This window comes from Bradyrhizobium sp. CCBAU 11386 (assembly GCF_028128955.1).
GTDB lineage: Bacteria > Pseudomonadota > Alphaproteobacteria > Rhizobiales > Xanthobacteraceae > Bradyrhizobium.
Genome location: NZ_LBKA01000229.1, coordinates 1 through 55,673, shown reverse-complemented (window position 1 = coordinate 55,673; position 55,673 = coordinate 1). Strand labels below are relative to the sequence as shown.

Here is a 55,673-nt window from a genome sequence, read left to right as displayed (position 1 = left end):
GTCGATCCTGTTCAGCGGGCGTTGGGCAGTGCGGCGGCCGGCGTACCGTACTTGATCTGGCGATACTCGGGATACCATTTTGTGAAGTAGATCGCGCTGTTGCGGGCGGCGAAGGCAACCGCAAGGCTCGACCAGAGCGGCAGGCCGGGGACGTAGAGCAGCACGAGATTGGCGGCCGCCATCAGCAGCGCGGCCGCGGTCCATGCGCCGGTGATGACGTAATTGGCATAGAGAAAGCCGGGCATCGCCGCGGTCTCGGCCGGGACCGATTCAACCGCATATTGCAGCGTGAAGGGACGGCGGGCCAGCATCGAGCCGAGCGAGATGACGAAGATGCCGACATCGACCGACAGCTTGACGCCGAGCGTGCCCAGCGTGGGGTCGAGCAGCGCGAGGTAGAGGCCGATTGCGGCGAACACGATCGCCGAGCCCGCAGGCAGGATCTTCACCGAGCGGCCCTGCGCGACATCGATCGCGACGGTGGCGAGGCAGATCGCGGAGGCCGCGAATACGCTGACCGTGGCCGACGTCACCAGCATCAGGAACGTGTAGGCGCCGTAGGGCGCGAGAATCAGGAAAATCGTCATGGACCGCCTCGGTCAGGCTAATCTTTACAGCGTCAAGATAGATAATCGAGCCCATGAAGCGGGTCAAGCGAAATCTTTACAGTGTCAAAATGATATAGGTGACCTGTAAAATGTGAATTGCCGCAATGGCTTGCTCGGACGCCTCTTCGGCGAATTCCGCCCATGGCAGGCGCGACAGGATCGGCAGCGCGCAGCCGATCACGAGGCCGGCGACGAGCAAGATGCCGCCATTGAAGGTAGCCTGGCCGCGCCGCTGCAGCCGGATCATCTGCAGTGCGAGCGCGGCGCAGGTTAGGGCGAGGACGGCGAGGCAGGCGGCTGTGATCGAGGGCATGTGCATGGGAGGCCTCTGTGGTGTGACACGTCTACGCTGTCATTCCGGGGCGCGCGTTAGCGCGAACTACGATGCGCAATTGCGCATCTGAGAATCCATCGGGCGGCAGAACACGCGGTGAAATGGATTCCGGGTTCGCGCCGAGTGGCGCGCCCCGGAATGACGCGGTGAGAGCTACGCCGCTCCCACCCAATTGCCGTGAAAGCCGTCCGGCACGCGGTGGCCGAGCTGCACCAATGCGGCAGGGCCGGCCTCGATGTCGGTGGCATTGAACACGGCGAGGTCGCTGCGGTTCTCGCGCGCGCGCCAGACCACCGCGAGCAGCCAGCCGTCGCCTTCGGCTGCATCGCTCGACCGTTCGACGAACACCGGTTCGGAGATGGTATCGCCGGCCGGCAGCAGATAATGGCCGAGCCGTTTGCCGTTGCCGTCGACATGGACGATGCCTGAGAGTGCGCCGAACATCGGCAGTCTTGGATTGGCGCAGGCGTACCAGCCGTGACGGCTCTTCAGCCCGGCGCGACGATCGTCGATGCGGGGGAATTCGCCGGTGAGATCGTCCAGATACGTCTGCTGGAAGCGATCGGTGTTGCCTGAAAGATCGAACGTCCAGCGGCAATGGCGGGCGCGCGACTTCTCCGGATCCGTCGGCCGGCCGTCGGGATGCGGAAACAGCGGCGCCTCCTCGAACTGCATGACGTCGGCGATGATGCGGCCATCGTCCTCCCACGCATTCATGACGTGGAAGACGTAGCAGGCCTCAGCACGGAACCAGACGATGTCTTTTGCCGTGCCGTTGCGCTTCATCACGCCGACATAGGCGCCCTTGTCCGGCTCCCAGGCATAGGGCGGCCGTCCGCTCATCGCGCGCTCCATGCTGCCGGTGATGGGGAGGACCGGAAACAGCACATGGTTCGCGGTGACGATGAAGTCGTGCACCATGCTGGCATAGGGCGCCTCGAAACGTTCGAAGCGCGTCGCCTTGCCGGATGCATCGATCGATCCGAAGGAGAGGGCAGGCGTCAGCGGCCCCGCGGCGTTGTAGCCGAAGAACAGCATCTCGCCGGTGACGGGATCGACCTTCGGATGCGCGGTAAAACTGCCGGCGACGCGGCCCTGATAGTTGTGATAGCCGCGCGTGGCCAGCGTGCCCGGCTCGATCTCGGTCGGCAGATGCGCTTCTTCCAGCGCCAGCAGCTTGCCGGCGTGGAAGATGATGTTGGTGTTGGCGACGCCGCCGTCGGTGAGGTTTTGCGGCGCATCCGGCAGCTTGCGGCCGAAGCCGCCGAACAAGGCGCGGCCGGCGTCGTGCTCGGCGAGCCATTTCGGCGTGCGGACCCAGCGGTTGCGGTAGCTGGCGCGGCCATTCTCGAGGTGAAAGGCGTGCAGCATGCCGTCGCCGACGAACCAGTGCGCGCCGGGCGCATCGAACTGCGGGTTGGGGCCGTTGCGATAGAGCGTGCCGTTCAGCTCGCGCGGCAATTCACCGACGATCCTGAGGAAGGGCGCGTCGGCCTCGAACGGGATCGGCGCGATATTGTTGTGGCGCTCAGTGATGGCGTTCTGCTGCACGGCATATCCCTCCCTATCTTTACATCGTAAAGATGAAATAGGACCGATCGCCGCGCCGGTCAAGCGAAATCTTTACACTGTCAATATTGCGTCATATAGGTTGGCTCATGGGCAAGAGCGATCCGAAGAGCGAAACCAGGACCGAAGCGGCGCGCATCGCGCGCGCCCCGAGGAAGACATCGTCGGCAACGAGCGGGCGTCCTGCACGCCGTCCGGCCAGTGCGAAGACGGAGACGCCGTATCATCACGGCGCGCTGCGCGAAGCGCTGCTCCAGGCCGCCGAACGGGTGCTGGAGCGCGACGGGCTTGCCGGCCTGACATTGCGCGCGGTGGCGCGCGAGGCGGGCGTTTCGCATGCCGCGCCGACCCATCATTTCGGCGATCTCACCGGCCTTCTCAGCGAGCTCGCGGCCGTCGGCTTCCGCCAGTTCAACGCCGCGATGGCGTCGGCCTGCGAGACCGCCACCACGCCGCTCGCGCGGGCATTGGCGCGGCCGAAAGCCTATGTCGCCTATGCGCAGGCCCATCCCGGCATGTACGGCATCATGTTCCGCACCGAGCGGCTCGACTATTCCAGGCCCTCGCTGCACGAGGCGGCCGAGGCCTCCTTCGCCGGACTTGCCAATGCCATCGGCGCGATGCGGCAGGAGCAGATCAGCGGCGACGCCCTGACGCTCGACCAGGGCGCAGCGATCGCGCGGGCCTGGTCGATGGTGCATGGCTTCACCACGCTGCTGCTCGACGGGCGGCTCTCGGACATCCTCGAGCGGCTGCCCGAGGGCACGACGGCCGAGCGGCTGCTCGAGGCGATGCTGACGGCGCCGATTACGGCGAAGCTGCCGGCATAGCGCCTTCGAACGGGCGCAGCCCCTAGCGCATCGTCGCGAGCTCGACGGCGCGGCCGCGCGTGCCGACGACCTTCACCTCGTCCTTGCCGCAGGTGAAGCTGCGGGCGAAATCGTCCGCGGCCTTGCGCGCGAGCTCGTTGGCGTTCGGGTTGGCGATCGCGTCGACATAGGCGACATGGCAGACCGGGCCCGGCGGCAGCCGCGTCACGACCAGCATGGCCTTGGTGTTCGGCCGTCCCTGCTTGTCGGGATCGCTGCCGTCGGCGATGTGCCAGCGCTGGATGATCGCAAACGGCTTTGGGCCGGCGGCGCGCCATTCGACGGTGGTCTCGGATGAATTGAACGGCGCGAACCAGATTCTGGCCGCCGGTTCCTCGGCCGCTTCCTTGCGATTGCGCCCGACCGAGACGATCTCGCGAAGATCGTCCTCGGCGATCAGCACCATCAGGCCGTCTTTGCCGGGACAGACGCGCGTCGTGCTGCCGTCGAGCTCGCTGGGTTTTCCGACCTGGCGGCAGTCCTTGGGCGCCGTCGAAGTGTAGGTGCTGCCCACGGATTGGGCGTTCGCGCCACCGAGGACGGTGCATATCAGCAACATGGCCAGGCACGTTGCGGTGATGCGGGTCATCATGAGGCCTTGATGCATCGGGAACTCCGTACCATCAGACGTCTTGATTGTGGGCAAGGTTCAAACAGGCGCACCGAAGACCTGACAGCGGCGCGGAATCGTTCTAGAAGAGCGGCTTCGCTTGGGCCCGTCCGGCCTCGTTCGCGTCCTCGTTCTCCAGATCATGCCAGCCACATCGTCGAACAAACCTTATCGCGTCGGCCGCTCCAAGACCGGGCTCGGCCTCTTCGCCACCAAACCGATCAAGAAGGGAACCCGGATCATCCGTTATTTCGGACCGATCCTGGACTCGCGAATCCCGGCGCATGACGAGATCGAGAACAAATATCTGTTCGAGCTCAACGGCCGCTGGACCATCGACGGCTCGGTGCGCAAGAACCTCGCGCGCTACATCAACCATTCCTGCCGGCCCAACGCCGAGTCCGACGTCCGCCCGCGCGAGCGCAAGGTCTTCATCCGCGCCATCCGGAACATCGAGCCGGGCGACGAGATCAACTACGACTACGGCACCGATTATTTCAAAGCCTATCTGAAGCCGATCGGCTGCAAGTGCGAGTCCTGCGAGAAGAAGCGCAAGAAGCTGCGCGCCGAAGCGCGGGCCGATCGCACCAAGGTGAAGGCGCGCACGGAAGCCAAGGCCAAGAAGGCGGGCGCCAAGAGCGCCAAGAAGAAGCTCAACGGTCACGCTCTCGGCAAGGCGAACGGTCGCGCGCGGGCGTAGCCAGCTCTTGCTCTTCCAGCCTCGCTGTCATGCCCCGGCTTGACCGGGGCATCCAGTACGCAGCTTCTCCGTATCCAGCTGACGTCTCGAAATACTGGGTCGCCCGGCTAAACCGGGCGACGACAGCAGCGGATGTGGCCTCACGCCGCCACAACACGCCCGCTCTTCCGCAATCCGACATATTGCAGCTCGGCGAACACGCCGGTGGCGATCGCCTGGGCCACGACCATGAGCTCGCCGGCGATGTTCGGCGAGACCGCGCCCGAGAGCAGCAGCGCGATGCTGCCGACCGTCCAGGCCGCGTTGCCGATCACGACCAGCAGCACGAGCGGCTTCGGCACCGCGGCGCGCGCGGCAAGCCAGCCGACCAGCGCGGTGTAGGCGATCAGGAACAGGCCGATCTCGCGCAGCAGCGCTTCGGGCAGGTTGAACAGCGTTGCGAACGCGCCTGCGCCGAAAGTGAAGCCGAGGGCGGCCACGCCGCTGAAGATCGCGTCGGCGAGCAGGGCGCGGCGCAGGAAGGTGGATGCGTCAATCATTGGAGGTCTCCTTGCTGGGGTTGGGCTTGGGGGTGAAATCTTGGGGTGGAATTCAGCGCAGTCCGCGCCACCAGGCGCGGAGCAGGCGGGCGATGCGGAACGGGCAGAGGCTCCTGCCGACGCCGTGCTCGAAGGCGAGCACCTGTGCGACCACATAGTCGCCGGTCGAATGCACCAGCGGCTCGGGCATGTTGAGGCTGCGCGCCAGCATGCGGGTCGCGAGCGCCATGGCCCAGGGAAGAAGGTGGTCTGCGACGGTCCGGTAGAGCAGCAGCGCGATCATGGTCATCTCCTGTGCCCGGGAAGATGCGCCGCGGCGATGCCGAATTCGATTACCTCGCAGGTAAGCAGGGCGGCACTGCCCCTCTTTCAGCCCGTGGATCGACGAATGGCAGGGCTTGCCTTGACGCGATCAGGCTTCTTGGATTGATTGGGCCATCCGACCTCGCCACGCCGTCGGTCATCCGACGTCGGCAATTGTATGCATCCATGTATCTCGGCATCGATCTCGGCACCTCGGCGGTCAAGACCGTTCTCGTCGACTCCGCGCAGCGCGTGATTGCGAGCGAAAGCCGGCCGCTCGCGACCGCCTCGCCGCTATCAGGCTATTCCGAGCAGGATCCCGCGCATTGGGTCGATGCGACCTTTGCCACGCTGGATGCCTTAAAGGCGACGCATGCCGGCGCGTTGGCCGCGGTCGAAGGCATCGGACTGTCCGGCCAGATGCATGGCGCCACGCTGCTCGATGCGAGCGCAAGACCGTTGCGGCCTTGCATCCTCTGGAACGACGGACGGTCCGTCGCTGAGTGCCGTATCCTGGAGCAACGCTGGCCCGCCTTGCGTGCGACGACGGGCAACAAGGCGATGCCCGGATTCACGGCGCCGAAGCTGCTCTGGATTGCGATGCACGAGCCTGAGGTTTTTGCAGCGACGAAACTCGTCCTGCTTCCGAAGGCTTATTTGCGCCTGGTCCTGACGGGCGAAGCCGTCGAGGATGTCTCGGACGCATCGGGCTCGCTGTGGCTCGACGCCGCGCGCAGGGATTGGTCGGATGCCGCGCTGGCCGCGACCGGCCTGTCGCGCGATCACATGCCGCGTCTGGTCGAGGGCTGCGCGCCGGCGGCAACGCTGCGCAGCGAGCTCGCGCAACGCTGGGGCATGATCAGACGGCCGATTTTCGCGGGCGGTGCCGGTGACAATCCGGCGGGTGCCGTCGGCATCGGCGCGATCAGGGCGGGAACCGCGTTCATATCGCTGGGAACCTCGGGCGCCTTGCTGGTGCCGACGAGCAGGATTGCCGCCAACCCGGATCGCGGGGTGCATACGTTCTGCCACGCCATCCCCGCAATGTGGATTCAGGCCGGCGCGATCCTTTCCGCGGCCTCCTGTCTTGCCTGGATCTCGCGCTTGTTCGGCATTGCCGAGGCGGAATTGCTGGCACCGCTTGGGTCGCGCCCGCAGCTGCCCTCGCCGGTGAGCTTCTTGCCTTATCTGGCGGGCGAGCGGACCCCGCATGACGACCCCGTCGTGCGCGGCATGCTCGATGGCTTGAGCCACGGCACCGATCGCGAGGCGATCGTGCAGGCCGTGCTCGAGGGCGTCGCCTTCGCGCTCGCAGATTGCCGGGACGTGCTCGCGGATGCCGGCATCAGGATCGCGGAAGCCGATGCCATCGGGGGCGGTTCACGGTCCCGGTTCTGGCTGGCGGTGCTGGCAAGCGTTCTGAATGTTCCGATCCATCGCTTTGCCGAAGGTGAAACGGGAGCGGCGTTCGGTGCGGCGAGATTGGGGCGTCTTGCTGTCACGGGCGAGGCAATCGACACCGTCTGCACGCCGCCGCGACGCATCGAGACATTCGAACCTGACCGCGTGCTGGTCGATGCCTATGCCGATCGGCTTCCCGCCTGGCGCGAACTGTATCGGCCACGCCAATAGCGCCGTTTCGATTTCGCTTTCCCGTCTGTTCGGTATTGCCCTGCGCCGCGGCGTTTTGTTTAATGCGCGAACCGCGCTGACAAAACGAGACGCGGGTGGGAAACGCATTGTGCGTCGGGAGGCACGATGAACGATCCGATCCTCGAGATGCGCGGGGTCTCGAAAAGCTTCTTCGGGATCAAGGCGCTGCGTGCCGTCGATCTCACCGTCTATCCCGGCGAAATCCATGCCCTGATGGGCGAGAACGGTGCCGGCAAATCGACGCTGATGAAGATATTGTCCGGCGCCTACCGGCCCGATCCCGGCGGCGAGATCCGCATCGAGGGCAAGCCGGTGCATATCCACGGCCCGCTCGGTGGCCGCGCCGCGGGCATCTCCATCATCTATCAGGAGCTGTCTTTGGCTCCCAATCTCAGTGTCGCGGAGAATATTTATCTCGGCCGCGAGATCTCGCGCTCGGGCTTGCTGGCGCGCGGCGCCATGCGCCAGGGCGTTGGCCCCATCCTGGAACGGCTGGGCGCGGACTTCCAGCCATCGACATTGGTGGCGCATCTGTCGATGGGCCAGCGCCAGCTCGTCGAGATCGCGCGTGCGCTGCACGCGAGGTCGAAAATCCTGATCATGGACGAACCGACCACCGCGCTGTCGGCCGGCGAGAGCGAGCGGCTATTCATGCTGATCCGTCAGCTTCGCGCCGAGGGGCTCGCCATCATCTACATCTCGCACCGCATGGACGAGGTCTACGCACTCGGCGACCGCGTCACCGTCCTGCGCGATGGCCGGCTGGTCGGCTCGCTCGACAAGCCGGAGATCCGCGCCGATACCATCGTGCGGCTGATGGTGGGGCGCGACGTCTCCTCTTTCTACAAGAAGGACCATGACCCGGAGGCGGGGCGGGGACACCCCGTGCTCAGTGCGATCGACATGTCCGACGGCCAGCGCGTCAAGGGCTGCTCGCTCACCGTGCATGCCGGCGAGGTGGTGGGGCTTGCCGGCCTGATCGGTGCCGGCCGCACGGAGCTTGCGCATCTCATCATCGGCGCCGCGGCAAAAACGTCGGGCCGTCTCGAACTCGAAGGCCGCCCGATCGACATCCGCACGCCCGGCGAGGCCCTCGAGGCCGGCATCGCCTATCTGACGGAGGACAGGAAGGCGCTCGGCCTGTTTCTCGACATGTCATGCCTGGACAACATCAATCTCGCGGTGCTCGGGCGCGATGCGAAGCTTGGCTGGTTCCTGGATGGTGACAAGGCGCGCGAGCGTGCCGACAGGGCCTTTGCGGGGCTCAGCATCCGCGCCGCCAATGCCGGCGTGCCGGCCGGGGGCCTGTCCGGCGGCAACCAGCAGAAGGTGCTCTTGTCGCGGCTTCTCGCCATCGCGCCAAAGGTCCTGATCCTCGACGAGCCGACGCGCGGCGTCGACGTCGGCGCCAAGTCGGAGATCTATTCGATCATCGACAATCTCGCCAAGGCCGGCACCGCGATCCTGGTCATCTCGTCCGACCTGCCTGAGATCATCGGCATCTGCGACCGCGTCATCGTGATGCGGTCGGGACATATCGCGGGCGAGGTCAACCGAACCGAGACGGCGCCGCTCAATCAGGAGGATATCATGGCACTTGCTACGGGGATGGAGCATCTCGATGCCTGATAACGGATCGACGCAGGCGAAGGCTACTACGGCAAACGGCCTTGCCGCCGCCCAGGAGACCAAGCGTCAGCGCATCAGGCTCCTGATCCGCGCGGCCGGCATGCTACCGGTGCTGCTGCTGCTATGCGTCGGCTTTCATTACCTGTCGGACGGCCGTTTCTTCACCGGACAGAATCTCGGCATCGTCTTGCAGCAGGCCGCCGTCAACACCGTGCTTGCCGCGGGCATGACCTTCGTCATCCTCACCGGCGGCATCGATCTCTCGGTCGGCTCGATCCTGGCGGCGTCCGCGATGGCCGGCCTGACGATCTCGAAACTGCCGGAGCTCGGGGCGCTGTGGCTGCCGGCCGCCGTTCTCACCGGTCTCGGCTTCGGTGTCGTCAATGGCGCGCTGATCGCGCTCTTGCGCCTGCCGCCGTTCATCGTCACGCTGGGCTCGCTCACCGCCGTGCGCGGTCTGGCGCGGCTGCTCGGCGCCGACACCACGGTGTTCAATCCTTCCATTCCCTACGCCTTCATCGGCAACGGCTCGCTGACGCTCGTTCCCGGCGTGGCGTCGATCCCGTGGCTCTCGGTGATCGCTCTGCTCGTCATCCTCGCCTCGTGGCTGGTGCTGCGCCGGACCGTGCTCGGCGTGCACATCTACGCGGTGGGCGGCAATGAGAGCGCGGCGCGGCTTGCCGGCATCAAGGTCTGGGCCGTGCTGATCTTCGTCTACGGCGTGTCCGGACTGCTCGCCGGACTCGGCGGCGCCATGCAGGCGGCGCGGCTCTATGCGGCCAACGGTCTCCAGCTCGGCCAGTCCTATGAACTCGACGCCATCACCGCGGTGATCCTCGGCGGCACCTCCTTCGTCGGCGGTATCGGCTCGATCTGGGGCACTCTGGTCGGCGCGCTGATCATCGCGGTCCTGTCGAACGGCCTTATCCTCACCGGCGTCTCTGACATTTGGCAATATGTGATCAAGGGCCTGGTGATCATCGGCGCCGTGGCGCTGGACCGCTACCGGCTGCAAGGCTCTGCCAGAACCTAAGAGGCTCTAAGGCTCGGCGCGCACCTGAGCGCGGGCGGTTCGATGTGAGATTCCGGTACGGTAACTGGTCAGCCGTGCCGGGGTTGAAGACAGACCAGGGAGGAAGCCAATGTTGAAGATGACCACGCTCGCCGGCGCCGCGATGGCGCTTGCCCTAAGCACCGCGCCGTCCTTTGCCAAGGAGCTCAAGTCGATTGGCGTCTCGCTCGGCTCGATGGGCAACCCGTTCTTCGTCGCGCTGTCGAAGGGCGCCGAGTTCGAGGCCAAGAAGACCAACCCCAATGTGAAGATCACCGCGGTTGGGTTCGAATACGACCTTGGCAAGCAGGTCACCCAGATCGACAATTTCATCGCCGCCGGCGTCGACCTGATCCTGTTGAACCCCGGCGACCCCAAGGCGATCGGGCCAGCGATCAAGAAGGCGCAGGCGGCGGGTATCGTCGTCGTCGCGGTCGACACCGCGGCCGAAGGCGCCGATGCCACCGTGACCACGAACAACGTCCAGGCCGGCGAGATTTCCTGCCAGTACATCGTGGACAAGCTAGGCGGCAAGGGGGACGTCGTCATCGAGAACGGGCCGCAGGTCTCCGCGGTGATCGACCGTGTTGTCGGCTGCAAGAACGTCCTCTCGAAGAATCCCGGCATCAAGGTGTTGTCCAGCGACCAGGACGGCAAGGGCTCGCGCGAAGGCGGCCTCACCGTCGCGCAAGGTTATCTGACCCGCTTCCCCAAGATCGATGCGATCTTCGCCATCAACGATCCGCAGGCGATCGGCACCGACCTCGCGGCGCGCCAGCAAAATCGCACCGGCATCGTCATCACGGCGGTGGACGGCGCGCCCGACATCGAGGCCGCGCTGAAGGATCCGGCGGCGGCGCAGATCCAGGCTTCCGCGTCACAGGACCCGTTCTTCATGGCGCGGCGCGCCGTGCAGGTCGGTGTCGGCATTCTCAATGGCCAGAAGCCGGCATCGACCGTCGAGCTCCTGCCGTCGAAGCTTGTGACCCGGGACAATGTCGCCGAGTACAAGGGGTGGACGTCGGATCGGTCGCAGTAGCCATTCTGCATCTTTCGCGGGACATATCGGTCGGTGGCGCTCGGACGGTGCATGGCTGCGCGTCCGAGGCCACCGTGGTCGCGTTGCAAGACAGCCCCCTGCCGGGAAGGCCCGGCAGGGGTTTTCCGCATTTGGCGTCGCGCTTCAATAATGCAGGCCGCGCAGAACTGTCAGGCCGCTCCAGCTTCCGACCCAGTCGTTGATCTATCACCCCAGATGATGAGCTGACCCGTCTCGTCGCGCGTGAACGTCTGGTCGGACGGCACGAACGTCGTCGTCGTGGGTTCCTCGACGAGAGCCGGGCCCGGAATCAACGATCCGATCGGAAGCCGGTTTCGATCATAAACGTTGCAGGCGACCCAGCCATTCTCCCTTGCAAAGAAGACGAAGCGTTGGCCCTTGAGGGCGTTGTCGAACGTATCTTGCCCGTTACCCTGAATATTCGGCAGGGCGATCACCTCGCTGAGCACCTCGGTCTGGAGATGAAGCATCGTGATCTCGACCGTTGCCTCCATCAACGCAAACGAAAACGCCTTCTGATGGGCGGCATGGAAGTCGGATAACAGTTCCTCCGCGCTGCCGCCGGAAAGGGCCACCGAGACGCTGTGCTCCTGGCCGCGATATCGCATCTCGGCATGGCGATGGAGTTTCAATCTCTCCGCGCTGGTTCCTGCGAAATATTCGCTGGCCTCCCGTTCGAGCTCCGCAAACCATTGCGAGATCGAATTCATTTCCTGCTCGCTGACCGTTTTCAGCACCGTACGCCTGATATCGGCACGCGGCCGCGCGGCAAGCATTCCCCAGGCCGAAAAAATACCGGGATGCGTGGGAATCACGGTCCGCTTGACGTTCAGTTCTCGCCCGAGGCTGGCAGCCAGCAACGGTCCCGCGCCTCCGGATACGATCAGCACGAGGTCGCGCGGATCGTGCCCCCGCTGTATCGTGATCAACTTCAGTGCGTTGGTCATGGATTCCTCGGCCACCTTGACGATCGCCAGCGCGGCCTGCTCGACGGAAAGATTCATCGGCAGGGAAACACGGGTGATCGCCGTGCGCGCACGATCGGCGTCGAGCGGCATACGGCCCTCGGCGAAGGTGAGCGGGTCCAGAATTCCGAGGGCCAGTTTGGCATCGGTCACCGTCGGGTCGACGCCACCTCTGCCGTAACAGGCCGGCCCAGGGCTGGATCCCGCGCTTTGGGGGCCGACCCGCAGCCTGCCGCTCGGGTCGAGCCAGGCTATCGAGCCCCCGCCGGCGCCGACCTCTACGATATCAACGACCGGAACTTGAATGGTGTAACCGGGGGAGCTTCGTGTCTTCTCGAGGCGATATTCTGCGTCGACCTTGGGCTGTCCCGCCTTGATCAGTGAGCATTTCGCGGTCGTACCGCCGACGTCCAGGTACAGAACGTCGGTTTCGCCGATTTCGGATCCGATGCGCGCCGCACCAGCCACGCCGCCGGACGGACCGGATTCGACCAGCGTGAGGGGAGCTGTCACCACCTGTTCGAAGCTCGCGATGCCGCCGTTCGATTGCATCGCATAGTAAGGGCAATTCAACCGCTTCCTTTGCAGTGCGCCATCGAGGTTATCGAAATAGTTTCGGATGATGGGTTGAACATAGGCATTGAGCGCGACCGTGTTGGACCGCTCGTATTCCCGCCATTGCCGTGAGATTTCGTGACTGGCGCATACCGATATCCCGCGCAGCTCCTTGCGCAGCAGTTCGGCGCATTGCTGCTCGTGGGCGGGATTCGCATAGCTGTGAAGAAAGATGATCGCGACCGCGGCAACGTTCTGCTCGCGGCATTGCCGGGCGCAGCGCACGACATCTTCCTCGTCCAGGGGGTGCAGGACCTGGCCCGAAGCGCTCATGCGTTCTCTCACCTCGAACCGCAGATGACGCGGTACGAAGGGCGCCGGAGTCCTGGTGCGCAAATTATACAGATCGGGTCGGTTGCCCCTGCCGATTTCAAGCACATCGCGGAAACCAGCCGTGGTGACCAGTGCGGTCTTGACGCCTTTGCGTTCGGTTATGGCGTTGATAACCGTCGTGCCGCCATGCACGAAGAAGCCGATGTCATCAACGCCCAGACCGGATTGCTCCGCCATAGCGATGGCGTCGAGTACGCCGATCGACTGGTCATCGACGGTTGTCAGGCTTTTCGAGAAGACGACGGCGCCGCTGGCGTCGTCGTATGCAATCAGGTCGGTAAATGTACCGCCCACATCCGTGGCAACGCGAATCATGCGGCTGCACTCCTGGCCAAGCGTTATTGCGGTCTTCCGTAAATGCGCCGTGCCTCTTCCGGAGAGATCAGCCCGCTCTCGACATCGGCCGTCACTGCTGCGGGGGACCGGTCCGATGGCGCTCCCCAACCGCCGCCGCCGCCCGTCACGATCTTGACACGGTCGCCTCGGCCAACCGGCCTGGTCGGTGATCGCCCGAGCCTCAAGGCGCTGCCATCGGCCTTCACGAGTTCAAGGTAGTTTACGGATCCGCACTGGCCGCCATCCATCGGCCATGGCGGCGTGACCGTCCGCCCAAAGCCGCAATAGACCTCGGCGCGCTCGGCCAGCACCCGATACTCCCTCACCAGACCGTATCCGCCACGAAAGCGGCCGGCACCGACGCCGCCTTCGACATTGAAGCCGTAGCGCTCGACCAGCAGCGGAAACTTGGCTTCGATGAGTTCGATGGAATAGTTGTAGGTATCGCCGTCAGTAAGCGCGATCAGCGCATTGGCGCCATCGCTGTCGTGACAGGCCCCCCAGCCTCCGTGCTCGGGTTCGATGTGGACGAACAATTCGCCGGCCTCATCATGTCCGGCGATGTAAGTGACGCAGAGGCTGGTATAGGAGCCGGCAGAAAATCGTTCGGGCAAGATCGGCGCGAGCGCCTTCCAGACCAGCTCGGAGGCCTGCACCGACCCTTCATAGTACCAACCGGTGGGAGAGGGCCGCTCGGCGGTAAACAGCGTGCCTTGCGGGGCAACGACCGACAGTGGACGAAACCAGCCTTCGTTTGAAGGTTCGTAGGGCGCGACCAGGGCTTTGAAGACCGTCTTCACCGCGGAGTGCAGCGCGCCGCGGGCGCAGTTGATCGGACCGGTGCACGCCGGGGGGCAGCCCGTGAAGTCGACCTCCATGCTGTCGCCGGCGATACGGACCGCAACCCTGACCTCGATGGGAAGTGGATTGACTCCGTCGCCGTCGACGATGTCGGTGGCGATGTACTCGCCATCCGGCAGCGACCGGATGATGGCCCTGGCTCTCTTCTCGGAATCTCGCAGCAGCTGGTCGAATGAAGCGAGCAGCGTGTCGGCACCGTATCGGTCGACCACCTCCTGCAGCCGCTGATCGGCGATTCGGACGGTGGCGAGTTGCGCATGGAGATCGCCGATGGCCATGTCGGGAAGCCGGACGTTCTCGCGGATGATCTCGACGATGCTTTCGACCAATTGGTCGCCTTCGGCGATCTTCACGCAGGGCAGCCGCAGCCCTTCCTGAAAGATCGAGGTCGCATCGGGCGGCAGGCTTCCCGGAATCGCGCCGCCGACGTCCAGCCAATGCGCGACATTGATGGCAAACGCGATCAGTCGGCTTTCGGCAAAGACTGGACGCACGATCGCGAGATCACAGGGATGAGTGCCGCCGCGGAAGGGGTCGTTGGTGACGATCACATCGCCCGGGAAAATCGACGCGCCGAACCGGTCGATGACGCTTCGAATTTGCGCGCCGAACGTTCCGGTAAACAGCGTGATTCCATTGGTCTGGGCGATGAGCTCGCCGTGCGCATTGCAGATGCCGCAGGCGAAATCCAGCACCTCGTAGATCACCGGGCTCATGCTGGTCCTGGTCATGACGACTGCCATTTCGTCGACGACGGAGAGCAGCTTGCCTTGGATGATTTCGTGGGTGACTGGATCGAACGACGCGGCGGACTTGATGGTCTCGATGGCCAAAATGCGTTACTTTCAATTTTGTGCAGCCGTGCCGTGCGGCCGCACCAGATTGTCGGCCCAGGCCTTCGCGATATGGGGAAGACTGAGCTCACCCTTGCGGTCGAGCAGCAGTTCGAGCACCCGCGGCGGCGTCAGCGGCAGTTCCTGGACGCGCTTTCCCGTTGCGTTGGCGACGGCGCAGGCGATAGCCGCGCCGACGTTCAGGATCGGCACCTCGCCGGCGCCTTTGGTGCCGAGCGGTCCGACCGACGGCGCGCCTTCGTACAGGCTGATTTCGACCGGCACGACATCGAGCGCGAGCGGCACCCGATAGGTTTCAAAGCCGCTCTGGCAGACGCGGCCATTTGCGCCGATCGTCACCTCTTCGTGCAAGGCATAGCCCAGTCCCTGCACCACGCCGCCCTGGATCTGGCCATGGATCGCGCGCGGATTCAGCGCGCGGCCGACATCCTGCACGACGCGATAGTTCAGCACCTCGACCTGCCCGGTCTCCGGATCGACCGCGACATCGCAGTCATGGACGGCGAAGACGGGGATGTCGATCGCGTCGATGAAGTGGCCGGCGACGCAACCCGGCATCGCCGGGACGCCGGTACCCGTGAAGGCGCCGGTGCCGGAAATCGGACCGAGCTGAGCTTGCGCGCGGGTCGCAACTTCGGTGATCGTGCGACCGGAGCCGGGCGCGCCGGCGATCTCGATCCGCCCCTCGCGCATCACGAGGTCTTCGGGCGCCGCTTCGATCATTTCCGAGGCCACCTTCAGCAGCTTGGTCCGCACCTCCTGCGCGGCCGAGAGGCTCGCTGCACCCAGCGAGACCGTGGTGCGGCCGCCGCCGACGCCGACGTCGTAGCCGGCCGCATCGGTGTCGGCTGCGCGCACGATCACGTCGTCGGGGCTCATTCCGAGCGTGCTCGCGACGATCTGGGGAAGGCTCTGCATCATCGAGCCTGAGCCGATCTCGACACCGGATGTCACCAGCGTCGCCGTCCCGTCGGCGTTCATGTTTACGGTCGCCGCCGACGGGCCGACGAAGACGAACCAGGTGCCGACCGTGGTCGCGCGGCCAAACAGCCGGCCGTCGGCGAGCTCGCGGGGCGGCGCGGCTGCATTGCGCAGCGTATCCATCCGGTCCAGCATCGGGCCAAGCACGTCGGCTTCGAACACCTGTCCGGTGGCGCCGAGATCGCCGTTGCCGAGCACGTTGCGGCGGCGGAAGGCGAGGGGATCCATGCCGATCCGGGCGGCGATCTCGTCGGTATGTCGCTCCAGCGCGAACGTATTGTAGACGCCGTTGCAGCAGCGGAACGCGCCGTTCGGGGCGGTGTTGGTGTAGACCGCGCGCGAGACCAGCCGCACCGCGCCGAGCCGATAGTTGCCGCCCAGCGTATGGGCGGTCATCGTGGTGAGAAAGACTTGTTCTCCGCCATAGGCCCCGCAATCCATCAGCACAACCGCCTCGCGCCCGACGATCTCGCCGTCACGTGTCACCGCCGAGCGCATGCGGATTTCGGCATTCTCGCGGAACAGGCAGGTCAGCATCTCCTCCTCGCGCGAATTGACCATCCGCACCGGTCGTCCGCTGGCGCGGGCGAGCAGGGCGGCGAACGGCTCGACCGCGAGATCGAACTTGAGACCAAAGCCGCCGCCGACCGGCGGCACCGTGACCCGCACCTGCGACGGGGCGATGCCAAGGATGCGCGCGGTCGCGTTGCGGATGCTCCAGGGTACCTGCGTCGATGTCTCGATATGAAAGCGCCCGTCTTCGTAGCTCGCGACCACCGCGCGCGGCTCGAAGGCGACGTGGTTCTGGCGACCGACGCGGAATGTGCTTTCGATGATCTCGACGTCCGGTCGGGCGAAGGCGCCATCGATGTCGCCGCGTACGACCGTTGCTTCCCAGGCGACGTTGCCCTCGCGCGCCCCGCCTTCGAACAGGACCTCGTACTGGCGCCAGTCGGGATGGACGAGCGGGGCATCGGGCGCGAGGGCCTCCGCCATGGTGAGCGCGGCCGGCAGGGGCGCGATCTCGACATCGATCGCCGCAAGCGCCGCCTGTGCCTGCGCAAGCGTATCGGCGGCGACGGCCGCCAGCGGTTCGCCATCATAGCGGATCACGTCGCGGGCAAACAGCGGATGATCGGCGATGCCGATTCCAATCTGACCGGGCGCGTCGGCCGCGGTAACGATCGCACGCACGCCCGGCATGCGCGCAGCCTTGCCGGTGTCGAGACGGAGGATGCGCCCCGAGGGCACGCTGGCGCGCAGCACCGCTGCGTGCAGCATGCCGGGCAGATAGCGATCGACGGTGTAGCGTGTGCGGCCGCGCAGCTTGTCGCGGGCATCACGGCGGCGAAAATCCATGGTTGCTGGGACGTCGGACATGCATGGCCCCCGATTACTTTGCGGTCAATGCGGCAGCTGCCTCGACGATGCGCTCATATCCGGTGCAACGGCAGATGTTGCCGGTCAGCGCTGCGCGGATGTCGTCGCCCATCGCACGGGGCGTGGTCGTCAGAAGATGCGTCAACGTCACCACCATGCCGGGAAAGCACATGCCGCATTGCACGGCGTCGCAGGCCTCCAGCGCCTGCTGGATCGGATTCAACGCGTCGTTTGCGGCGAGCCCTTCGATCGTCCGGATATCGCAATCCTGCGCCAGCCCGACAGGGATCAGGCACGACGGTGTGGGCTGGCCGTCGACCAGCACCATGCAGGCTCCGCAAAAGCCTTCACGGCAAACCGGCTTGGCGCCTGTGAGGTGAAATTCTTCCCGCAAGACGTCGACGAGCGGAGTGACCGGATCGGCGACAGATGCGCGCCGATCGCCATTGACCGTCAGGCTCAAGACCATGTTCACCTCCAGCAATGCCGTTCAGGAGCCAAGCGCGGCGGCGGTCGCGCGACGCACGAGGCTCGGCAACACGTTGACACGGTACCAGGCGGGCGCCTCGACGCTGTCGCGGCCGGTGAACTCGCCGGCCAGCTCGGCGGCGATGTTCGCCGCCTGCGTCGGCTCGAGCGCGCGGCCAAGCAGTGCCGCTTCGAGCCGTTCCCAGCGGCGCGCGACCGGCTCGACCGAGCCGACCGCGACCCGCACGCGCTCGACGCGGTTGAGCGCATCGAGCTCTGCGGAGAAGCTGACGATGGCAACCGGATAGTCACCCGACCTGCGGAGCGGCAGGCGGGCGTGAGCGGTCGTGCGCCTGGAGCGCGGCACGACGATCCTGGTCAGCAGGCGGCCGGGCGCTAGCGTCGGCCGGGCCTTCAGGAAATCGTTCAGGCTCATCCGCTCGCGATCGCCACGACTCGAGACCTCGACCTCGGCATCAAGGCAAAGCAGCGCCGGCACGCAATCGGCGGCAGCGAAATTGGGCGTCGAGAGATTGCCGCCGATCGTCGCCATCGTGCGGATCGCGGGATTGGCAGCGCTGCCGGCGGCCGTCGCGAGGACGTCGAACTCCGGGAGCCCGGCCAGGGCTGTCGCCAACGCCGCGTGGGTGACCGCCGCGCCGATCTCGACGGCATCACTGCCGATCTGGACCGCGCGTAGCTCGGAAATCTTCCCGATCGCGACGTAGTGTTCCCGGAGCGGCTCGTGCCGGATCGGCGACCTCATGATCCAGGTGCCGCCGGCAAAGGGAGCTCCGGCCGGGCCGTAGTCGTTCAAGGCATCGAGGGCGGCGGCCAGCGACGGTGCAACGTAGATCGAGCCCGCTGAACCGCGGGTTTCAGGCAGAGAGCTTTGCATGAGAGATCCAGTCATCATTGACGCCCCTCCAGCCGCAGCCGATCGAGCAGCACGCCGATGATGACGATCGCGCCGAGTACGACCATCTGGACGTATCCATCGATGCGGGTGAGGTTCATGCCGTTGGACAGAATCGTGACGAACAAGGCACCGAGCACCGCGGTGCCGACACCGCCGCGTCCGCCGGCCAGGCTGGTGCCGCCGACCACTGCGCCGGCGATCGCTTGCAGCGACAGCGAGCCGCCGAGATTCGGCTCGCCCGAGCCGGTCCGCGCCGTCATCATGATGGCGCCGAGCGCGGCGAGCGCCGAGCACAGCACATAGGTCGCGACCAGGATGCGCTTGACCGGCAGGCCCGCCACCGCCGCCGCGCGCGGGTTGGTGCCGATGATGTAGAGCGACCGGCCGAACACCGTGCGAGCCAGGATCAGCTGCAGCAGGATGCCGACGGCGACGGTGATCGCGATGGCGGCAGGAACGCCGAAGACGTTGCCGCCGTAAAAGATCTGCGAGAACAGCTCGGGCACGCCCTGGACCGGTCGCCCGGAGGAGAGGGTGGTCGCAACGCCGATCGCGATATTGTAGCTGCCGAGCGTTGCGACGAAGGGGCTGACGCCGAGCAGCGCGACGACCACGCCGTTGAAAAGTCCGCAGGCGATACCGAGGCCGAAGCCGGCACCGAGTCCGGCGAGCAGCACGCTGCCCGTGTCATAGCCGGCCGCCGTGGCGCCGGCCATCGCCAGCGCGGTTCCGACGCTCACCGCCGACACCGTCGGGCCGAGGGCAAGGTCGAAGCCACGTGTCAGGATGACCACGGTCTGCGCCATGGCGAAGAGAGCCAGGTAACTGGTCTGCTGCGCGATGTTGAGCAGATTGGCCGGCGAGAGCACGCCCCGATCGACGGCGGCGAAGCCGAGCAACAGCACCATCAGCGCGATCGGCAGCATCGCGCGCGCGAACCATTGGCCCGGCACCTGCTTTGCACGGCCCGTGTCCTTGGCGACCGACAATTCGAGGTCAGACACGCGACTTCCTCCGTCGGCTGAATTCATCCAGCGCCACGGCGGCCACCATGATGACCCCGAGGAAGACCGGTTGCAGGCGGGAGTTGACGTGCAGCAGGTTGAGCGCGTTGCCAAGGATGGTCAGGAACAGCGCGCTGACGGCGACGATTTCGACCCGGCCGACGCCGCCGCGCAGGCTGACCCCGCCGATCACGGCCGCGGCAATCGACTGCAGCATCATGCGGTCGCCGCCAAAACTCGCCTGACCAGAGCCGACCTGCGCGGTCAGCAAAATGCCGGCCAGGGCCGCGAGCACGCCGGAGACGACATAGGTCCCGACGATGTGACGCTGGATCGACACGCCCGAGACCACCGCCGCATCGACATTGCCGCCGATCGCATAGACGTAGCGGCCGAACAGCGTACGCCGCTGCGTGAACATCATGACCAGGATGACGGCAAGCGCGACATATATTGCGGTCGGCAGGCCGAACATCTGGGCGCGCCCAAATCCCTTCACGAAGATGTCGGGCATGCCGTAGACCGGGATGCCGCTCGTGATCATGAGGCCGACGCCGGCGGTCGCCGACATCGTGCCCAGCGTCACCACGAAGCCGGAGACCTTGAGCTTCGCAACGCAGAAGCCGTTGACCAGCCCGACCATGAGCCCGCTGCCGAGCCCCGCGGCGACGCCGCTTGCGATGATCAGCGCATTGTTGTCGGGAAACGCGGTCGCTGTGGCCGCCATGGTCTTGGCAGTCACCACGCTCGCGAGCGCGACGACGGCGCCGACCGACAAATCGAAGCCGCCTGCGACGATCACCAGCGCCTGGCCGCAGGCAACGATCGCCAGGAACGAGGCGTTGCGCAGGATGTTGAGAATGTTGACGAAGCCGTAGAACTGGGGATCGACGGCGGACATGCCGACGATCAGCGCCAGCAGCAGGGCCGGCAGGAACCCGATCCGGCCGGCGATCGATCGACCCAGCCCGATCGAGATACTTGGTTGGCCGGCCGTCAATGCCGTGCTCATGCGACCTCCGCCGTGAGATGATCCTTGAAGAAGCTCGCCAGCACGTTCTGCTCAGTCTTCTCGGCGCCCTTCAGTTCGGCGGCGATGCGGCCGTGGTGCATGACGTAAAGCCGGTTCGACAGCGCCAGTACTTCCGGCAATTCCGACGACACGACGATCACGGCGGCTCCGGCTTCAACGAGGCGTTTCATGAATTCGTAGACCTCGAGCTTGGCTCCGACGTCGATGCCGACGCTCGGCTCGTCGAACAGGAATACGGTCAGCTCGCGCGTCAGTGCCCGGCCGAGCATCACCTTCTGGCGATTGCCGCCGGACAGTGCGCCGACGGTCCGCTCGATATTGGGCGGCCTGAGCTGGAGCTGTTCCATGATGCCCTTGATCGTCGCGCGTTCCGCGGCCTGCCGCAGCACGCCGAGGCGGGCGAAGGCGGGCAGGTCGAGCCCGGTCATCGAGGCGTTCTCACGGATCGGGCGCGACAGTGCGAGTCCCTCGGCGATCCGGTTGGCGGGGAAGTAGGCGATGCCGTGCTTCAAGCTGCGCCGCGGCGCCGGAAATTCGTAAGGCAGGCCGTCGATCCGGACCGTACCGGAGGCGAGCGGCTCGATTCCGTAGACCGCGCGGATCAGCTCCGATTTGCCGCAACCGACGAGGCCTGCGATGCCGGTGATTTCGCCGGCGCGCGCGTGGAAGTTCACGTCCCGCACACTGCCATCGGCGAGCGTGAGGTTTTCAACGTCGACCATGACCTTGTCCGGCGTGTGCGCGATCGTCGGAAACAGCAGGTCGATCTTGCGGCCGGTCATCAGCTCGACCAGTTCGCCGTCGCTCGAGTTCGCAGCGTCGAGGGTGCGGATGTGACGGCCGTCGCGCAGCACGGTCACGCGATCGGCGAGCGCGCGGATCTCGCGCATGCGGTGCGAGACGTAGATCAGCCCGACGTTCTGGCTCTTCAGCCGGGCAATCAGCTCAAACAGCCGCCCGGTCTCGCGCTCGGTCAGCGAAGCGGTCGGCTCGTCGAGGATCAAGAGGCGCACCCGACCGAGCAGGGCCTTGGCGATCTCGGCCATCTGCTGATGCGCGCGCGAGAGATCGTCGACCCGCTGCGACGGATCGAGGTCGAAGCCGAGCTCGTCGATCAGCGCCTGCGCGCGCTTTCGCATGTCGCGCGTGAGCAACACGCCGCCGTGCGCAACCTCGCGACCGAGGAACAGGTTCTCCTCCACCGTGAGGCTGGGAACCAACGAGAATTCCTGAAACACCGGACTGATGCCGATCGCGCGCGCCCGCTGCGGCGTGAGATGGCGGATCTCCTCGCCGCCGAAATGGAAGGTGCCTTCGTCGGGCGGAAACGTCCCCGACACCACGTTGATCAGCGTCGATTTGCCGGCGCCGTTCTCGCCGAACAGAACGTGCAGTTCGCCGGCGCGGACGTCGAGATCAACCCGGTCGAGGGCCCGAACGCCAGTGAATCGCTTCGAGATGCCCCGCAAGACGAGCAGGGGCTCGGTCAGTTTCGCGTCGATGTCGACGTCCATCTCCCTCTCCGTAGGCGGCGGGCAAACAGGCGGGAGCACGTGTCTCCCGCCTCGACCAGGTGTCCGGGCCTACTTGGCCTTGACCGAATAGACCGGTTTCCAGCTTCCCGGCGCCAGCACGAGGTCCATCTGCAGTTTCGGCACTGTGGTCTTGTCGACCGCGGATGCGAGCGGCTGGGCCAGGCTCATCACCGGTTTCTTCTCGATCAGGCGCACGGCCTGGTCGACCGAGATGGCGCCTTCGCCGACCGGGTATTGGGTCGCGAAGGCCAGGATGTCGCCGCGATTCAGCGCGTCGAGCATGGCCTGGTTCTCGTAGGAGGACATGATCTTCATGTCGCTCCGCCCGGCTTCGGCGACCGCACCGATGGCGGCTTCGGCGGTCGGAGCAGTGCCCCAGATCACGTTCATGTTGGGATAAGCCTGCAGCGCGTCCTGGATCAGCTGGAGCTGGACCGCAACGCCGGAGTCGCCGAATTTCTCGGCAAGAACCTTGGCGTTCGGATTCTTGGCCACCGCCTTCTTGAGGCCTTCGTTGAACGATTCTGCCCAGCCCGAGCCGGCCGGGCCGGGGAAGGTCACGATGTTGAGCTTGTCGCCGGGCTTGGCCTGCGCCAACAGGCCATCGCCGGTGACCTCACCCATGGCGACGAAATCGACATAGATGGCGGCGGGCAGGGCATTCGGTGGCAGCGGGTTGGCGACGCCGACCACCGGCACGCCTTTGGCCTTGGCTTCCTCGAACTTCTTGCTGAGGCCTGCACCGGAAATGGCGCCGACAATGATCGCGTCGGGGCTTGCGGCCATGCAATCGTCGAACTGCGAAAGCTGCTTGGGCAGGTTCTCGTAACCGCCGGCTTCGTAGAGGGTCATGTTGACGTTCATCGCCTCGGCCTGCTTCACGATGCCGTAAGCGACCGCCACCCAGAAGCTGTCCTTCATGTGCGGAAACAGGATGCAGAGCTTGTAGGGCTTCTCGGCCTTCGGCAACGGCGTGTACTCCGCCGGCTTCGGCGTGCCCGATGAGGCGTCGTACACCTTCATCGGGAACCATGGCGTCTCGGCGGCTGCCGGCGTGGCCGCGGAGACAAGCGCGAGGCCTGCGGCGATACCGAGCGTGGAGCGGATCGGGCGAAGTCGGTTGATGGAAAGGCACGTCATACGGGTCATGGCTCAATCCTCATGGTTCGATGAAAGGGCGAGGGCCGACGGCTTCGGATCCTCGTTCTGCATGCGTGCCGCACCGCCCGTGGGCGATGCGGTTGCCGATCGGGATCAGCGCGCCGCCCACTTTGCGAGCGAGCGCCGCTCGAACACTTCGCGGAACTGACGCGTGGATTCGGGGAGGAGATCGCCGTTGCCCCAGTCGAGGATCACGGCGTGCTGGCGGATGACGTCGAGCGCATCGATCGCGCCGCTGCGATAGCGCTGCGCCACGACCTCCGGATCGAGCCGGACGTTGGCGACGCGCTCGGCCGCGATCTTGGCACGGAGCGCGTCGGTCGCGGCCCTGTCCACCTCGTACTCGCAGAGCTCGGCGTCGATGGTGTGCACGACCACGCCATAATCCTTGGCGGCACGTTCGACCGAGACGTAGTCATCCTTGATGTCCTCGATCACGAGACGCGGATCGCGCTCCAGCGGATCACCGAATCCGCCGCCGCCGGCTGTCGGTCGCGAGAACACATCGCCTTCGCCGATCGGCACGTCGGAGAAGATCGAGCCGAGCCGCTCCTCGCCATCGCTGCCGCTTCGCTTCAGCGTCAGGCCATGCGGCATCGAGGGCAGGCCACCCTCGATGCCCCACACCACGGCGCGCTCGCGGTCGCAGATGTAGGAGATCACGGTCTTCTCGGCCTCCAGCATACGCGAGGTCTTCATCACGCCGGCGCCGCCGCGCCATTTGCCGGGTCCCGGCGAGTCCCTGAGGATCTCGCATTTGGTGGTCAGGATCGGGTTGGCGCGTTCCTGCCCCTCGACCGGCTGCGACATCAGACCGGTGCCGAAGCAGGCCGTCGTGACGTTGCTGCCGTCCTTGCCGTTGCGGCCGCCCCAGCCGCCGGGCAGCCAGTCGTAGAACATGAAGATCGGCTTGTCGGAACTGCGGGCGTCGAGCCCGCCGGTGAGCAGATATTCGAGATTGAAGGCGCAGGCGAGGGCCCGCTCCGGCATCAGCTTCGACCAAATCTCGTAGATCGAGTTCATGATCTTCTCGAACGGCATCAGGAAGCCGGTGACCGCGATCGGCCATCTCGCATCGACGATCGAACCTTCCGGCGCGATGATGTCGAAGCAGCGATAGAAGCCGGAGTTGAGTGGCAGGTCCGGGAAGAACGTCTTCATGCCGGCCGCGACGGCCGAAAAGGTCGCGCCGAAGGCGGAGTTGTAGATCGAGCCGATGGTCGGGTGGCTGCCGGTGAAGTCGTAGATCGCCTTGTCGCCCTTGATGGTCATCTTGATCCGGATCGGGATCATGCCTTCGCCGCCGGCGGGGTCGCGATCGATGAAGTCGACCGTCTCCCATTCGCCATCGGGCAGCGCGGCGATGCGCTGGCGCGCCGATCGCTCGACATAGTCCTGCACGGCGGCGAGACCCGTTTCGACCGTATCGCGGCCATACTTGTTGACGAGGCGCAATATCTCGCGCTCGCAAACCGCTGTCGCTTCGGCTTGTGCCTGGATATCGCCGATGATCGAAGCGGGATCGCGCGTGTTGGACGCGAGCAAGTGCGCGACGTCCTTGCAGAAGCGTCCCTTGTCGAACAACCGGATCGGCGTGATGCGCAGGCCCTCACGGAACATCTCGCGCGCGGCGACGTCGAACGAGCCCGGCACGCTGCCGCCGACATCCGACCAGTGGCCGTTGGACTGGCTGAAGGCGATGATCTTGCCATCGGCGAAGATCGGCCGGATCAACCGCACGTCGGAGAAGTGCGTTCCGCCGGCATAGGGATCGTTGATCGCGAACACGTCGCCTTCGTGCATGTCGCCCTCGAAGTGGCGCATGACGTCCTGGCAGGTGAAGTGCAGCGTGCCGACATGGACGGCGATGTCCTGATTGCCCTGTGCGGCGCATTCGCCCTTGGCGTCATGCAGCGCGCTCGAGAAGTCGCGGTTGTAAATGACGAAAGAGTAGCAGGTCCGCAGTACCTGCTCGCCCATCTGGTCGACGCTGGTGATGAAGGAGTTCTTCAGAACCTCGAAGGTCACGGGGTCGAGCGGGAGATCTCCGGCCATGGCTCATTCCTTCACGCGGATGATGATGTTGAGATATTTGTCGACCTCGGCGCTGGCGCCGGGCGGCACGACGGTGGTCGCGTCGACCTGCTCGACGATCGCGGGGCCTTGGAAGGAGAAACCGCAGGGCAGGTCGTCACGCTCGTAGACGGGCGTATCGAGCCCGTTGCCTTCGAACCATACCCTGCGGTGGCTGACCGGCTCAGGGATCACGCCGGTCGGCTGGTGGACGGCGAACTCGGCCTTGGGCACGACGCCGATGGCTTTCAGGTTGAGACGGAAGAAGCTCACCGGCGAGTCGTCGCGCCGGAAATTGTATTCTCGCTTGTGCTCGGCGTGGAAACTCTGGACCAGATCGGCGATGGCGCCGATCGGGCGCGGCGCCTGCACCGCGAGCGAACGCCATTGGCCGCGATACATCATGTCGATCGACCGCTGCAGCACGATGTCCCGTTCCGCGACGCCCTCGTGAGTCAGTCGGGCCAGCGCCTCCTTCTCCAGCACAGCGAATTGTGCCTCGATGTCGTCGGAATTGGCCTCGTCGGCACCGACCATGCAGCTCTGCGAGAAGTCGTGCTGCATATCGACCAGCAGGCAGCCGAGGGCCGAGGTGACGCCCGGGTTGGGAGGCACGATCACGACGGGGATCGCCAGCTCGCGCGCGACATCGACGCCATGCAGGCCGCCGGCGCCGCCGAAGGCGACCAGCGCGAAATCGCGCGGATCGTAGCCGCGGCTGATCGAGATCAGCCGCACCGCGTCCGACATGTTGGCGTTGGCCACCCTGACGATCGCATCCGCAGCCTCGTGCAGGCCGAAGCCGAACGGCTTTGCGACGCCTTCCTCGACGGCCTGCCGGGCAAGAGCGGGATCGAGCTTCACCTTGCCGCCGGCGAGATTGGTGCCGAGCCGGCCCAGCGTGACGTTGGCGTCCGTGTTGGTCGGCTGGGTATTGCCGTTGCCGTAACAGGCCGGGCCCGGATGGGCGCCCGCCGATTGCGGGCCGTTGCGCAAGGAGCCGGCCGGATCGGTCCAGGCCAGCGATCCTCCGCCGGCGCCGATGGTGAGCACCTCGATGGAGGCAAAGCGGATCGGATAGCCGAACTCGATGTACCAGTCCTTGGTGATGCGCGACTGGCCCTCATAGGCCAGCGACACGTCGGTCGAGGTGCCGCCCATGTCGAGGCCGATCGAATTGGGGAAACCGCACAGGCCGGCGATGTAGCGGCTGGCGATGGCGCCCGCGGCGATCCCGGAGCCGGCCAGACGGGCGGCGAAATCCTTGACGCTCGCCGGCGTCATGACCCCGCCGCCGGTGTGCAGCAGCAGGAGATCGCGGGAATAGCCTTCCTGGGCGAGACGGTCGCCGAGCCGGCTCGTGTAGCTGACGACCACCGGACTAACCACGGCATTGACGACGGTCGTCGAAAACCGCTCATGCTCAAAGATCTCGGGCAACACCTGCGACGAGATCGAGACCGGAATATCCGGCATCTGCTCCAGCAGAATATTGCGCATCGCGCGCTCGTTCTCGCCGTTGAGATAGGCGTTCATGAAACAGATCGCGATCGCTGCGACGCCGCGGCGCTTGAGGATGCGCGCGACGTCGCGCGCCGCCTCGACGTCGAGCGGCTGGATCACCTTGCCGCCCGCGTCAATGCGTTCGGGAACTGTGAGCCGGTCGCGCCGCGGCACGTAGGGCCTGACGACGTCCTTGTAGGTATCCCAAAGGTCTTCCTTGTTGGCGCGCCGGATCTCGATGACGTCACGGAAGCCTTCGGTCGTCACCACGGCGGTGCGGGGAAGGCGGCGCGTGATCAGTGCGTTGGTCGCGACCGTGGTGCCGTGGGAGAACAGCGCCACCTTGGAGAGGTCGATGCCGGCCTTTGAGACCCCACCCATGATCCCCTCGATGGGATCACGTGTCGACGAGGTCTTTTCGATGCGGATGAGGCCGGTGGTCTCGTCCATGATGCAGATGTCTGTGAAGGTGCCGCCGACGTCAACGGCCACGCGAAGGGTCTGCACGATACGATTTCCTTTCCAGCACATGCCTGCCGGGCGGAGGTCGGGCGAGCACGCGGACCGACCCGGACCGACGATCCGGATGCCGCGAACCACCCGTTCGACCGGCGGATTTCGCAAGATGTCGGAAGGACTATAGGCAGGTTGTCGTCGGCACTCTTGACGCTGAGCGCAGGACAATTTGTGCCAGAGAGCACGAACCGCTCAAATCGGCCGGGCCGGTCAACCGGCGGTCAGTGCCGGAGCAGCGACGTCGAATGGCGCAGGGTCACGGATTGGACGCACGCGACGCAGCACGGGCTTCGCTTGGCGTGCAACCGAACCGGCCGCGATAATTCCGGCTGAACTGCGCCTGGTCGCCGAATCCCCAGTGATAGGCGATTTCCGAGATGCTCTTGCGGCAGTTCGCATCACGCAACATCGCATCGCACATCAGCAGGCGTTGATTGCGGATATAGGCACTCACGGTGATGCCCTCGCTCTCGAAGATCTGGTGCAGATACCGCAGCGAGATGCCGCAACCGTCGGCCACCATTTGCGGCGCGAGGCGCATGTTGTCGAGGCGTGTGCGGATGAATTGTTCGCAGCGGTGCAGGTGCGCGTTGCGGACCGTGGACGAGTGACCTGCCAGCACGCGCTCGTCGGACTCGACCGCCATCGCCAGGAGATCGATGAGATGCTTGCCCATCATGGTGCGGGCGGTCTCGTCCATTTCCGCGATACGCTCGCCGGCGAGGCGCAGCGTGTCGACGAACAGCGCGCCGACACTGCGGCTGGCGTCGAATTGCAGCGTCGCCAGACGTTCAGGGCCGGAGATCCTCCCGCGCAGCACGGCGCTCGGGATCTTCAGCACCCAGAGTGCGGCGGGATCGCAGTGGCTGAATTCGTAGGGCAAATGGCTGCGCTCGATCAGGAAGGAGCCCGGTCGGCAGCGGATGTCCTTGCCGTCCTGCTCGAAGCGGATCTCGGCAAGTTCGGGCACCGTGATCAGGAAGCACTCCTCGCGTTCGTTGAGGAGGTGGCGTTCGTCCCTTCTGTAGAGCAGGCCGTCCGAGACGTTGCGCGAGATCGAAACCGGCCCGAGCGACCAGGCGCCCAAATTGCCGTGGAAGTCGTGACCTCCGAGAAAACGAAGGTCCAGCGAGTAGTAGATGTCGGAGACGATCTGCTGCCAGAACTGGCGTCGATGATGGGCGGGAATGTCACTGGTCGCGAAAGTGGTCTGCATCTTGCGCTCCGTCACTGCCGTCGACTGCTGCGTCTTATCGTCTCTCCTGGCCGTGTACCGTCGGTTGCGGCAAGAACGCGGAACGCGTCATCATCCCGATCGTTGATGGCCGCATGTGGACTGCACTCCCGTTACTGCACTCTCGTCGTCGTCATCAGCTTGGCGAGCACGGCAGGATGACGTCAAGTCCAATAGAAGGGGAAGCCGATATTTTAGGCCGTGTGCTCAATTTCCATGAGGGCGGCCGAAAGATGGAAGCCGCGATCGACAACAACCTCCCGGACGAAGTTCATGCCGGGAGGTTGCCCGTTGTCGGAGCAGTCTGGCGATCACGCCAGGGAACTGCGAAGTCTGGCCAAGAGCCCGGCACGAGCGTGTCGTGCGGCAAGCGCTTCCTCCATCCCGACCTTCACGAACCTGACCGGCGTGTTCGGCTGAAGCTGGCCGATCAGATCCATGTCCGCCGAGATCACCGTGCCAACCATGAAATAGCCGCCGCCGGACACCGCATCGCGATGCAATACGATCGGCTCGGTGCCGCCGGGCACCTGGATCGAGCCATAGGGATAGCAGGCGTCGGTGATGTTGGACGGATCGGAGCCCGCACCGAAGGGCGGCTCGCGCGGCACGAACGCGAGCGGCTTGCCACCCTTGAAGCGATAGCCGATCCGGTCGGCCTCCGGCGCGACCTTCCAGGTATCGGAGAGGAAGCCGTTGCCGGCCTGCTCGGTGATGCGGTGCCAATAGAGGCCCGGCATGGCGCGCAACTCGGTGGGCATCGTCGTCGGCAGGCCGCGCAGTTCCTTTGCGATCGTCCGGCCTTCCTTGACGGAGGTGGCGTCCGTGCCGATCGGCAATTCATCGCCGGCTTCGAGTTTGCGGCCCTTGAACCCGCCGAGTGCGCCGAGCGTGTAGGTCGAACGCGAACCGAGCACCACCGGCACGTCGATTCCGCCGGATACCGCGATATAGGCGCGTGCGCCCTGCCTGAGGAAGTCGAAGGAGAGCTTTTGGCCGCGCTTCACCTTGAAACTGGTCCAGGTCTCCTGCGGCGTGCCATCGAGCTTCGGCGGCAGCTCGGCGCCCGTGATCGCGACCGTCGCGTCATCGGTGAACTCGATCTCGGGTCCCATGAAGACGGCTTCGAGCACGGCCGCGCCCTCCGCATTGCCGACGAGTAGATTGGCCGCTGCGAGCGCGTGACGATCCATGCCGCCGGATAGCGGGATGCCGATGTGATAGTACCCGGGACGTCCGAGATCCTGGACGGTCGTCGCAAGGCCCGGCTTCAGAATCTTAATGGCCATGGAGAACCCCCTCGAGCTTGCGATTGTAGGCATCGACGTCGCGGTTGAATTCGGTCAGTGAGAACGAGACGTCGCGGATGACCGGCGCGAAGCGGCCTGCGTCGACGTCGGCGACCGCCGCGTCATAGGCGGCCCGGTCGATCGGTTTCCACTTCACGATGTCGCCCGGCTTGAACAGACACATGAAGTCCCGGAGATAGCTGATCTTCTGGTTGGGATCATAGATCGGCATGGGGGTAATGCCGAACATCTGATAGCCGCCGGCGCCGCGCACCGAATAGATGCAGCTGAAGCATCCGCCGTGGCCGACCGTGAGCCTCGGCGTGTCGGTGCGTGGGCGCAGATATTTCGGCGCCTGGATCTGCCGCTTGCGCTCGACCATCTGGTAGAGGAACGGGAGGCCGGCAACGAAGCCGACCATCGAGACGAACCAGGGTGCGCTGGAATGCGCCTTGATGAATGCGTCGACCCCATCGAGGCCATTGATCTGAGCGGCGTATTCGAGATCCGTGCCGTTGGGATTCTGATGGCGCTCGCGAAAGCGCATCAGCGTCTCATGAGTCCAGGGATCGTTGTAGAGCACGGGGATCTCGATGATCCGTGTCTTGATGACCGGCTCGGACTTTTCGGACGCCGAATCCAGCCGCTTCAGCTCGGCAAGCAGGTCGTCGGGCTTGATTTGATCAGGATCGAACTTGACCTGATAGGAGGCGTTGGCCGGGCAAATCTCGGTCACGCCCTTGATCCTGGCGTCGCGTACTGCGTTGGTGATGAAGAGGCTCTTGAAGAATGCCTCGAGCGACATGGAGTCATCCACTTCGGCGAAGATGTGCTCGTCGCCGCCGAAGGAAAATCGAGTTTGCATGGGACTACGGCCTCCTGTTTCTGACCGGGCGGGTTATCGTGCGATCGTCGGGGCGACGTTGTGGGGCGGCAGCGGGGCCGCGGCCCCGAGGCTGTTGGCGTGTGCGGCGAGCCACGGCTCGAGCCAGGCGGTGTGAAAACGTCCGGCCTGTACCTCGGGATCGCGGGCAAGCGCCTGATGCAGGGGCTTGGTGGTCGCAATTCCCTCCACGTTCAGCTCGGCGAGGGCGCGGTCGAGCCGTCGGATGGCGCTCGCCCGGTCCTCGGCATGCACGATCAGCTTGCCGAGCAGGCTGTCGTAGAACGGCGGTACCGTGTAGCCGGTATAGAGCATGCTGTCGAAACGAACACCTTCACCGCCGGGCACGCCGAGCGCGCTGACGGTGCCGGGATTGGGAAGGAAGTTCTTCGAAGGATCCTCGGCATTGATGCGGACCTCGATCGAATGGCCGTTGACCCTCACCTCGCCCTGGCGGATGCGCAGCGGCTCGCCGCCGGCAATCCGGATCATCTCCTGCACCAGGTCGATGCCGGTCACCATTTCGGTCACGGGATGCTCGACCTGGATGCGCGTGTTCATCTCCAGGAAGTAGAACTCGTGGCTGTTGTCGTCGTAGAGATATTCGAGTGTCCCCGCGCCCCGGTAGTGCACCGCCTTGGCGAGGGCCACAGCCGATGCGCAGAGCCGCTCGCGCATGGCCGGCGCCAGCGAAGGCGAGGGGGCTTCTTCCCACACCTTTTGGCGGCGGCGCTGCAACGAGCATTCGCGCTCGAAGCAGTGGATGACGTCCCGCCCGTCACCCAACACCTGCACCTCGATGTGCCGCGCGCCTTCGACGAGCTTCTCGACATAGAGGCCGCCGTCCCCGAACGCCGCGAGTGCCTCGGCCTGCGCCTGCGGCATCAGGTGATGAAATTCTTCGGCCGTGCGCGCGATACGTATGCCGCGCCCGCCGCCGCCTGCCGCTGCCTTGATCATCACGGGAAAGCCGGTGCTCTCGACCAGAGCGAAGGCCGCCTCGGCGGAGTCCAGGCGTCCACGGCTGCCCGGGACGGTCGGGACCCCGGCCGCTGCGGCAGCTTCACGGGCCGCAACCTTGTCGCCCATCAGGCGGATCGATTGCGCCGTTGGGCCGACGAAGACCAGTCCTGCCGCCTCGACGGCGGCGGCAAACTCGGCGTTCTCGGCCAGGAAGCCATAGCCCGGATGAATCGCGTCGGCGCCCGTGCTCTCGGCGGCGGCGAGGATTCTCGCCTGATCGAGATAGGATTTTGACGCCTGCGGCGGACCAATCTCGACGGACTCGTCGGCGAGCCGGACCGCGAGCGAGTCCTTGTCGGCCTTGCTGTAGACCTGCACGGTCGCAACACCCAGTTCGCGCGCCGCGCGGTTGATGCGCACGGCGATCTCGCCACGATTGGCAATGAGGAGCTTCTTGATGGTCATGGACTGCTGAAGCGGCTCAAACGTCGATCTCGGCAATGGGCTGGCCCGCCATCACGGCTTCCTCGTTTTCGGTGAGGAAGCGCACGATCTTGCCTGCGGCGCCCGCCTTGACCTCGTTAAAAGACTTCATCACTTCGATCAGGCCGATCGTGTCGTCTTCAGTGATGACGTCGCCGTCCGACTTGTAGGCCGGTTTGTCCGGCGCCGGCTTGCGGTAGAAGATGCCCGGTAGCGGCGAGAATATCTGCTGGGTGGCCATGAACTGCTCCTTGTGTGTTCGCTTCGAGCTGGATCGTGCGGTGCCTCAAGGCGCCGTCAAATAGGGACGGACCGCCTCGCGTACCGCCTGCGCGATGGCGACGGCATTGGGGGTGTCGGAGTGGATGCAGATGGAATCCGCCCCCACGGTGACGTCATTGCCGGCGACCGTCCGGGTTTTTCCTTCATTGACGGCGCGTGTGCACCGCGAGGCGGCGTCGGCCGGATCCTTCGGGTCATGTTCGCGCGTGATGATGAGGCTGCCGTCGGCGTTGTAGTCAAGATCGGCATAATACTCGGCGACGAAGGTGTGACCGCGTCGCTCATAGACCTTCTGATGCAGTGTGCCCTTCATGCCGAGCAGCGGCACCTTGTAGACGTCGGCGGCATCGGCGACCGCTTCCGCGATATCCTCGTTCCGCGTCGCCATGCCGTACAGCGCGCCGTGCGGCTTGATGTGGTTGAGTGTCATGCCTTCGGCGTCCAGGAACGCCTTGAGGGCGCCGATCTGATAAAGCAGGCAGTTGGTCAGCTCTTCGCGGCCGATCTTCATCTCCCTGCGCCCGAATCCTTGCAGATCCGGCAACGATGGATGGGCGCCCACCTTGACGCCGTGTTGCTTCGCCAGTTGCACGGTGCTGCGCATGTGATTGAAGTCGGAAGCGTGGAAGCCGCAGGCGACGTTGGCCACGTCGATATGGGGAATCAGCGCCTTGTCATCGCCCATCTTGTAGAGGCCGTAGGCTTCGCCCATGTCGCAGTTAATGACGACCATTTCTCATTGTCCTCCCGTTGTCCTTCTTCCCGGGCTGTTGCATGTGATCCGAGGGCAGGGCCGCGCACGATGCGATCTGCACCGGTGCGCGGCGCGCGCCCAGGCTATTTCGATACAAGATAGTCGACGGGGATCTTCTCCGAGATCGTCCACTGATCGATCACCTTCGGCTTGCCGGCCTCCGTGTCGACGATCAGGTAGCGGCCCTGGTTCTGATGGTGGATGTTCTTGGTGAAGGTGCGGGGCCCGAACAGCGTGGGCTCGTTGTTCATCTTCTCCAGCTCGGCCACGACGCCTGCGGCATCCGCCGTCTTGGCGCGCTCGACCGCCTTGGCCCAGACGTCGATCAGGACATAGCCCGGATAGACATATTGGCTGGACGGATCGCCGCCGGTGACCTCCTTGTACTTCATGTTGAACGCATTGACGTCCGGGTTCGGATCGTCGCCATAGACGGACCCCTGTACCGGAACGTAGAAGTTCGACAGGTCCGGCACGGCGTTCAGCCAGTAGCTGCCGTCGACGCCCGAGCCGTTGAGGATCATCGACTTGATGCCGGCGGCGCGGATCTGCTTGATGGCGGAGACGGCGCCCGGCATCATCGTGCAGAGCATGATGGCATCGGGCTCCTTCGGCAGGCTCTTGATGCGCGTGATTTGTGATGCGACCGAGGCGTCATCGTTCTTGAACGTGTCGCTGCCGGCGAGGGCAGCCTCCTTCAGGCGCGGCAGCATCCAGTCGAAGCCGTCGCAGATGCCCTTGTTGTAGACGGTCCAGCTGTCGAGCAGACGGTAGAAGCTGCGGGCGTTCTTCTTGTTGTAGGCCCACTCCGCCATGGTCGCGCCTTGCACGGCCGCCAGCACCGAGGCCGAGAACGAGAACGGACCGACGCCGGGAATGCCGGCCTTGATCGACTCGGCGCACAGGAAGAAGGAGACTTTTCCGGCCGCCTGTGCCTGCAAGGCTGCCGGAGCGCCGAAATCGTAGTCGCAGGAGACGATCACGAGGTCCGCCCCCTGGTCGAGCACCGTGAGGCCCGCCTTGGCGCCTTCGGCCTGATCGGTCTTGGTGTCGGCGAATACCGGCCTGATCTTCTTGCCGAGCAGGCCGCCCGCCTTGTTGATCTCCTCGATGCGGATCAAGGCGGCATCCTGGGCAGGCTTGTCATAAGCCTGCATGAAGCCGGATGCCGCCGTGGCAAATCCGACCACGATCTCGTTCGCGGCGTGAGCCGGCGTGAACCACAGCGCGGTCAGGCCGGCGAGTATGCCAGGTAGTTTCATGAAACCCATCGTCCACTCCTCCAATGATGCATCGAAAGTCAGCTCATCTCCTTCAGCGCCGTCGGCACGGGTTGTGCGAGGCGTCGCTGAAGCGGCCAGCCGCGCCAGGAGAACTCCCGGTTGCGGGTGAGGCCGGTCGGCAGATAGATCAGGATGATGATCGTGACGATGCCGATCGCAATCTCCTGGGCGCCGTTCGGCAGCGCGACGGTCGTGCCGCCGAAGCTGACGCCCTTCTCGAGATTGCGAAACAGCTCGATCAAGACCGACACCGTGACGACGCCGGTCACGGCGCCGCTGAGGCTGTACATGCCGCCGACCACCAGCATCGACAGCGAGATGAAGGTCGTACGCAGGTAGAACGAACCTGGATTGACGATGCTGAGGAAATGCGCGTAGAGCGCGCCCGCAAGGCCGACGATGAAGGCGCTGACGACGAAGGCGATCAGCCGCTCGCGCACGATGTCGATGCCGGAGGCGCTTGCCGCGACCGCCTCGTCGCGCGTAGCGCGTAGCGCAAGGCCCGAGCGGGAGATCGAATAGAAATAGGCGATCACGATGGCGACGGCGGCCCCCAGCCACCCGATCCAGACGTTCATGGTGGGCGGAATCCCGACGATCGAGCCTTGCCCGCCGGTGACGGAGTCCCAGTTCGAATAGACGTTGTTGATGACCCCGAGCAGACCGAATGTGGCGATCGAGGCGGCAATCCCCGACAGGCGCATGATGATGCGGCCGACGATCAGCGCGAACAGCGCCGCGAACAGGCCGGAGACTGGCGTGGCGACCCACATCGGCAATTGCGTGTGCAGCAGCCACGCTGGCAGCCCCTTGAGCGTGATCGACTTCATCACCGGCGGAATGGCCAGCCACGCCGTCATGTAGGCGCCGAGGCACATGAAACTGATATGCCCGAACGACAGCAGGCCGGAATTGCCGACAAAGGCGTAGAGGCCGACCACCAGCATGATGTTGATGAACATCTCGATCGCGGTACGGTTGAAGGCCCGGCTGCCGAATTGATAGGTCAAAGCCGTCATCGCGAGCAGCACCACGATCAGCACGATCGGCGTCGCGATCGTTTGCCGGATGACTGACGGTGGCTGCGACATCGATCAGACCCTCTGCTTGGCTGACTTGGGGGCGAACAGGCCCTGCGGGCGCACCAGCAGGACCACGATCACCGCGCCATAGACGAAGGCGTCGCGGAATACGCGGGCGTCATGCGGCAACGTCGCCTGGAAAACCACGCTGGCGGCGCCGATCAGGAAGCCCGCGGCAACCGCGCCCGGCACGCTGCCAAGGCCCCCGATCACGGTTGCGATGAAGGCGATCAGCATGACGTTGGCGCCCATGCCGATGTCGGCCGTGCCGGAATTGGTCGCAAGGATCAGGCCGATCGCTGCGGCCAGCATGCCGCTGATGGCGAAGGCCAGCAGAATGACGCCGTTGGCGCGCACGCCCAGCATCCGGGCCATTGTGAAGTTTTCCGCGGCGGCGCGCATCTCCAGGCCGTAGCGGGTGCGCTTGAGGAAGAGAACGAGGGCGCTCAGCACCAGGAGAGTGATGATGATGGTGACGACCTGGAGCATCGGGATGTGGGCGCCGAAAAGCTCCACGGGCAGGCCGAGATTGGGCCACAGCGCGATCGACTTCGGACGGCTCGAATACAGCATCAGCAAGAGATGACGGATCACGAAGCCGAGCGCGAAGGAGGCGATCATCATCGTCGCCGGATTGGCGTTGCGGAAGCGGCGGAAGACGATCACTTCCGACAGCATCGACAGCCCGGCGCCGACGAGAAGCAGCAGCGGAATCAGGAGAAAGGCAGGCAGCCTGCCGGCGAACACGATCGCGGCGGCATCGACCGAGGGCCACAGCATCGCGAACACGCAAAATGCGATGAAGTCGCCATGGGCGAAGTTCACCAGCCGCATGACGCCGAAGATCGCTGCGATCCCGAGTGCGCCAAGCGCATAGATGCTGCCCAGGCTCAGAGCGTCGAAGATGATCTGGAGCACGGCCGTCATCGCCTAATGATCCCCGAAGCCGAAATAGGCCTGCCTCAGCCGCTCGTCCTTCATCATGTCGACGGCCTCGCCCTCCAGCACGATGCGGCCGCCGCGGATCAGGATCATCCGCCCGCCGGTCATTTTGGCGCGCGTCGAGCTCTGCTCGACGATCAGGAGGGTGAGCTTGCGCTGCCTTCGCAGGCGCATCAGAATGTCGTAGACTTGGTCGATGATCTTGGGCGCAAGCCCGAGCGACGGCTCGTCGATCGCCATGATGCGCGGGGCAGCCATCAGCGCCCGGCCGATTACCAGCATCTGCTGCTGGCCGCCGGACAGCATGCCGGCCGTGGTGTGGCGGCGGTCCGCCAGCATCGGAAATTCGGTGTAGACGGAATCGAGGTCGGCGGCGATCTTCCTGCGGTCGGCGCGCATGCCGGTGCCGACCTTCAGATTCTCTTCGATGGTCAGCGCGCCAAAGACATTGCGTCCTTCGGGCACCAGCGAAAATCCACGCCGTGCGATCTCTTCGGGCGGCGCTCCCGTGATGTTTCGGCCCTCCATCGTGATGGTGCCCGATCCTGACGGCACGACGCCCGCGATGGCGTTCAGCAAGGTCGACTTTCCGGCGCCGTTAGGCCCGGTCACGAACAGGATTTCGCCTTCGGAAATCTTCAGTGTGACGCCGCGCAAGGCGGCGAGGCGCCCATAGCTGACGGCAATATCGTCGACTGCCAGCAGCGTCATGAGGCGACGGCCTCTTCGGCCACGAGCGCCGGGACCGCCTCGTCGAGCTGGGTGCCCATATAGGCGTGGCGGACCGCGTCGCTGTTGCGAATCTGGTCCGGCGGCCCGACCTCGATGATCTCGCCGGAGTCGAGCACGAAGATGCGCTCGCACAATTCGAGGACGAGGCCGATATTGTGCTCGATCAGCAGCACCCCAATTCCGAGCTCGCCGGCGATCCGCTTGATGATGATGGCGAGATCATGGCTTTCGTGCTCGGACATGCCGGCTGCGGGTTCGTCGAGCAGCAGATAGCGCGGCGTGCACATGATGGCGCGGCCGATGGCGACGCGGCGTTCGTCGGTGTAGGGCAACGCGCCGGCGATCGTGCCGGCGAGCTGCGATATGCCGAGCCAGTCCATCACGCGCTGGGCTTCCGCGATCGCGTCGCGTCGCCTTTGGCCGAGCCCGACGCCGGTCACCTCGAGGTTGTCGATGACTGGAAGATCGCGGAAAAGTCGACCCGATTGAAACGTGCGTGCAACGCCCCTGCGCCGCAGCTTGTGTGCGGCCACGCCATTGACCGTTTCGCCTTCCAGCTCGACGCTTCCGGTCCCGACGGGCTGAAACCCGGTGAGGACGTTGATGAGCGTAGTCTTTCCCGCGCCGTTGGGGCCGATCAAGCCGGTAATGCGTCCGCGGGGTACGGCGAGCGCAACCCCTGATAGGGCTTTTAAGCCGTCGAATTGGACACTGACATCGCGTGCGACCAGTTCCAATTCATGGGAAGTCATCAAGACGCCTTCTCACACGCGAGCCAACGATTGATTTTTGCGTTGCGGCGAGGGATTGTAAAATTCGAAATAATGGTCGCTGATATCGGAAAAATTGATGACGCTGACTTTCCGTCAGGTCCGCCACTTCATCGCCACCGCCGAGTCCGGACGGGTCTCGGCGGCGGCCGCTGCGCTGAACGTGACGCAATCCGCCGTCACCGCATCGATCAAGGCGCTTGAAGCCGATCTCGGCCGCAAACTGTTCGACCGGCATTCGAACGGTGTGACGCTCACCTTCGATGGCCAGGAATTCCTGCAGCGCGCCCGCGCCATCGAGGCCAGCGTGTCGGACGCGATGCGCGGGCCGCATCGCTGGGGGACCCAGGTCGACGGCACCGTGGATGTCGCCGTCAGCTACACTGTTGCAGGTTATTTCCTGCCGCCGCTGCTATCGCGGTTCTGGCGATCCTTTCCGGGTATCACGGTGCGACTGCACGAATTCCAGCGCGACGCGATCGAGCAGAGTCTCGTGAAAGGCAGCGTCGATGCCGCCATCATGCTCGTCTCGAACCTGCACGACCGGCGTTCCATCCGTTCTCGCCTTCTTTTGCGCTCGCCCCGCCGGCTGTGGACCTGCGCAAACCATCCGCTGTTGCACAAGGACAGCGTGAAGTTGGCTGATCTTGCCAGCGAGCCTTATTTGATGCTGACCGTCGACGAGGCTGAACGCTCCGCAATGCGTTACTGGCAGCGGACGCCTCACGTTCCCAATGTCATCTTCCGGACCCTGTCCGTGGAAGCGGTGCGAAGCATGGTTGCCACCGGCATGGGCATCACGGTCCTGTCCGACATGGTCTACCGGCCATGGTCGCTGGAAGGACATCGGATCGATCTCAAGACGCTGGATGACGACGTTCATACCATGGACGTGGGCCTTGCCTGGAAAAGCAAGGCCCGGCTTTCCCCGGCAGCCCGCGCATTTTGCGAGTTCGTCTCCCTTGCTTATCCCGGGTCAGATCCGGTTCATTTCGATTGAAGGCCGAGCCGTTCGGCGACGTGATCCAATTTCATCGTATCCCTCACGTTCTATCGAGGTGTTTCCCGAACTACGCCGACATTTCGTCCCGCATGGTCCAGCATCGGTGCGTTTGATCAATGCGGCCTCATGGCCAAGGCTGATTTTTGTTCCGGTTGAATGCGGCATGCCCATATCCATTACCTCGCGGGTAAAAAAGGCGCCCGTTCGAGACAGTCCTAAGGTGTTCGATGCAGTTCGCGAGGTGCGCGCAACCCCTTGAAAAATGGGCGATTCCGCGTACATCGGTGTTCATCACTGTTTGTTCTCCTTCGCTCCCAGCCATCCGATTTGTTGGCATTTTTGTTGGTATCGAAAGAACAACGTTCTCGATGAGTTTCGATGTTCCAAACACGAAGCAAGTTCAAAGCAGATGGCACGCAACGAGGATAGGCCGCGCCGCCGCACGTCCAGTCAGGCGAAACTTTCGGCGCCGTTTCGGCCGCCTGGGCCTCGAGCCAGTCACGGACCGATGGATGCGGTTCGGGCTTCATCGCCACGGAGACCACATTGGAATCGAGCAAGATCATTCGAAGCGCATCGGCTCAGCGGGACGCGCGTCGCGGCCATGTTCAAGTGCCTCGACATCGGCATTGTCGAGGCCGGTTTTCCGGCTCATCTCCGAAAGGGCGGTGCCGAGCCGCAGCCGGCCCTCGGGACGCACGGCGGCCTCCAGAATGGCGCGCATTTCCGCTTCCGCGCTGCGATTGTGCTGTGCCGCGCGGACTTTCAGAGCGCGATGCGCCTCCTCGGAGAGGTTACGGATGGTGACATCGGCCATGATGGCGTCCTCCAGAGACGGACGGCGATGCTATCAAAGTCAAATATTTGATAGCTTTTTTCAAGGGATAATGGCCTCGGATCGGCAGATCCAGCTGCGGCTCGGCTAGATCACTAGCCTGCAGCGATGACAGCGAGACCCCCAGTAGCCGCACGGACTTAGGCATCGGCATCTCGGCCTGCAGCACGCCGACGGCTAGGCCTTCGAGATCGTCCCGGCTCGGAAGCGGCGCCACGACGGACCTGCTGCGGGTGATGATCTCGAAATCGAAGAACTTGATCTTGAGCGTCACGGTCCGTCCCCGGTTGCCGGTGCTCTCACAGTGGCGCCAGACCTTGTCGATCAGCGGCCGGAACTCGGCGGCCGTGGCGTCGAAAGTCGTGAGGTCGGCCGAGAACGTATTCTCCGCGCCGATGGACTTGCGAATACGATTGGCGCGGACGGGACGGTCGTCGACGCCGCGCGAGATCCAGTAGTAATAGGCGCCGGCATCCAGGATGGACGAAAAGAACTTCAGGTGCCCCTCTTCGATATTTTACACGCGGCCGGTCGCTGCTACGGGGCCGAATTAGAGCGGTGATGTCGGAGGATGAAGGCGCGTATCGAGCGCGAACGCTTCCTGAAGGTGCTGCAGGTACGCGCCTTTCGCCCTGGTCGGGTCGAAGATCAGATTCCAGCTGTAATTGGACACGACACTTGGGATCACGACGAATTTGTGCTTGGCCAAGAGCGCATCACCGAACGCCTGCTGGCCTGCGCCTGGGATTCCCGGTCGCAGCCAATTGGCGTTCGGAACGTCGGCAAGACGAACGATATGAACGTCGGACACGTCGGCGATATGAAGCGCGGTCAGTACGTGCGGCAGAGTGTCGAGCGCTTTGAAGCCTTTGTGAACCGCCACTTCGAGGATCGCGGTCGCTGGATCAAGCGCGCAATACACGACGCGAACGCCTTTGCTGTTCCACCGGCCGCCGACCTGGAATGCGCCTTCGCCACTATCCCAGGTCGACGCAAAGCGCGCCTGATCGAGGCGCCAAGCGATGAGCTTGCCGCCTCCCAATGGCTCTAAAGGCGTCATGCATAGACGCCGTATGCGAGGCGTGTGAGGTACTGTTCAACGAGCTCGATGCCCGCCGGAGTGGCAAGCAGGTCGATCGGGCGGCGCTGGTCAAGACCGATGGCCGGACGCTCGAGCCACTGCTCTGCCTCTTCCTGCGATCCGAACACGTCCGTGGCCTTGGCCAGGATTTCGGCAAACTTCCAGGTCCGCCCACTTTGCTCCTGGCTGAGCGGCTTGTCCGGAGCGTCCTTGCGTCGCTGAAAGGTGCGAAGGCTCATTCCGAAGGCCTTTTCCAGCGAGTCCGTTTGAATGAAGAGGAGGTGACTGACGAAGTGGGTCAGCGCGGAGCCTGGCAGTCCGTCCAGCAGCAGTTCGTGGGCGTCGAGGGTGCTTGTGATGCGGCGCGACAGGATGCGCGGCCCGCCGAGCAAATTGGCCACCTTCTGCAGATCATTGACTGGCCCCTTTGGAGCCGGTTTCTCAGCTGCAGCAGTCATCGTAGCCCTCGCGTCATGTGTCGCCTAATATGTGTCACATGTCGCAATTAATCAAGTGCAACCCTCTATGGAACTCGGGCGAACTTGGTTGCGAAGGGCAGCGGGGCGCTTGCTGACGGATACGTAGCGGTGAAAACCCGCCGTTCGTGGCGTATTATCGAGTTCAGGAACGGCACTCGCCAGCATCGCCAACTTCTGCCCGTTCGATTGCCATGGAGGAACGCTGAGGTCCCGCTGCCTCCGGTGATGTCGTCGGCGAGCTTACGCGCACAATGTTGAGGTCGACTACTTTAGGTGAGAGAACCTCTTCGTCCTGAGGGACGACGGCCTTGGCATGACGAAGGATGGTTTCGAGCAGAGGTGGCTGTCGCTTGGTGCTGAGAGTAAGCTCGGTACTGCCACCTTGTCGTTTGCGACGTCGCTCCCGTCGGGCGAGACGACGGGCCATACGCCTTGCCGACGCGACTGTTGAGAGCTTCGAACAGGCGCCGGATCGCCTCGACGTTCGTCGTCATCGAATAAAGGTTACACACGAAGCTTCATCGCAGCTTTCGCCTCCGGACTGTCAATCCTAAGATCGAACAGCTTCGGGTTCGTTTACGCCTCGCGGTGAAGGGTCCGGTAGATTGCGTGAAAGACCTTGCGTTCGTTGGTCTCGATGAGAAGGGAACCGATCGGAGTGACGCCTTCGTCGAAGACCGTCTGGCTGAAATACATGGGCGGCTCGCCTTCTCGCAAGGGAACGTCGAACGCCTGCGTCGTCATCCGCATCATTTCGCTGTCCGAGTGCGCCATGATCTTGCTGCGCATCTCCATGAGTCTGTCGTGCAAGGCCTGCCGAATAGCCAGTGGGATTTTGGCTTCATATCGGAGACAAGGCGGTCGCGTAGGAAGGCGATTGCAGCCCTTCATCGCAGAAAGGACCCACCCGCTTCTGGGCATTTCCTCCACCACGCGCCGCCAGGATCGAGGAGAAATGCTGCGAATGTGGGTTGCATTTTGTCCAGATCTGGATTATGTCCATATCTGACAGGAGCAGACCATGTTAGCCGATCGTAAGCGGCGCCCGGCTGAGACAGGAAACGGGCCGCAGCGGCTTGATATCTCGCGCTTTGCGCCGGCCAATCGAAGGCGGCTCAGTCCCCCAGGGTTGCGGACCTTCCTCGCCATCGCGGATCTGTGGGGATTAACCGAAGAGCAACGGCTTCTGGTCCTCGGGTATCCCTCGCGATCCACATATCACAATTGGTGCAAGCAGGCGCGCGAGCATGGTGCCTTCACCCTCGACGTGGATGTTCTCTCGCGAATCTCTGCGGTGCTCGGCATCCATCAAGCTCTCGGAATTCTCTTTCCGACGGAGCGGCTCGGCGTTGAATGGTTGCGGACCGCGCACAACGCAGTCGTCTTCGGCGGGCGACCGCCGCTCGATCTCGTCACCAGCGGATCCCAGGATGGGCTGCTTACGGTGCGCCGTTTCCTCGACGGCGCGCGCGGCGGACTCTACATGCAGCCGAACACGATTGATGAGGCGTTCGCACCCTACGACGACACGGAAATCGTGTTCCGGTGACGGATACTTTCGCGACCTCGCCGCAGCCCGCCCATCGCCTGATTCCGTCGCAATTTCCTCCCATCGGGCTGTTCGATACGGTCGCGACGGCGGCCGATCTTGCCGCGGTGATGGACCTGGTCGGTTGGACCAATGATCGGCTCGTGGCCGATCGCATCGATCGGCTGCCGCGAAGTGAATGGGTCTATGGGGTGCCCAATGCCAGCATCGTCATGGCGGCCTTTCTCCACGTCGCTCCCGGCGGGATGCGATTCAACGGCCCCGAGCTTGGTGCGTGGTATGCGGCCGACGATATCCGAACTGCAGCTGCCGAGGTCGGTCACCATCTGCGCCGCGAGACGGTCGCCCGAGGCGTCGCCACGATGACCCGGACCTACAGGGCCTATGCCGCAACGTTGTTGGGCGACTATCTCGACATCAGAGGCCAGCAGGCCACGCGCCCGGACGTTTACGCGAGCGACCGCTATGATGCCTCGCAGAAGCTTGGCGAGGAGGTTCGCGCGTCAGGTGGAGCAGGACTGCTCTACGATAGTCTGCGACGGCGGACCGGCAGTAACGTCATTGCGCATCGGCCGCGCAACATCACGGACATCGTGCAGACAGATCATTTTGAGATCACGGTGCTGGCAACGGCGCGCATGATCGACGTTCGCAAACTGTCGGTGGTGACGGAATAATTGATGACGCCGGAAATGACCAATCAAAGTGCCGTCTCGTCAGAGCGTGAGCGAAAAATTCATCAGTTCGTGGCGCCGACGCCCCGGTTTCCGTGAGCCGTTCCTCGGCAATCAGCCGGTAAAGCGCGACGGCGATGGCGGCGAGGCTGTCGCCGGCCTTAGAATAGACCTTGGACCGATACGGATGCCCCCGTGCAGCGACCGTCCGCTGCGCGTACCCTCGGAAAAAAAGCGGTAGTTCTGGCCTGTGCTGTCCCGTCTAGCTGCGGGTGATTGCCCGCGCAGCATAAGCGCCCGGCCAACGAAAGTCGGAAGGCTTGCGCTCGGCTCACCACACGAACGGTATGAGTGCCTTCGTTCGTTTCTTGTAAGCGGGATATTCATTCGGAAATTGCTGTTCCATGAGCTTGTCTTCCGCGCCCACCCGCCAAAGAAACAGCGGGGTCAGAACGATGAGAAGAAAGACAAACGGGCCGCCGACAACTATCGCTGAACCGATGCATGCCAAAAGGCCTCCTGCGTACATCGGGTGCCGGACATAGTGGTACGGGCCGGATGTCACTAGTTCGTGCTCTTCCTTTGCGGAAACAGTCTGGCTCCAATTTTTGCCGAGACTCCGCCGCGCCCACACGAAGAACACCAAGCCCACAACACACACGATGAAGCCGATACTGCTGAGGACGCTATTTACCGGCGCGAAGTTGACGAAGTTGAATAGCGGCAGATGCGGAAGCAGAAATGCTGCAATAATTGCAAACATGAGGACGAAACTCTGCCCCAAGTGCGTTTCGGTGTCTCGATTTACGCCTGCTGCGGCAGCGATCAGGTATACGATGACGATGATCCAGAGAACGTAGACGAGCCAGATGAAGATTGAGGGGTTCATGGTTTCCTCGTCCAATGTCCGTACGGGCTCCGGAGGTGGTCGGATCCGGTGCGAAGCTCCGGATTCGGTAGGCGGCGCGTTGACGCTCGCGATCCTCCACAACACCGCGATGGTGGTGAACGTTGCGGAAACGTCGGAACGAGATTCCGGCAGGCAAGGTTGAGAGAGGCGAGAGCAAGTGAACCGCTGCGGAAGTGTCGAAAGCGGATTAGACGTTGTCAAAACCGGGGGGTGACCCTTCCTCCGGGATCAGCTCGGGGGATGCCTGAGACTGCCCGAGCGACATCCGGCATGTAGGCGGCGCGAAGCTCAACTAGGCTCTTGTACGGAACGTGAGAACCTATACGGCGATGCCAAGGGAAAAGGCACAAGCGGCGCCAACCGCGAGGCCGAAAGTACCGATGCGTCGGAGAGGGGCGGACTGCCTCGTACTAGCGAGGAGGTCCTGTAATGGGGCTGGAGCGAAGGAGGTGGGTCAGCGCCGCTGATGTGGGCCAACTGGTTCGCCGGGAGGAGCCCTTTGTTCAGTGGAAGGGATCATTTTGCAAGTCTTTGTGATCTTCATGACAGCGCCAAGACTTTGGCGTAGCCTGCCGCAAGGTTCACCTGACGTCAGAACGCAGAACCAAGCCGGTCAAGGACCGTTAGGCCCGGAGGAGCTCCGGAGGCCACATGCAGCAGCTCATCGTCAACGGCAAGACGCATCAGGTTGACGTCGAAGACGAGATGCCTCTGCTATGGGTCTTGCGCGACGTGCTCGGAATCACCGGACCCAAATATGGCTGCGGGGTCGCGATGTGTGGCGCCTGCACGGTGGATGTCGGCGGCGAGGCGGTGCGATCCTGTTCGCTGCGGGCCGCGGACGTCAAAGGCGACATCACCACGATCGAGGGATTGGGCACGCCAGAGGCGATGCATGCCGTGCAGAAGGCCTGGGTAAAGCACCAGGTCGCACAATGCGGCTATTGCCAGTCCGGCCAGATCATGTCGGCCGCCGCGCTGTTGAGAGTCAACCTTAACCCGAGCGACGACGACATCGACCAGGCGATGTCGGGCAATCTGTGCCGCTGCGGCACTTATCCGCGGATCCGCGCCGCGATCAAGACCGCGGCCCGCGAGCTCAAGGGACGCGCGACATGAGCAGGCTCGGCACGATCGCGCGACGCACATTCCTGATCGGCTCCGCGGCGATCGCAGGCGGCGTGGCGTTCGGTGTTTATGCGTACAAGCGCGAGCCGGAGAATCCGCTGCTGGGGCAGCTCGACGATGGACAGGTCGCGCTCACGCCCTACGTGCGCATCGACCAGACCGGGGTGACCATCATCACGCCGCGCGCCGATGTCGGGCAGGGCGTCGCGTCGGTGCTCGCGGCGCTGGTTGCGGAAGAGCTTGATGTCGCCTGGAACGACATCAGAATCGATTTTGGACCGCCGAGCGCCGCTTACTACAATGGCGCGGTGACGGCGGAAGGCCTGCCATTTGCCGCGACCAACGACGGTCTGATTGCTCGCCAAGCGCGCGTCGTGGGCGATGCCGTGAGCAAGTTCTTGAGCTTGCAGATCACCGGCGGATCGTCGACCGTCCCTGACGCCTATGAGAAGATGCGCGTCGCTGGCGCGGTCGCGAGGGACGTCTTGCTGCAGGCCGCCGCAAAGCGGACCGGCATCGCCAAGGAGGAGCTGAAGACCAGCAACGGCAGCGTGATCACGCCCCGCGGCGAAGCGCTCGGCTACGCATCCCTGGCCGCGGACGCCGCCCGGATTGATCCGCCGAAAGATGTCCGGCTCAAGCCGGAAGCGGAGTGGCGCTATCTCGGCAAGGCGATGAAGCGCATCGACATCGTCGCGAAATCAACGGCGACGGCGACATTTGGCATCGACATCAAGATGCCCGGCATGGTCTACGCCACGGTGCGCACCAATCCGGGGCTCGGCGGCGGCATCAAGGGTTTTGATGCCAGCGCAGCCGAGAAGTCGAGAGGTGTTATCGCGGTCGTGCCGATCACCGGCGGCGTCGGCGTGATCGCCGACAACACCTGGCGCGCCTTCAAGGCCGCAAGCCTGCTCAAGTGCGATTGGGGACCAGCGCCCTATCCATCATCCAGCGCGGCCATGTTTCAGACGGTCGCTGCGTCCTTCACGGCGGAACGCCAGGACAGCCGGCTCAAGGATGACGGCGATGTGGAGGCGGCGCTGCAGGCTGCTGGCGTGCTCGAAGCCGAGTATAAAGTGCCATATCTCGCGCACGCACCGCTCGAGCCGATGAATGCCGTGGTCCAGTTGAAGGACGGTCTGCTCGACATCTGGACGGGGACGCAGATTCCGCTGTTCGTGGTTGCAATGGCGGCTGAGGTCACGGGGCTCCGCGCCGAGAACATCCACCTGCATTCCCTGTTTTCCGGCGGCAGTTTTGGCCGGCGCCTCGAACACGATTATGTCCGCCAGGCGGTCGAATTGGCGAAAGCGCATCCGGGACGCCCGATCAAGATGACCTGGACGCGCGAGGAGGACATGAGTCACGACGTCCCGCGTCCGCTCGGCATGGCGCGCATGCGCGGCGCGGTCAAGGATGGCAAGGTCGAGGCCTATGATCTCAAGCTCGCTTGCCCTTCGGTGACTGCCTCGTGGTTTGGCCGGCTGCGCATCCCGACCTTCGGACCCGACACCGCCATCGTCGCGGGCGCCTGGGATCAGCCGTTCCGGATTCCGCACTATCGCGTCACCGGCTATCGCGTGCCGGAAATGGTGCCAGTCAGCTCATGGCGCTCGGTCGGCGCGTCCGGCAACGGCTTTCTGCACGACTGCTTCCTTGACGAACTGATCCGCGCGGCGGGCGCCGATCCCCTCAAGGAACTGATCCGGCTCTGCTGGCACGAGCCGTCGCGCAAGGTGCTGGAAACGGTGGGCGAGATGTCAAAGTGGGGCAGCGATCCGGGCAAGGACCGCGGGCGCGGCATCGCGTTCACGCTGTCGTTCGGTGTGCCCGTCGCGGAAGTCGTGGAGGTCACCAACACGCCGCGCGGCATCAAGATCGACAGGGTGTTCGTCGCGGCCGACGTCGGCAAAGTGCTCGATCCCGAGAATTTCGAGAACCAGGTCGAGGGCGGCGTCATCTGGGGACTCGGCCACGCCATCAATTGCGAATTGACCTATAAGGACGGCGTGCCCGAGCAGACGAACTTCCATGCCTATGAAGGCTTGCGTCTCTACCAGACACCGGTGATCGAGGTACGCGCGACCGACAGCGGCAGCGCCATCCGCGGCATCGGCGAGCCTCCGGTTCCGCCCGCCGCGCCCGCGCTCGCCAACGCCATCTTCGCCGCCACCGGCAAACGCATCCGCGAATTGCCGCTGAACAAGCACATCGATTTTGTGTAGACTCCATGCCGTAGGGCGGACTGCTGGCTGGTTAGGGTGTGGACTCGCTAATCCTGCCTAACGCCGCTTAACCTATGTCGATGCCACACCGATTAGATTAGTTAGGCCGGGTACTCATAAGCGAGGCGGCCAGGTTGATGTCGGCATGTCCCCAAGAGCGGCGCGATAGCGGACCTCGCCGGAGGTCCGAGTCGGGCCAGGAGCAGAACTTCTCGCCTTGTTGCGCGGCGACGGCTGGTGCTTGCATGGAGTTGGCGTTAGACGTGCTGTCAAAGGCCTCATCCGAGTTATCGATTGGCGACAAGACCATGGCTGCTGCCGCGTCAGAGGTCTACGAACCCCTAAATCAATACAAGCCGGTCGCGCGGAACATCGGTATCGTGGACGGTCCTTTCGAGTATTTGACGGTGGCTGGAGTAAGGCTCCCGTTGCCGTTTACTACTCGGATGACCGTGGTGCGGCTCGGCAACGGCGACCTTTTCATCCATTCCCCCATAGCATTCGAGCCCGCGCTCGCTGACCGCCTGCAAGCGATGGGCACAGTCCGCCACCTCGTATCGCCGAACCAGTTTCATTACGCGCACATTGGCGAGTGGTCGCGGGCGTTTCCGGGTGCGATTGCATGGGCCTCTCCGCGCGCACGCAAGCGTGCCCGCTCGCGGGGCATCGATGTGCGTTTCGATAGAGACATCGGCGTCGAATCGCCGAAGGAATGGCGTGCCGAAATTGATCAGACCGCCGTTCCCGGAGGAATTTTCGGGGAGATTGTTTTCTTCCACAAGGAATCGAAAACCCTCATATTGGCTGACACCATCATAAATCTTGAGCTTGACAAGATCAGACAGCCATGGCGGTTCGCCGCCAAGCTGACCGGAATGTACTATCCGCGCGGCCAAATATTCTTCGGCATGCGGTTGCCACTCCTTTTGCAGAAACGAAAGACGAGAGCGGCGGTCCAAAAAATTCTGTCATGGCAGCCAGAACGCATCATTCTCAGCCACGGGCGCTGGTTCGACTCGAACGCCAGTGAGACTCTGCAACGCACGTTCGGATGGGTGCTCTAGCCCATTGCGCGCTTCGCTCGAATGAAAATGTCAAACTTTGTCACCAGCCCGAATGCCGCCTTCGGGTCAATCACCTCTGCAACACTCGGCTGTCCGTCAACTTCCGCTATGCCCGGTTTGCGACCGAGGTTATGTAGCGGTGCAATATGTCGCGAAGGGCCAGTTCCGGACTCCTGTACTGCAACAAAGCTATTACGTCCATGTCACGGCAGCGGAGAGTGCAATGTTGGCGAAAGGGTCGGACCAACCGCTACGTCTGAAGTACAGCGAGGCAATCTAATGCGGCCATCTAATGAAGACCGCTGACAGCGACGGGCAAGGTCGAGGATGGGGAATCGTGGCCGCGGGCGTTTTCGCGATTGTCGCCGGCCTCGGGGAGATCATCGTCGGCGTCAAGGGCAACTATCTCGGGATTCTCTCAAAACCCATGGAGCCCTCCGCTGTGACAGCGCTTGTCGGTGCCTGCTATAGCCTGAGCGGCGTTTTCATCTTGACTTTGAGGAAGTGGGGTGTGGCGCTCGGCATGGCATTGATCGCCGCCGAGATCCTTGGGCGGATCTATCTTGTGGCAACAGGTGTTGCGCCCAGTACCGGCCCTGACGCGATCAAGATCGCAGTTGGCGCAGCCATCGCGCTCGCGCTGATCGGCTACGTTGCCGCCCGGTGGCGGCGATTCCACTAAGTCCCTTGTGGGGTCAAAACCGCCGGTTGGACAGACGGCCAACTGCTTCCGGAGGGCCAAAAGGCGACGTCACCGAAAAAGCCGGCCACGCCAGATCAGGCCGATCTGTCAGCCGCTTTCGAATATTTCACGGGCGAACTTCATTCCAGCCCCCCGCAAATCGTGCGGGAATCATATCGCGCGAATCACATCAAGCGCAGCGTTTTCACACAGCCAGGGTCATTAGCGTTGTTTTGAAGGTCGGCTTGTCATTTCCGGTCTACCGTCAACTTCAGACATGTCGCTGCGCTGGCCGACGTTATGTGCCAACAACTGACCTTCGTTTTGATTTGCGTTAAGCTTACGCAAGTCCCGCGATGATCTTGTCAACGTCCGCTTCCGGGAACACCTTGACCGACGTCGTCCGTACGTTCCCGATGGCGGCCAGCGACAAGAGAAACTTGGCCATGGCCTCATCGTCGGTGGCCTCGGTGTGGATGATGAGGTCATATGTTCCCATGGCGAGATAGCCGGCCTTGATGTCAACGCCAAACTTTTTGCCCAACTCCCTGGCGGCCGCTCGACGCTGCGGCATTTCCTTGATGGTCCGAACACCTTGCTCGGTGAAATTGCAGAGAAGCATGTACGTGGACATGGCGATTCTCCTTTGACAAAGAAGCAATGGACTTAACGGGTCCACGTCGTGGATTATGCCACACTGCCTGACCCCGCCCAACCACCAAGATCCCCTCAGGGCGGCTCGAAGTGGCGGGGTCATTCTCGACCGAATTGGGCTATCCGCGTGGCGTCCGGTTTAGCGCCGTTAGCAGCCAAAGTGCGGACTACCCTCAACTTCGGAAATATTCAGGCGTCGCGCAAACCGTCGTTTAGGGCCAAAAGGCGACGTCACCGAAAAAGCCGGCCACGCCAGATCAGGCCGATCTGTCAGCCGCTTTCGAATATTTCACGGGCGACCCCCCCCCCCCCCCCCCCCCCCCCCCCCCCCCGAACGGGTTTGCGCCGGCCTAATCAGGTCTGGCGCTGCGGCCGATAGTGCGGTCGACGTCGGCAACCGCCCCGTAGAGGCGCTGCCGCGAGAGCCAATGAAGGTCGTCCATGCGTTGCACGATTCCTACCACAACCGGCACGTGGTGGCGTCGCGCAAGCTGCTCAAGCGAGAAAACGGACCACCAGGCGCGAAAAGCGACTCGCGTCCAAGCGCGCGCGTCCCAGCCGAGCAGGACCCCCCCCCCCCCCCCCCCGGACATCCGGCGCATACCTGCGCACCGCACGATTCAGGTTCCACGGGTACATGACGATGATGCCCAGGCGCACCGGTCGCGCACCCTCCCACGGAAAGGATCTTGCGACGGCGGCAAAGGCAAATACGACTGAGCGACGGGCCACATTGCTGGCAACCAGCCTCTCGATGACTCTAGAGACAAGTCCCGTCTCCTTCACCTCCACAAACAGTTCAAGGTCAGTTGGTGAAAGAAGCGACAGTGCCGCATCGAGGGTAAGCGCATTCTCGACATGACGCGGCGGGTCGTGTGACACCACCAATGTGTCGGAATCCGCTGCAAGGCAGACGTCGAATTCGACACCAGATATTCTGCCGTCACGGGCGGCACGTGCGAACGCGGCGAGCGAGTTTTCACCCGGACCCGCGGACCATCCACGATGCGCAATAAGCTTCATGACGAGTCCGTAAAGCCAAGCTGCGCGCGCCATGCAATCTCCCCGTAGAATGTTCGCGCCGCTTCGTCGATTACCTCATCCAACAGAAGGAGCCGTCATTCACTCTGTTGCTCGTCCAGAGCGGCAGCGTGCCAAAGGCTATTGAGTTCATCCTGACCTCCCCACCCGACGTGGCTCCCGCGTGATCTAAGCTTGTCGAGACGCTCGAGGTAGGTGGCGCGCTGGGCAGCAGGTAACACCTCATCCAACAGAAGGAGCCGTCATTCACTCTGTTGCTCGTCCAGAGCGGCAGCGTGCCAAAGGCTATTGAGTTCATCCTGCCCCCCCAGCCGACGTGGCTCCCGCGTGATCTAAGCTTGTCGAGACGCTCGAGATAGGCGGCGCGCTGGGCAGTAGGTAGGCTCGATACAAATTCGAGGGACCGTCCATACATGCGGATCAGAGCGGCAAAGTAGCTTTCATCTTCCATGCTGCAGGATTCTAGAAAGCCGAATGCCTCTTCGCAATAAAATATCGACAGCTCCGCCATCCCCTCCGGGCGACCAATCGCTTTCTTGTAGTCCGCAATCGCCTTCTTGGCTTTTGAAACCGACACGGACTGGTTGTTCATTAAGTCTGGGCATATCCAGGTAGAAATATTTGCTTTGAAGGGCTGGAGCTGATCACGACCCAAGCCCAAGCGGGCGTGCAAGAATGCTCGGTTCTCTTTGCTCGCAGTGTAGAGGTCTTGCACCAGTCCCCGAAGGCCTGCGCGATCGAAGTCTAAGAGCACGGTCCTAACATCGTTCCAAGTTGGCGAGGCATTTTTGCTTCGGACCACGGCCACCAACCTTTCAATGACGGTTTTATGAGCGAGCTTTTCGGCTCGTTCAAGATACACGACTTCGGCAAAGGAGTAGATTGGTCGGATCAACGATGCCGGCGGCAAGCCCCTTAATTTGGTCCGGCGCGCTTGGCGGCTTCGGCGCCAGGGCAAATCACTGGCGCGCCAAACCAGGCGCGAGGCGGGACACTTGACGTCAACCGAGATACCTAAGCGAACTGTCCAACGATAGCCATGAACGCCGGCGAGTTTGGGCGGGCGAACCAATCGGACCACCATGTCCTCTAGCTCCAACGCCAGTATCGCCAAGAAAGCTCGCACGAAGGCCGAGGCGGATTTTGCCACTTGGCTCATGATGGCCAAGCTCGGTGGTTTCGATGACCTTCCGTCAAACGCACAGGGCTTTCTGACTAACTATCGAACCCGACTCGAGACGATGAGCGAGGCCGAGTCCACGGCCCTGGCCGTTCGCGAGGTCTACAGCGCTTATTACAGCGAGATGGGAGGCGTGGGCGCGGCCCCGGAACCAAAGGCCCGCACACCAACGACAGAGGGCAAAGTCGTGCGCTTCCAGAGACGGCCTAAACCTCAGCCCGCTCCATCGGCTGCGCGCCATTCGACGAGGCCAATGATCCGAAAATCCCTCTCGGCACTGCTGATTTTCGCGAGCATGGTGGCTCTGATTGTCGCATATAGATATCTGACGCAGTAAAACCGCCCGCGGATTGTGTGCGGGAAGAAATGCGCTCACAGCAACCGCGCGGAACCTGGGCGGCTCGCCAAGCTTCTCTACCGCGCCCGCCACGCCACCTCTAGCAGCGGCCCGCCTCGTATGACCTCCGCATCTACAAAAACGCGATGTCCGCGACGTCCGCTTTTCCTGATAGCGACCAAATAGCGGACATCGCGCACTTCGCATCTGTGCCAACAGCGGTCATTCCGCAACCCCGTAGATGAGTGCTGCCCTCAACGGGAAGCGAGGCGGCGCGTCGCGTGGAGCGGGCACAAAGGCCGCAAGCCATTTGAAGCGCCTCGCCTTTACGTTTTCGGTACGCAGGCTTGACCTTGACGCCCGCGCGTCGCAGGTTTCGGGGCGCCGCGCGCGGCTCGCGCGCCCACCAGACAGGATCCATCTTTCATGGCATTCGTGCAGTTCACGCAACCGGACGATCAGCCCATCGTCATCAACACGGATAGGATCGTGACCGCCACGCCACTGCCCGACGGACAAGGCACGCGCATCACCCTCAACAACGGTGGCCATCAGGACGTGAAGCAACTCATCGCTGACGTGCAGCGGCAGTTGAACATTAGCGGCGCCACTGCCCGACGGACAAGGCACGCGCATCACCCTCAACAACGGTGGCCATCAGGACGTGAAGCAACTCATCGCTGACGTGCTGCGGCAGTTGAACATTAGCGCGTAGGCTCAGGACATCGCCGCCTGGGCGAACCATTCCGCCGATCAAGTGAGATCGTGCACTTTCGTGAGTGCTGCCCAATGTCGCAGATGGGTCAAAATGCGAAAAGCTCAGCGTGAGCAAATCTAGTCCGCTCCGACCTATTAAGCTGACCTTAAAGCGAAGGCTCGCCACTTCGCTGATGGGCCGACAACGGACTCGCGCAGACAACGCGATTCGTTTTCACTTTGGCGACGAAGCGACGACAAACTCAGCAGTGAGCGAGACCTTCGATTTTATGGAGTTGGAGATGAAGCACTGTGCTTCAACGGTTTCCATGATTTCGCGGGCACGTTCGAATTCGGCGTTGTCTTTAAGGCTTACGCGCGGTCGAACCATGACTTCCGTGATGCGGTACTTGCCTTCGACATTTTCGAGCAGGCCTTCGGCTTCACTTTCATATCGCACGGGAGTCAGACCTTTAGCTTGGGCGAGCGTCAGGAAGGTCAGCATCATGCATGTATTGACCGAGCCGACGAGTAGCTCTTCAGGCGCCCAGATAATCTGGCTCGCCCTTAAACTCAGGCGGACTGCCAACGACGATGTTTGGTTTTCCCGACGCAGAAAGCGTGCCCCGTCGTGCGGAACTCCAGGCTGTGTTGGCCTTGTAGCGAAAGGATTTGTAGGGTCTCTTTGTCTCCACGCAAACCTCCTAGACCGCTGTCGCCGAACGGGGGATTGGCGTTCGGCGGTTTCCCTCGAACCATATCGCGAGGCGGCTTTAGTCTGAAGTGGGTCAGACTCGGAATTGGCGGGGCAGCTTATCTTGGACCGCCTTCCACCCGGTAGCTGACCTGGTCTTTGACCAAGCCAGAGTGACCAACCTTGCAGGTCTGGCGCAGAGACAAAGTGCACCGGCCTCTTGCCAAGTCCAATAGCGAGGAAAGATAGACTCGACTTGGCCACTCGCTTTCCCATAGGTTTCCCCCTTGAGCTGCTGCTTTCCAATTTCAACTAGCGGAGAGCGAAATGGCTGAAAGAATCGATGTCGAGGCTACTGGCAAATCGCAGTTTGAAGTCGCCTACGAGATGACGAGATTCATTCTCGTCAATATGGAAGGTCGTCAGGTGAAAAGCATAAAGCGGCAAGAGTTCCTGCATTTGGTGGCTGACTGCATCGACGCCTTGCGCGGCATCAAGGTCAAGGAGATTATCAGTTAACGCCTAAGTCGAGCTAAGCATCGTCCAAGAAGAAGCACTTTCAGCGGGCCGGACAGCTTTGAACCTTTCCGTTCGTCCCGAGACAGATGCAGGGCCTTCAACAGCGCAGGGCGCCAGCCCTCCGCACGGACCCTCTCGATCATGGAAAACGCCTATCGTCCCTTTCAGTCGCCTCGGCAAGTACTGCTTCATTCCCATCGCTCTGCTGCTGTTGCTCGGGGCAGCGTGCACCATCTTGACCGCCAAAGTGTGGATCTCACGCGCCGTCGAAGTGCGCGGGGAAGTGATCGAGATGGTGCGTGTACGAGCTGGGAACAACCAAGGTTATCTCCTCACTCCGCTGGTACGCCTCCAGGCCGTAAACCTACCACCGAATTCCAATCCAGCCTACGGAGCAATCCGCCCGATTACCGGTCAGGTCGTCTCGGTCCTCTATGATCCCGAGGCGCCGCAAGCGGCGGCCATTCGAGGGGTGCAGCCCCTATGGCACCTACCGTTGGTCCTGAGCTTCATCGGATCTCTATCTTTTTGGTGAGCGGCGCGATCATGCTCTTTCTGGGCGACGAGACGTCTGGACCAGCCGCCGCGTCTGCCAGAGGCGGCCAGTCAACACGAGATGATGGCGTTCAGTTTTCAGCTTTGAGTTTCCTCCACAATGTCTTCTTGGTCTCCAACCGACTGACATTGACCAGCATTTGCTTCAGGTCCGGAAAGAGCCAATAAACGACATCATTCGCTTGCCTCGTCGGTAGTCGCCAGT

54 protein-coding genes and 1 pseudogene are annotated in these 55,673 nt (G+C 63.5%); 16 read left to right on the top strand and 39 right to left on the bottom strand.

Going from position 1 to position 55,673, the window contains the following annotated elements:
* Window positions 1-11: 11 nt before the first annotated feature.
* The 3 genes from XI09_RS21930 to XI09_RS21920 form a co-directional block, all read right to left on the bottom strand.
* Window positions 12-587 carry a hypothetical protein gene (locus XI09_RS21930; protein WP_271568699.1) on the bottom strand — a complete coding sequence of 192 codons (576 nt, stop codon included), beginning with the start codon at window positions 585-587 and terminating at the stop codon, window positions 12-14.
* 76 nt (window positions 588-663) lie between these two features.
* Window positions 664-927 (bottom strand): hypothetical protein, encoded by a 264-nt coding sequence (locus XI09_RS21925; RefSeq protein ID WP_271568698.1) that lies wholly within the window; start codon window positions 925-927, stop codon window positions 664-666.
* A 168-nt stretch (window positions 928-1,095) separates the two neighbouring features.
* Complete coding sequence (locus XI09_RS21920; RefSeq protein WP_271568697.1) at window positions 1,096-2,493, bottom strand: carotenoid oxygenase family protein; 1,398 nt, start codon at window positions 2,491-2,493, stop codon at window positions 1,096-1,098.
* Between the two features lie 107 nt (window positions 2,494-2,600).
* On the opposite strand from XI09_RS21920, the gene XI09_RS21915 reads away from it, so the two are divergent.
* On the top strand, window positions 2,601-3,341 hold the full coding sequence (locus XI09_RS21915) for a TetR/AcrR family transcriptional regulator (RefSeq protein WP_271568696.1): 741 nt from the start codon (window positions 2,601-2,603) through the stop codon (window positions 3,339-3,341).
* Between the two features lie 22 nt (window positions 3,342-3,363).
* On the opposite strand, the gene XI09_RS21910 is transcribed toward XI09_RS21915, so the two are convergent.
* Window positions 3,364-3,987 carry a hypothetical protein gene (locus XI09_RS21910; protein ID WP_271568695.1) on the bottom strand — a complete coding sequence of 208 codons (624 nt, stop codon included), beginning with the start codon at window positions 3,985-3,987 and terminating at the stop codon, window positions 3,364-3,366.
* Window positions 3,988-4,132: 145 nt separating this feature from the next.
* Here XI09_RS21910 and XI09_RS21905 point away from each other — a divergent pair, with 145 nt between their 5' ends.
* On the top strand, window positions 4,133-4,690 hold the full coding sequence (locus XI09_RS21905; RefSeq protein ID WP_271568694.1) for an SET domain-containing protein: 558 nt from the start codon (window positions 4,133-4,135) through the stop codon (window positions 4,688-4,690).
* A 140-nt stretch (window positions 4,691-4,830) separates the two neighbouring features.
* Here XI09_RS21905 and XI09_RS21900 read toward each other — a convergent pair whose 3' ends face one another.
* Together XI09_RS21900 and XI09_RS21895 are read right to left on the bottom strand one after the other, a co-directional pair.
* A complete protein-coding gene (locus XI09_RS21900; RefSeq protein ID WP_271568693.1) occupies window positions 4,831-5,229 on the bottom strand; it encodes a hypothetical protein in 399 nt (132 codons plus the stop codon).
* A 52-nt stretch (window positions 5,230-5,281) separates the two neighbouring features.
* The gene (locus XI09_RS21895) at window positions 5,282-5,512 is read right to left on the bottom strand and encodes a hypothetical protein (protein WP_092191994.1); all 231 of its coding nucleotides are present in this window, start codon (window positions 5,510-5,512) and stop codon (window positions 5,282-5,284) included.
* Window positions 5,513-5,718: 206 nt separating this feature from the next.
* Between XI09_RS21895 and xylB the strand changes: the two genes are divergently transcribed.
* The 4 genes from xylB to XI09_RS21875 all read left to right on the top strand — a co-directional run bounded on the left by xylB (window position 5,719) and on the right by XI09_RS21875 (window position 10,904).
* Window positions 5,719-7,164, top strand: coding sequence for a xylulokinase (gene xylB / locus XI09_RS21890; protein WP_271568720.1), 1,446 nt, complete (start codon window positions 5,719-5,721; stop codon window positions 7,162-7,164).
* Window positions 7,165-7,290: 126 nt separating this feature from the next.
* Window positions 7,291-8,814, top strand: coding sequence for a sugar ABC transporter ATP-binding protein (locus XI09_RS21885; RefSeq protein ID WP_271568692.1), 1,524 nt, complete (start codon window positions 7,291-7,293; stop codon window positions 8,812-8,814).
* Complete coding sequence (locus XI09_RS21880; protein WP_271568691.1) at window positions 8,807-9,847, top strand: ABC transporter permease subunit; 1,041 nt, start codon at window positions 8,807-8,809, stop codon at window positions 9,845-9,847. The genes XI09_RS21885 and XI09_RS21880 overlap by 8 nt, the downstream gene beginning before the upstream one ends.
* Window positions 9,848-9,956: 109 nt before the next feature.
* Entirely contained in the window at window positions 9,957-10,904 is a 948-nt protein-coding gene (locus XI09_RS21875; RefSeq protein ID WP_271568690.1) for an ABC transporter substrate-binding protein, read from the top strand.
* Window positions 10,905-11,074: 170 nt separating this feature from the next.
* On the opposite strand, the gene XI09_RS21870 is transcribed toward XI09_RS21875, so the two are convergent.
* The 22 genes from XI09_RS21870 to XI09_RS21765 all read right to left on the bottom strand — a co-directional run bounded on the left by XI09_RS21870 (window position 11,075) and on the right by XI09_RS21765 (window position 38,141).
* Entirely contained in the window at window positions 11,075-13,153 is a 2,079-nt protein-coding gene (locus XI09_RS21870; protein ID WP_271568689.1) for a hydantoinase/oxoprolinase family protein, read from the bottom strand.
* Between the two features lie 23 nt (window positions 13,154-13,176).
* Window positions 13,177-14,868, bottom strand: a complete 1,692-nt coding sequence (locus XI09_RS21865) for a hydantoinase B/oxoprolinase family protein (protein WP_271568688.1) — start codon at window positions 14,866-14,868, stop codon at window positions 13,177-13,179.
* Between the two features lie 12 nt (window positions 14,869-14,880).
* On the bottom strand, window positions 14,881-17,250 hold the full coding sequence (locus XI09_RS21860) for a xanthine dehydrogenase family protein molybdopterin-binding subunit (protein ID WP_271568687.1): 2,370 nt from the start codon (window positions 17,248-17,250) through the stop codon (window positions 14,881-14,883).
* Between the two features lie 13 nt (window positions 17,251-17,263).
* Window positions 17,264-17,719: a (2Fe-2S)-binding protein gene (locus tag XI09_RS21855; protein WP_271568686.1), complete on the bottom strand. Its 456-nt coding sequence runs from the start codon at window positions 17,717-17,719 to the stop codon at window positions 17,264-17,266.
* 21 nt (window positions 17,720-17,740) lie between these two features.
* Window positions 17,741-18,616, bottom strand: a complete 876-nt coding sequence (locus XI09_RS21850; RefSeq protein ID WP_271568685.1) for an FAD binding domain-containing protein — start codon at window positions 18,614-18,616, stop codon at window positions 17,741-17,743.
* A 14-nt stretch (window positions 18,617-18,630) separates the two neighbouring features.
* Complete coding sequence (locus XI09_RS21845; RefSeq protein ID WP_271568684.1) at window positions 18,631-19,641, bottom strand: ABC transporter permease; 1,011 nt, start codon at window positions 19,639-19,641, stop codon at window positions 18,631-18,633.
* Window positions 19,634-20,653 (bottom strand): ABC transporter permease, encoded by a 1,020-nt coding sequence (locus XI09_RS21840; RefSeq protein WP_271568683.1) that lies wholly within the window; start codon window positions 20,651-20,653, stop codon window positions 19,634-19,636. The genes XI09_RS21845 and XI09_RS21840 overlap by 8 nt, the downstream gene beginning before the upstream one ends.
* Window positions 20,650-22,188: a sugar ABC transporter ATP-binding protein gene (locus tag XI09_RS21835; RefSeq protein WP_271568682.1), complete on the bottom strand. Its 1,539-nt coding sequence runs from the start codon at window positions 22,186-22,188 to the stop codon at window positions 20,650-20,652. The genes XI09_RS21840 and XI09_RS21835 overlap by 4 nt, the downstream gene beginning before the upstream one ends.
* Window positions 22,189-22,257: 69 nt before the next feature.
* Entirely contained in the window at window positions 22,258-23,358 is a 1,101-nt protein-coding gene (gene torT / locus XI09_RS21830; RefSeq protein WP_271568681.1) for a TMAO reductase system periplasmic protein TorT, read from the bottom strand.
* 105 nt (window positions 23,359-23,463) lie between these two features.
* A complete protein-coding gene (locus XI09_RS21825; protein ID WP_271568680.1) occupies window positions 23,464-25,425 on the bottom strand; it encodes a hydantoinase B/oxoprolinase family protein in 1,962 nt (653 codons plus the stop codon).
* 3 nt (window positions 25,426-25,428) lie between these two features.
* Window positions 25,429-27,453 (bottom strand): hydantoinase/oxoprolinase family protein, encoded by a 2,025-nt coding sequence (locus XI09_RS21820; protein ID WP_271568679.1) that lies wholly within the window; start codon window positions 27,451-27,453, stop codon window positions 25,429-25,431.
* Window positions 27,454-27,718: 265 nt separating this feature from the next.
* A complete protein-coding gene (locus tag XI09_RS21815; RefSeq protein ID WP_271568678.1) occupies window positions 27,719-28,678 on the bottom strand; it encodes a helix-turn-helix domain-containing protein in 960 nt (319 codons plus the stop codon).
* 329 nt (window positions 28,679-29,007) lie between these two features.
* Window positions 29,008-29,985: a biotin-dependent carboxyltransferase family protein gene (locus XI09_RS21810; RefSeq protein ID WP_271568677.1), complete on the bottom strand. Its 978-nt coding sequence runs from the start codon at window positions 29,983-29,985 to the stop codon at window positions 29,008-29,010.
* Window positions 29,975-30,850: a 5-oxoprolinase subunit B family protein gene (locus XI09_RS21805; RefSeq protein WP_271568676.1), complete on the bottom strand. Its 876-nt coding sequence runs from the start codon at window positions 30,848-30,850 to the stop codon at window positions 29,975-29,977. The genes XI09_RS21810 and XI09_RS21805 overlap by 11 nt, the downstream gene beginning before the upstream one ends.
* A 33-nt stretch (window positions 30,851-30,883) precedes the next feature.
* Window positions 30,884-32,296 (bottom strand): acetyl-CoA carboxylase biotin carboxylase subunit, encoded by a 1,413-nt coding sequence (locus tag XI09_RS21800; protein WP_271568675.1) that lies wholly within the window; start codon window positions 32,294-32,296, stop codon window positions 30,884-30,886.
* Between the two features lie 16 nt (window positions 32,297-32,312).
* Window positions 32,313-32,555, bottom strand: a complete 243-nt coding sequence (locus XI09_RS21795; RefSeq protein ID WP_271568674.1) for an acetyl-CoA carboxylase — start codon at window positions 32,553-32,555, stop codon at window positions 32,313-32,315.
* 45 nt (window positions 32,556-32,600) lie between these two features.
* Window positions 32,601-33,329 (bottom strand): LamB/YcsF family protein, encoded by a 729-nt coding sequence (locus XI09_RS21790; RefSeq protein WP_271568673.1) that lies wholly within the window; start codon window positions 33,327-33,329, stop codon window positions 32,601-32,603.
* 104 nt (window positions 33,330-33,433) lie between these two features.
* Window positions 33,434-34,612, bottom strand: coding sequence for an ABC transporter substrate-binding protein (locus XI09_RS21785; RefSeq protein WP_271568672.1), 1,179 nt, complete (start codon window positions 34,610-34,612; stop codon window positions 33,434-33,436).
* A 38-nt stretch (window positions 34,613-34,650) separates the two neighbouring features.
* On the bottom strand, window positions 34,651-35,724 hold the full coding sequence (locus XI09_RS21780; protein WP_271568671.1) for a branched-chain amino acid ABC transporter permease: 1,074 nt from the start codon (window positions 35,722-35,724) through the stop codon (window positions 34,651-34,653).
* A 3-nt stretch (window positions 35,725-35,727) separates the two neighbouring features.
* Window positions 35,728-36,642, bottom strand: a complete 915-nt coding sequence (locus XI09_RS21775; RefSeq protein ID WP_271568670.1) for a branched-chain amino acid ABC transporter permease — start codon at window positions 36,640-36,642, stop codon at window positions 35,728-35,730.
* A 3-nt stretch (window positions 36,643-36,645) separates the two neighbouring features.
* Window positions 36,646-37,368 carry an ABC transporter ATP-binding protein gene (locus XI09_RS21770; RefSeq protein ID WP_271568669.1) on the bottom strand — a complete coding sequence of 241 codons (723 nt, stop codon included), beginning with the start codon at window positions 37,366-37,368 and terminating at the stop codon, window positions 36,646-36,648.
* On the bottom strand, window positions 37,365-38,141 hold the full coding sequence (locus XI09_RS21765; protein ID WP_271568668.1) for an ABC transporter ATP-binding protein: 777 nt from the start codon (window positions 38,139-38,141) through the stop codon (window positions 37,365-37,367). Before XI09_RS21765 ends, XI09_RS21770 begins: the two co-directional genes overlap by 4 nt.
* 97 nt (window positions 38,142-38,238) lie before the next feature.
* On the opposite strand from XI09_RS21765, the gene XI09_RS21760 reads away from it, so the two are divergent.
* Window positions 38,239-39,159, top strand: a complete 921-nt coding sequence (locus XI09_RS21760) for a LysR substrate-binding domain-containing protein (RefSeq protein ID WP_271568667.1) — start codon at window positions 38,239-38,241, stop codon at window positions 39,157-39,159.
* 218 nt (window positions 39,160-39,377) lie between these two features.
* Here XI09_RS21760 and XI09_RS21755 read toward each other — a convergent pair whose 3' ends face one another.
* From XI09_RS21755 to XI09_RS21730, 6 genes and pseudogenes are all read right to left on the bottom strand, one after another.
* On the bottom strand, window positions 39,378-39,728 hold the full coding sequence (locus XI09_RS21755) for a hypothetical protein (RefSeq protein WP_271568666.1): 351 nt from the start codon (window positions 39,726-39,728) through the stop codon (window positions 39,378-39,380).
* Window positions 39,725-39,979 (bottom strand): FitA-like ribbon-helix-helix domain-containing protein, encoded by a 255-nt coding sequence (locus XI09_RS21750; protein ID WP_271568665.1) that lies wholly within the window; start codon window positions 39,977-39,979, stop codon window positions 39,725-39,727. Before XI09_RS21750 ends, XI09_RS21755 begins: the two co-directional genes overlap by 4 nt.
* A gap of 79 nt (window positions 39,980-40,058) precedes the next feature.
* Window positions 40,059-40,469 (bottom strand): annotated as a pseudogene (locus XI09_RS21745) (DinB/UmuC family translesion DNA polymerase); the annotation flags it as partial.
* Between the two features lie 78 nt (window positions 40,470-40,547).
* Complete coding sequence (locus XI09_RS21740; RefSeq protein WP_271568664.1) at window positions 40,548-41,057, bottom strand: RES family NAD+ phosphorylase; 510 nt, start codon at window positions 41,055-41,057, stop codon at window positions 40,548-40,550.
* On the bottom strand, window positions 41,054-41,536 hold the full coding sequence (gene parS / locus XI09_RS21735) for a type II RES/Xre toxin-antitoxin system antitoxin (RefSeq protein WP_271568663.1): 483 nt from the start codon (window positions 41,534-41,536) through the stop codon (window positions 41,054-41,056). The genes XI09_RS21740 and parS overlap by 4 nt, the downstream gene beginning before the upstream one ends.
* A gap of 597 nt (window positions 41,537-42,133) precedes the next feature.
* Window positions 42,134-42,352, bottom strand: coding sequence for a hypothetical protein (locus XI09_RS21730; RefSeq protein WP_271568662.1), 219 nt, complete (start codon window positions 42,350-42,352; stop codon window positions 42,134-42,136).
* Window positions 42,353-42,578: 226 nt separating this feature from the next.
* Here XI09_RS21730 and XI09_RS21725 point away from each other — a divergent pair, with 226 nt between their 5' ends.
* Together XI09_RS21725 and XI09_RS21720 are read left to right on the top strand one after the other, a co-directional pair.
* Window positions 42,579-43,106: an MbcA/ParS/Xre antitoxin family protein gene (locus tag XI09_RS21725; RefSeq protein ID WP_271568661.1), complete on the top strand. Its 528-nt coding sequence runs from the start codon at window positions 42,579-42,581 to the stop codon at window positions 43,104-43,106.
* The gene (locus XI09_RS21720) at window positions 43,103-43,783 is read left to right on the top strand and encodes an RES family NAD+ phosphorylase (RefSeq protein ID WP_271568660.1); all 681 of its coding nucleotides are present in this window, start codon (window positions 43,103-43,105) and stop codon (window positions 43,781-43,783) included. The genes XI09_RS21725 and XI09_RS21720 overlap by 4 nt, the downstream gene beginning before the upstream one ends.
* A 328-nt stretch (window positions 43,784-44,111) precedes the next feature.
* On the opposite strand, the gene XI09_RS21715 is transcribed toward XI09_RS21720, so the two are convergent.
* Entirely contained in the window at window positions 44,112-44,669 is a 558-nt protein-coding gene (locus tag XI09_RS21715; RefSeq protein ID WP_271568659.1) for a methyltransferase family protein, read from the bottom strand.
* A gap of 672 nt (window positions 44,670-45,341) precedes the next feature.
* Between XI09_RS21715 and XI09_RS21710 the strand changes: the two genes are divergently transcribed.
* From XI09_RS21710 to XI09_RS21695, 4 genes are all read left to right on the top strand, one after another.
* Window positions 45,342-45,809, top strand: a complete 468-nt coding sequence (locus XI09_RS21710) for a (2Fe-2S)-binding protein (RefSeq protein ID WP_271568658.1) — start codon at window positions 45,342-45,344, stop codon at window positions 45,807-45,809.
* Complete coding sequence (locus XI09_RS21705; RefSeq protein ID WP_271568657.1) at window positions 45,806-48,046, top strand: xanthine dehydrogenase family protein molybdopterin-binding subunit; 2,241 nt, start codon at window positions 45,806-45,808, stop codon at window positions 48,044-48,046. Before XI09_RS21710 ends, XI09_RS21705 begins: the two co-directional genes overlap by 4 nt.
* A 245-nt stretch (window positions 48,047-48,291) precedes the next feature.
* Window positions 48,292-49,110, top strand: coding sequence for a DUF4336 domain-containing protein (locus XI09_RS21700; RefSeq protein WP_271568656.1), 819 nt, complete (start codon window positions 48,292-48,294; stop codon window positions 49,108-49,110).
* A 292-nt stretch (window positions 49,111-49,402) separates the two neighbouring features.
* On the top strand, window positions 49,403-49,792 hold the full coding sequence (locus tag XI09_RS21695; RefSeq protein ID WP_271568655.1) for a hypothetical protein: 390 nt from the start codon (window positions 49,403-49,405) through the stop codon (window positions 49,790-49,792).
* A gap of 340 nt (window positions 49,793-50,132) precedes the next feature.
* Here the strand turns inward: XI09_RS21695 and XI09_RS21690 are convergent, their stop codons facing one another.
* From XI09_RS21690 to XI09_RS21680, 3 genes are all read right to left on the bottom strand, one after another.
* The gene (locus tag XI09_RS21690) at window positions 50,133-50,426 is read right to left on the bottom strand and encodes a GYD domain-containing protein (RefSeq protein WP_027548304.1); all 294 of its coding nucleotides are present in this window, start codon (window positions 50,424-50,426) and stop codon (window positions 50,133-50,135) included.
* Between the two features lie 515 nt (window positions 50,427-50,941).
* On the bottom strand, window positions 50,942-51,502 hold the full coding sequence (locus tag XI09_RS21685) for a glycerophosphodiester phosphodiesterase (RefSeq protein WP_271568654.1): 561 nt from the start codon (window positions 51,500-51,502) through the stop codon (window positions 50,942-50,944).
* 37 nt (window positions 51,503-51,539) lie between these two features.
* Complete coding sequence (locus XI09_RS21680) at window positions 51,540-52,646, bottom strand: hypothetical protein (RefSeq protein ID WP_271568722.1); 1,107 nt, start codon at window positions 52,644-52,646, stop codon at window positions 51,540-51,542.
* On the opposite strand from XI09_RS21680, the gene XI09_RS21675 reads away from it, so the two are divergent.
* Window positions 52,570-53,004, top strand: coding sequence for a hypothetical protein (locus tag XI09_RS21675; protein WP_027548302.1), 435 nt, complete (start codon window positions 52,570-52,572; stop codon window positions 53,002-53,004). The genes XI09_RS21680 and XI09_RS21675 overlap by 77 nt on opposite strands.
* A 426-nt stretch (window positions 53,005-53,430) precedes the next feature.
* Window positions 53,431-53,688, top strand: coding sequence for a hypothetical protein (locus XI09_RS21670; protein ID WP_271568653.1), 258 nt, complete (start codon window positions 53,431-53,433; stop codon window positions 53,686-53,688).
* A 247-nt stretch (window positions 53,689-53,935) separates the two neighbouring features.
* On the opposite strand, the gene XI09_RS21665 is transcribed toward XI09_RS21670, so the two are convergent.
* Entirely contained in the window at window positions 53,936-54,289 is a 354-nt protein-coding gene (locus XI09_RS21665; RefSeq protein ID WP_271568652.1) for an OsmC family protein, read from the bottom strand.
* 432 nt (window positions 54,290-54,721) lie between these two features.
* Here XI09_RS21665 and XI09_RS21660 point away from each other — a divergent pair, with 432 nt between their 5' ends.
* Window positions 54,722-54,913 carry a hypothetical protein gene (locus tag XI09_RS21660; protein ID WP_271568651.1) on the top strand — a complete coding sequence of 64 codons (192 nt, stop codon included), beginning with the start codon at window positions 54,722-54,724 and terminating at the stop codon, window positions 54,911-54,913.
* Window positions 54,914-55,673 lie beyond the last annotated feature (760 nt).

What these genes read in the sequence shown, in the direction of transcription:
- XI09_RS21930 (WP_271568699.1), bottom strand. Translation starts at nt 587, where the DNA reads ATGACGATTTTCCTGATTCTCGCGCCCTACGGCGCCTACACGTTCCTG.
- XI09_RS21925 (WP_271568698.1), bottom strand. Translation starts at nt 927, where the DNA reads ATGCACATGCCCTCGATCACAGCCGCCTGCCTCGCCGTCCTCGCCCTA.
- XI09_RS21915 (WP_271568696.1), top strand. Translation starts at nt 2,601, where the DNA reads ATGGGCAAGAGCGATCCGAAGAGCGAAACCAGGACCGAAGCGGCGCGC.
- XI09_RS21910 (WP_271568695.1), bottom strand. Translation starts at nt 3,987, where the DNA reads ATGCATCAAGGCCTCATGATGACCCGCATCACCGCAACGTGCCTGGCC.
- XI09_RS21905 (WP_271568694.1), top strand. Translation starts at nt 4,133, where the DNA reads ATGCCAGCCACATCGTCGAACAAACCTTATCGCGTCGGCCGCTCCAAG.
- XI09_RS21900 (WP_271568693.1), bottom strand. Translation starts at nt 5,229, where the DNA reads ATGATTGACGCATCCACCTTCCTGCGCCGCGCCCTGCTCGCCGACGCG.
- XI09_RS21895 (WP_092191994.1), bottom strand. Translation starts at nt 5,512, where the DNA reads ATGATCGCGCTGCTGCTCTACCGGACCGTCGCAGACCACCTTCTTCCC.
- xylB (WP_271568720.1), top strand. Translation starts at nt 5,719, where the DNA reads ATGTATCTCGGCATCGATCTCGGCACCTCGGCGGTCAAGACCGTTCTC.
- XI09_RS21885 (WP_271568692.1), top strand. Translation starts at nt 7,291, where the DNA reads ATGAACGATCCGATCCTCGAGATGCGCGGGGTCTCGAAAAGCTTCTTC.
- XI09_RS21880 (WP_271568691.1), top strand. Translation starts at nt 8,807, where the DNA reads ATGCCTGATAACGGATCGACGCAGGCGAAGGCTACTACGGCAAACGGC.
- XI09_RS21875 (WP_271568690.1), top strand. Translation starts at nt 9,957, where the DNA reads ATGTTGAAGATGACCACGCTCGCCGGCGCCGCGATGGCGCTTGCCCTA.
- XI09_RS21870 (WP_271568689.1), bottom strand. Translation starts at nt 13,153, where the DNA reads ATGATTCGCGTTGCCACGGATGTGGGCGGTACATTTACCGACCTGATT.
- XI09_RS21860 (WP_271568687.1), bottom strand. Translation starts at nt 17,250, where the DNA reads ATGTCCGACGTCCCAGCAACCATGGATTTTCGCCGCCGTGATGCCCGC.
- XI09_RS21855 (WP_271568686.1), bottom strand. Translation starts at nt 17,719, where the DNA reads ATGGTCTTGAGCCTGACGGTCAATGGCGATCGGCGCGCATCTGTCGCC.
- XI09_RS21850 (WP_271568685.1), bottom strand. Translation starts at nt 18,616, where the DNA reads ATGCAAAGCTCTCTGCCTGAAACCCGCGGTTCAGCGGGCTCGATCTAC.
- XI09_RS21840 (WP_271568683.1), bottom strand. Translation starts at nt 20,653, where the DNA reads ATGAGCACGGCATTGACGGCCGGCCAACCAAGTATCTCGATCGGGCTG.
- XI09_RS21835 (WP_271568682.1), bottom strand. Translation starts at nt 22,188, where the DNA reads ATGGACGTCGACATCGACGCGAAACTGACCGAGCCCCTGCTCGTCTTG.
- torT (WP_271568681.1), bottom strand. Translation starts at nt 23,358, where the DNA reads ATGACCCGTATGACGTGCCTTTCCATCAACCGACTTCGCCCGATCCGC.
- XI09_RS21825 (WP_271568680.1), bottom strand. Translation starts at nt 25,425, where the DNA reads ATGGCCGGAGATCTCCCGCTCGACCCCGTGACCTTCGAGGTTCTGAAG.
- XI09_RS21815 (WP_271568678.1), bottom strand. Translation starts at nt 28,678, where the DNA reads ATGCAGACCACTTTCGCGACCAGTGACATTCCCGCCCATCATCGACGC.
- XI09_RS21810 (WP_271568677.1), bottom strand. Translation starts at nt 29,985, where the DNA reads ATGGCCATTAAGATTCTGAAGCCGGGCCTTGCGACGACCGTCCAGGAT.
- XI09_RS21805 (WP_271568676.1), bottom strand. Translation starts at nt 30,850, where the DNA reads ATGCAAACTCGATTTTCCTTCGGCGGCGACGAGCACATCTTCGCCGAA.
- XI09_RS21800 (WP_271568675.1), bottom strand. Translation starts at nt 32,296, where the DNA reads ATGACCATCAAGAAGCTCCTCATTGCCAATCGTGGCGAGATCGCCGTG.
- XI09_RS21795 (WP_271568674.1), bottom strand. Translation starts at nt 32,555, where the DNA reads ATGGCCACCCAGCAGATATTCTCGCCGCTACCGGGCATCTTCTACCGC.
- XI09_RS21790 (WP_271568673.1), bottom strand. Translation starts at nt 33,329, where the DNA reads ATGGTCGTCATTAACTGCGACATGGGCGAAGCCTACGGCCTCTACAAG.
- XI09_RS21785 (WP_271568672.1), bottom strand. Translation starts at nt 34,612, where the DNA reads ATGAAACTACCTGGCATACTCGCCGGCCTGACCGCGCTGTGGTTCACG.
- XI09_RS21780 (WP_271568671.1), bottom strand. Translation starts at nt 35,724, where the DNA reads ATGTCGCAGCCACCGTCAGTCATCCGGCAAACGATCGCGACGCCGATC.
- XI09_RS21775 (WP_271568670.1), bottom strand. Translation starts at nt 36,642, where the DNA reads ATGACGGCCGTGCTCCAGATCATCTTCGACGCTCTGAGCCTGGGCAGC.
- XI09_RS21770 (WP_271568669.1), bottom strand. Translation starts at nt 37,368, where the DNA reads ATGACGCTGCTGGCAGTCGACGATATTGCCGTCAGCTATGGGCGCCTC.
- XI09_RS21765 (WP_271568668.1), bottom strand. Translation starts at nt 38,141, where the DNA reads ATGACTTCCCATGAATTGGAACTGGTCGCACGCGATGTCAGTGTCCAA.
- XI09_RS21760 (WP_271568667.1), top strand. Translation starts at nt 38,239, where the DNA reads ATGACGCTGACTTTCCGTCAGGTCCGCCACTTCATCGCCACCGCCGAG.
- XI09_RS21755 (WP_271568666.1), bottom strand. Translation starts at nt 39,728, where the DNA reads ATGATCTTGCTCGATTCCAATGTGGTCTCCGTGGCGATGAAGCCCGAA.
- XI09_RS21750 (WP_271568665.1), bottom strand. Translation starts at nt 39,979, where the DNA reads ATGGCCGATGTCACCATCCGTAACCTCTCCGAGGAGGCGCATCGCGCT.
- XI09_RS21740 (WP_271568664.1), bottom strand. Translation starts at nt 41,057, where the DNA reads ATGACGCCTTTAGAGCCATTGGGAGGCGGCAAGCTCATCGCTTGGCGC.
- parS (WP_271568663.1), bottom strand. Translation starts at nt 41,536, where the DNA reads ATGACTGCTGCAGCTGAGAAACCGGCTCCAAAGGGGCCAGTCAATGAT.
- XI09_RS21730 (WP_271568662.1), bottom strand. Translation starts at nt 42,352, where the DNA reads ATGGAGATGCGCAGCAAGATCATGGCGCACTCGGACAGCGAAATGATG.
- XI09_RS21725 (WP_271568661.1), top strand. Translation starts at nt 42,579, where the DNA reads ATGTTAGCCGATCGTAAGCGGCGCCCGGCTGAGACAGGAAACGGGCCG.
- XI09_RS21715 (WP_271568659.1), bottom strand. Translation starts at nt 44,669, where the DNA reads ATGAACCCCTCAATCTTCATCTGGCTCGTCTACGTTCTCTGGATCATC.
- XI09_RS21710 (WP_271568658.1), top strand. Translation starts at nt 45,342, where the DNA reads ATGCAGCAGCTCATCGTCAACGGCAAGACGCATCAGGTTGACGTCGAA.
- XI09_RS21705 (WP_271568657.1), top strand. Translation starts at nt 45,806, where the DNA reads ATGAGCAGGCTCGGCACGATCGCGCGACGCACATTCCTGATCGGCTCC.
- XI09_RS21700 (WP_271568656.1), top strand. Translation starts at nt 48,292, where the DNA reads ATGGAGTTGGCGTTAGACGTGCTGTCAAAGGCCTCATCCGAGTTATCG.
- XI09_RS21695 (WP_271568655.1), top strand. Translation starts at nt 49,403, where the DNA reads ATGAAGACCGCTGACAGCGACGGGCAAGGTCGAGGATGGGGAATCGTG.
- XI09_RS21690 (WP_027548304.1), bottom strand. Translation starts at nt 50,426, where the DNA reads ATGTCCACGTACATGCTTCTCTGCAATTTCACCGAGCAAGGTGTTCGG.
- XI09_RS21685 (WP_271568654.1), bottom strand. Translation starts at nt 51,502, where the DNA reads ATGGCGCGCGCAGCTTGGCTTTACGGACTCGTCATGAAGCTTATTGCG.
- XI09_RS21675 (WP_027548302.1), top strand. Translation starts at nt 52,570, where the DNA reads ATGTCCTCTAGCTCCAACGCCAGTATCGCCAAGAAAGCTCGCACGAAG.
- XI09_RS21680 (WP_271568722.1), bottom strand. Translation starts at nt 52,646, where the DNA reads ATGAGCCAAGTGGCAAAATCCGCCTCGGCCTTCGTGCGAGCTTTCTTG.
- XI09_RS21670 (WP_271568653.1), top strand. Translation starts at nt 53,431, where the DNA reads ATGGCATTCGTGCAGTTCACGCAACCGGACGATCAGCCCATCGTCATC.
- XI09_RS21660 (WP_271568651.1), top strand. Translation starts at nt 54,722, where the DNA reads ATGGCTGAAAGAATCGATGTCGAGGCTACTGGCAAATCGCAGTTTGAA.